This is a genomic window from Nostoc sp. DedQUE02 (assembly GCF_034531035.1).
Taxonomy (GTDB): domain Bacteria; phylum Cyanobacteriota; class Cyanobacteriia; order Cyanobacteriales; family Nostocaceae; genus Nostoc.
On the sequence record NZ_JAVRBY020000015.1, the window covers coordinates 57,672 to 115,342 of the forward strand.

A 57,671-nucleotide genomic window follows, 5' to 3' on the forward strand; every position below is an offset into this window, starting at 1 on the left:
GTCTTTCATCTCCCTGCCCTAGTGATTGAAGCCGATAATCAACCAGGATTATTCTACAAAGTAATGTACGCCATCTGGCAGGAAGACCTTCTGGTAGTCAATGCTAATTTACTGGTCTGGCGCGGACGTACACGGCTAATTCTCTACTTGTTGGGGCCGAATGAAAGCCTCATTCCTGAATATCTGGGTCACAAAATTGCTGAAGGAGTGCGACAGAGGTTGTTGGGGAAATGAAAAAAGTGAGGAGTTATGAGTTGTGAGTTAAAAATTAACAATTCTTCACTCCCCACTCCTGTACAGACGCGATTAATCGCGTCTGTACTTCCTAATTCTTCGCACTCCGTATTTAGTCGCACCCGCCCTTAAAGGTACGATATAAGTATGGCAACTATCGAAATCTTGGGCGTTCCACACGCATACGAGCTAACGGCTCCCACTTCCTGCCCTCACGCTTTAGTATTTATCCACGGTTGGCTCAATAGCCGTGGATATTGGCAACCTGTGATTTCCCGCCTATCAAATGATTTGCAGTGCCTGTCCTATGATTTGCGGGGTTTTGGGGAATCGCAATCCCAGCTAAAAACCGATTTTAGTCGTTCACAAACGTCTCTGAATCTTACACCCATTTCCAGTAGTGGGGTTGGTTCACCTTTCGATTCTCTTTATACTCCTGCTGCATACACTCAGGATTTAGCAGTTCTCCTGAAACAGCTAAATATTACCAGTGCTTGGCTAATTGGTCACTCATTAGGTGGGACGATCGCTCTTTGGGGAGCAGATCAAATACCTGAGTCTGTTAAGGGTGTGATCTGTATCAACGCTGGCGGTGGTATTTACCTCAAAGAAGCCTTTGAGCAGTTTCGCTCGGCGGGTCAGAAATTTTTGCAAATCCGTCCACGCTGGCTGTCCCAAGTGCCTTTGATTGATTTGCTGTTTACCAGAGCTAGTGTAGCTCGTCCTTTGGAGCGGTATTGGGCACGTCAACGGGTAATTGATTTCGTTGTGGCTGACCCAGAAGCAGCTCTGGGAACTCTGTTAGACTCTACAACGGAAGAAGAAATCAATCGTTTACCTGAGCTAGTATCCCAACTGAAGCAGCCAGTTTATTTTTTGGCTGGTGCAGAAGACAAGGTTATGGAACCCAAGTATGTGCGCCATTTAGCTAGCTTTCATCGACTGTTCCAATACTGTGGTGATAATGTTCTGGAAATTCCGAATTGCGGACACCTGGCTATGTTGGAACAGCCGGATGCAGTAGCTGACCATATCCGATCAATAGTCATTAGTCATTAGTCATTAGTCATTGGTCATTGGTCATTGGTCATTAGACCTCTTGTAAAAATATATTTTTGCACTCTTAGGGGAAAGGGTAAAGGTTAAAGGGAAAGGATTTTGAGTTTTTTTTACCCTTTTACCCTTCCCCTTTTCCCGGACTTTTGCAAGAAGTCTATTAGTCATTGGTCATTAGTCATTGGTCATTGGTGGTTACAACTAACAAATGACAAAGGACAAAGGACAAAGGACAAATGACTAATGACTACTTAATAGGTTGATACAACTTCATTACTTGGGTAAGCCCTAGCCTAGACTCAACGCCTAGCGTGAGAGGCGATATATGACCACGGGATAGATGGTCAGAGGCGGCACAGCCAATCATGGCAGCGTTATCGGTACAGAATTTTAGAGGTGGGAATAGGACGCGTAGGTTATGTTCAACGGCGGCGGCTTGGAGGTTTTTTCTCAAGCCGCTATTAGCTGCTACACCGCCACCAATAGCAATTGTGTCTAGACCATAGTCAAGGGCACAGGCGATCGCTCTTTTGGTTAGCGATCGCGCTACGGTATCCTGAAAGCTAGCTGCTACATCTGCCACTGGCACTTGTCCATCATCTTTCTCTAACTGCTGTACTAAACGTAATACAGCCGTTTTTAATCCACTAAAACTCGCATCATAACGATGAAACCCCCCACCTGGTAGAGAAACTCTTCCTTCCGGTAAAGCAAAGGCTTGAGGATTCCCTTGTTGTGCCAACTTGTCAATTACTGGCCCACCCGGATAACCCAGCTTTAATAATCGCGCCACTTTATCAAAGGCTTCACCTGCTGCATCATCACGAGTTTGTCCCAGCGTTTCGTAGTTACCACAATCTTTGACATAAATCAAGCTTGTATGTCCGCCTGAAACCAGTAAGCTAAGGAAAGGGGGATTTAATGTTGATTCGCTCAAGTAAGTTGCGTAAATGTGACCTTCAAGGTGATGAACTCCCAAAAATGGCTTGTTGTGTACCATTGCTAGGGTTTTGGCAGCAGTTAATCCAACTAATAGCGCTCCTACAAGTCCAGGGGCACAAGTAGCAGCAATTGCGTCAATTTTTCCCCAGTCTAGTTGAGCTTGCTCTAAGGCTTGTGCGATCGCTTCATTGATTGTTTCCAAGTGCTGGCGAGACGCTACTTCTGGCACTACCCCACCGTATTGCTGATGGATTGGAATTTGCGAGGCTACAATACTGCTGCAAACATTACGATTGTTAACAATTGCGACGGCAGTTTCATCACAGCTGGTTTCTATTGCTAAAACGGTTGCCATTGAGAGTAAGAAGTGATGGGTGCTGAGTCTAAAGTCCTGAGTAATAAAGAGAAAATCTTGCTTCTTTACTACCCTACAACAACAATTCTTATACTTAGCACTTCTTTTTGGGCATTCAACATTCTATTTTGGTTGAGAAGCTTTAACTTTTATTTACTTAAACTTTACTCGGTTCCCACCCAAGAGTATGATGACTTCCTAGTTATGCAAATAAACAAACTGTACAAGCCGCTTCGTTTTGTACAAAGAAGTTTTTGTTTTGTAATAAAAGGAAACAACTCTATGCCACGATTGTTTGCTTTGATGTTAGCGATCTGTCTTTGGTTCAATTTTGCTCCCCCAGCACAAGCTTTAGGGGCTAATTTGACACCGTGTAAAGACAATCCCGCTTTTCAACAGCTAGCAGCTAATGCCCGTAATACCACTGCCGATCCCGAATCTGGGAGAAAACGGTTTGAGCGTTATTCTCAAGAACTGTGCGGCCCTGAAGGGTATCCCCACTTGATTGTTGATGGTCGTCTAAATCATGCTGGTGACTTTTTGATCCCCAGCATTCTATTTTTATATATTGCTGGTTGGATTGGTTGGGTAGGCCGTACCTATTTGCAAACAGTCAAAAAAGATCCGAACACTGAACAAAAAGAAATCCAAATCGATTTTGGTTTGGCACTACCCATAATAGCGTCAGGTTTTACTTGGCCAGTAGCGGCTCTCCAAGAGTTTCTCTCTGGAAAATTAACAGCCAAGGATACAGAAATCCCCATTTCTCCACGCTAAATCAGCTCTAACTAATTCATTTGTTTTGGAGGCTAAATTCATGGCAGACAAAGGCGACCAATCTTCTTATTTGGTTAAGTTTATTTCCACAGCGCCAGTGGCAGCAACTATATGGCTGTTTATCACAGCAGGTATCTTGATTGAATTCAACCGCTTTTTCCCCGACCTACTTTTCCACCCGCTACCATAAGTGTCAAATGCGATTTAAGACAGTTAAATGTGTTATGTTTTGCATAATGTAGTTGATGTATTCAGCTTAGTTAGGCAGAATTATCACCAAAATAGGCAGCAAAAATAGTTTTTTGAAACTCGTGATTCTGTTTACAGATCGCGAGTTTCACGTTTTAAAAAAAGCTAAATTAATTTTTCTAAACTTCCTAGCAAAAAGACATCTTTAGCTACAATTATTATTAATATAAAAATGCCACCATTTTAATTTAGAGGCGAACATAAAAATATGGCGCAAGCAGTAGATGCATCGAAAAATCTCCCTAGCGATCCCAGAAATCGGGAAGTTGTTTTTCCCGCATTCGGCGATCCGCAGATTGGCAATCTAGAAACCCCGGTTAATTCTTCTCCCTTGAGCAAGTGGTTCATTAATAACTTACCTGCCTATCGCCCAGGTCTGGCTCCTGCTAGACGGGGTTTAGAAGTTGGTATGGCTCATGGTTACTGGCTATTTGGCCCCTTTGCCAAATTGGGCCCACTGCGGGACACAGATAGTGCTAATTTAGCTGGGTTACTAGCAGCCATTGGCCTGGTTGTAGTTCTTACCGGCGCTTTATCGCTGTATGCCAATAGCAATCCGCCCAAAGCGCTTCCTAGTGTTACCGTACCCAAGCCTCCAACAGATGCTTTTAACTCTAAAGAAAGCTGGAACAACTTTGCTAGTTCTTTCTTGATTGGTGGTATTGGTGGTGCAGTAGTTGCTTACTTTTTAACTAGTAATTTGGCACTAATTCAAGGTCTATTTGGTTAATTACTAGTAGTTAGGAGTTAGGAGTTAAAAGTTTAAATTCATAATTTCTAACTCTTAACTCCTAACTTATTTAAACAAAACTGCTTCAATATCATTTAAAGCAGTTTCAAAATCGTCATTAACGATTTGAATATCAAATTCATCTGCGGCTTGAATTTCTTCGTGAGCGCGGATTAGACGGCGGGCGATCGCTTCTTCCGAGTCTTGGGCACGAGAGCGTATCCGTCTTTCTAATTCATCAAAGGAAGGCGGTAAAATAAAAATGCTGAGGGCACTGGGGAAGGAAGCACGAATTTGTCTTGCTCCTTCTAGTTCAATTTCTAGCACCACCAACTTACCCGAATGAATTTGGTTAAGTACAGCTTCACGAGGTGTGCCGTAATAGTTACCAGCAAATTCTGCCCATTCTAAAAATTCACCTTCGGCAACTAGTTGTTCAAACTTACTGCGGCTGATAAAGTAATAACTTTTGCCATCGATTTCCCCTGGGCGAGGAGAACGAGTCGTCACGGATACAGAATAATAAAGTTCTGGATGACGCTCTAGGAGCGATCGCATTAAAGTGCCTTTACCGACCCCACTGGGGCCAGTTAAAACAATTAATCTGCCTAAATGTAAGCACTCTTCGGTAGTAGCACTACTCTGGATGGGTAAAACTGGCATCTCCCTTCAACCTGTGAATCAATCAATAGATATTATTCATTAGTCTTGTGTTCCTGTCCAAGTCCACTAGTAACTAAAGAATTTTTAGTAAAGGTAACAGAAAACTTGTCTAATTTATAGAGTACGCCGATACGGTGCAAATACTAAGTGGAATTGTTAATCCACTGTTAGTAGTTCACCAAAGCAACTTTGCTAGCTATCCAAATTGACAAAACGAAAAAACTTTTCCCTACTCCCCACCCTCACCCAGCAATTTTGGGTTGGTCGAGTCCTAGTCAATTATCTACAGTTTGGTGTTCGCGGGAAATTACAAAGCGATTCGCTACTGTTTCTGGCTGAATCGCTGACAGAATTACGTGGTTGGAATCAGTGATAATTACAGCTCTAGTCCGACGACCGTAAGTTGCATCAATCAGTTGATTTTTATCCCGTGCTTCGGTAATAATTCGTTTAATCGGGGCAGACTCTGGACTGACAATGGCAACTACTTTGTTGGCAGATACGATGTTACCAAAACCAATGTTGATTAACTGAATGTCCATAAAAAAAACTGACGCTAAATGCGGTTTGAGAAGCTTGAAATAAACTTATCCTCATGGTATCGCCAAAAAACAGGAGTTACAACGCTTAAATTCAAGCCAGTCTTTGTTTTTAAATAATGTCTGCTTTTTTTAGCTATTTATTAGCTATATTTCCTGAAAATATTCCCAAAGATATAGGTGCAATTCCACTGATACAAGCTAGTTGGATGATGTACATTTATTTGGTTTGAAATAAGTATCTGATTCAAAAATTGATGGAAGGTAAAATCGATTGGAACGCCCTCGTTCTCACGGCGCTAACTCAGTATAATGTCAGTGCAGATCGCAATGTCCACTACTAAACTGATATGAGTTCAACGAAGTTGAATTTTGTCTCCGACATTGACAGCACGCATCCGTCGTACACTTCCAGCTTGACAATCGCGTAACCAAGTTTTAACTCCTTGGGCAACAGTACCCTTACTACTATCGCGTGGCGGAGATACTGGCTGTTGTCCTGAATAAGAACCAATTTGAGAAAACATCATCACTAAACGCCAACCAATTTTAGTTTTAGTCAACAATAGCCAGTGGAATTCTTGCAATTCTACCGCTTTCTTTCCTATGTACTGCCGCTCTAAGGTAGTAAAAAAAACTTGCTCAACTCCTGATGCAGAATTTTTAGAAACGTCTGCACTATATTCTTCAAGGTTAAGGGGCAAAGGAGTAAACTCAGGTCTTCCTGCCACTAGCATGTAACTGTAAACATCACTGCTTCTTCTGAGGCGACGGGCGCGTTGACTAGCGCGATTAGTATAACTAGGCAAATCTTGCAGTAGTTGTATAGTTAATGTTTCTAAATTTTGCTCAGAACACAAAGACTTAACCCCACCGTTGACATTTTCTTTTTCTGCTAACGCAGAGGATTTAGGCGTGAGGTTTATCGAGAAGGCTGGGTAAGCAAGGCTATTTGATACTAAAACCCAGAACCCACAAGCTAAAAGCCAACTATAATTTTTCTTTTTGAGCGAAGAGGCAAGATTGTTCTCCCCTACACCCTGCATTCTGAGTTTTTCACTGACTCTTAGCTTCATGCCACCGTGGTTAACTCCTCAGAAATCCTCTTCCAGGCTAACTCAGGCTCAGTAGCAGTGGTGATGGGACGCCCAATTACTAGATAATTTGCGCCGGCAGTAATGGCTTGAAGTGGCGTGAGCGATCGCTTTTGATCGCCAATATCAGCCCAAGTTGGTCTAACTCCCGGACAAACAAGCAAAAAGTCATCTCCACAAGTTTGCCGCAACTGTGTTACTTCTTGGGGCGAACAAACTGCCCCATCCAATCCTGCGTCTTGAGCCAGCAGTGCCATTTCTAAAGCATATTCTGGCAATTCTAGGGGAATCTTTAAATCAAATGCCAACTGTCTAGCAGAAATACTTGTTAACAAAGTAATCGCAATTAACTTAGGTGGTTTGACACCTGCTTGGGCAGCCCCTTCTTGTGCTGCCTCTGTTGCAGCTTTCAGAGCATCTCTACCAGATGTAGCATGAATTGTCAGTAAATCCACTCCGTATCTAGCTGCACTCCGGCAAGCACCAGCAACGGTATTGGGAATATCATCAAACTTTAAATCCAAGAAAATGCGCTTTTGCCGAGACTTTAATACTTCCAGAATTTTTGGGCCAGTGCTAGTAAACAACTCTAAGCCTACTTTCCACCAGAGCACTTGTGGAAGTTGATCTAAAAGTGCGATCGCGCTTTGTTCATCCGGCACATCCAAAGGCACTATAATTCGTTGTTCTACCTGTTCCCGATTCCCCATTCCCTACTCCCCATTTAAGGCACTAAACGCACAAACTTATTTTTCCCAACTTGTAAAACTTTACCTTGTAATTCACTAGGAGCATCGAAAGTGGTATCAGCATCAGTGATGCGATCGCCATCTAAACGCACTCCACCCTCTTGAATTTTTCGCTTTCCTTCCCCTGTACTTTTGCACAAGCCAGTGACATTGAGAATATACGCTAACTTAGTAGGGAACTGCTGCACACTAGCTAGAGAGAATTCTGGAACTGCACCTTCCTTACCGCCGCTTTGGGCTGCTTCTTTCGCCTCTTGGGCTGCTTGTTCGCCGTGGTACTGCTTAACAACTTCCCATGCTAAAAGTGTCTGGCGATCGCGAGGATTTTCTGGCAGTTTATCCAAAGGTAAATCCGTCAACAGTTCAAAATACTGTGACAGCAGATGATCGGGAACTCCTTGTAACTTTTGGTACTTTTGTCCTGGGTGTTCTGACAATCCGATATAATTACCTAAAGACTTAGACATTTTTTGTACACCATCCGTGCCAATCAAAATTGGCAGTAACATTCCAAATTGGGGCTTTTGTCCAAAATGGCGCTGCAAATCTCTACCTACAGCAATGTTAAATTTTTGATCAGTACCACCTAATTCCACGTTTGCCTCAACTGCAACCGAATCAAAACCTTGCATTAACGGGTACAGGAACTCATGGATAAAAATCGGATTCTCTTTTTTATAGCGATCGGCAAATCCTTCTTTAGCCAACATCTGCCCCACCGTCATGGTGGAGAGTAACTCCAAAATTTTCTCTAAGTTGAGCTTAGAGAGCCATTCGGAGTTGTAGCGCACCTCTAACCTTCCTGGTGTGTCAAAATCCAAGATAGGACGTACTTGATCGAGATAAGTCTGAGCATTTTGCGCGACATCTGCTTCTGTAAGCTGACGACGCACTTCAGATTTACCAGTGGGATCGCCAATACGCGCGGTAAAATCACCAATAATTAAAACTGCTGTATGACCTGCATCTTGAAATCCTCGCAGTTTTCGTACTGGTATGCTATGACCAAGATGAATATCAGTACCCGTAGGGTCAATTCCTAATTTGACCCTCAAAGGTTGGTTTGTAGTTAGTAAGAGCCTTTCTAGACTTTCGCTGTTAACATCAGGTGATTGTGGGAAAACTTCTACTACACCACGACGCAACCAAGCAAAATCTTGCGTCATCGGAATAGACTCATTATTAGCTATGTTTTGCACACTAGAAGTCAAGTTGGTTATAAACACTTGCAATTTATCCACTTTCTCATCTGCCAAACTACTATAATTGCAAAAAATTAACCGCCTTGCTTCACCCAATCAATTACAGTTAAATTTACAAGTGAGGAAGTGAAATAGCCGTGTCGTCGTCTAGGACTTTTGAAGATAAACAGCCACAGCGTCGGGCTTCATCAGGTTTTGAGTTTTTGAAAGGAGTCGGTCAGGTAACTGGCGGTACTCTCCTCTCAATCACCATGCTGGCAAGTTCCATTGTAGCCGGAGGACTAGTTGGTTTAGCCATCAGTTTCCGTAATTTGCCAGATGTGAGACAGCTACGTAACTTCTTTCCCTCAGAAACGACTTACATTTATGACGTTAAGGGCAAACTCTTAGCCAGTGTCCACGGGGAAGCCAACCGGGAAGTCGTACCCCTAGATAGGATCTCCCCGAATTTAAAACGGGCAGTATTGGCAAGTGAAGATAGCCACTTTTACGATCACCACGGTATCAACCCCGTCGGCGTTGGGCGTGCTGTAGTAGTTAACGCAGCAGCAGGTGGAGTCAAAGAGGGTGGCTCTACCGTCACAATGCAATTGGTAAAAAACCTGTTTCTGTCTCGCAAGCGTGCTTTTACACGTAAGTTAGCAGAGGCGGTGCTAGCAATTCGGTTAGAGCAAATTCTCGATAAAAACCAAATATTAGAAATGTACCTCAATCAAGTTTATTGGGGTCATAACAATTATGGAGTACAAACAGCAGCACGTAGTTACTTTAATAAGTCAGCAGAATATTTAAGCTTGGGTGAGTCGGCAATGATGGCGGGGTTGATCCAAGCACCAGAAGAATTCAGCCCGTTTGTGAGCATGAAGCTGGCAAAACAGAAACAAAAAGAAGTGCTGGGACGGATGCTGGAATTGAACTGGATTAGCCAGTCAGAGTACGACAATGCCCTCAAGCAAGAAATCAAACTTGGTAAAATCAAATCTTTTCAAGGTAGTGCCCTCCCTTATGTAACCAATACCGTAGCGCAGGAATTGGCTAAGAAGTTTGGGCGTGAGACACTACTCAAAGGCGGGATGCGGGTGCAAACTACGGTTGATGCCAATTTCCAAATCATGGCAGAAGAAACTGTTACGAAGTGGCACAAAACACTTTTAGATCAGGGATTATCTAAGAATCAAATGGCCTTGGTAGCAGTTGATCCACGCACGCATTTTATCAAAGCATTGGTGGGCGGTATAGATCCTAAGACCAGTGAATTCAATCGTGCGACTCAATCTCAGCGCCAGCCCGGATCTTCTTTTAAACCGTTTGTATATTATACTGCTTTCGCTAGTGGTAAATATGCACCAGACTCAACGGTGGATGATTCTCCAGTTAGCTATCGAGATGGTAACGGTTGGTACTTTCCCAGAAATTATGATGGTAGTTTTAGGGGAGCGATGCCAATCCGTACAGCTTTAGCCCAATCGCGAAATATTCCCGTGATCAAGATTGGTAAGGCTGTGGGGATGAATAGAGTGATCGAAACCTGCCGTACCTTGGGAATTACGAGTCCAATGGAACCTGTGACTTCCTTGCCACTTGGGGCAATTGGTGTTACACCTTTGGAAATGGCTAGTGCTTATGCTACCTTTGCTAATTATGGCTGGCAATCTCCACCAACTGTAATTGCCCGTGTTACTGATAGTAGTGGTAACGTGTTGTTAGATAACACGCCTAAACCACAGCTAGTTCTCGACCCTTGGGCATCAGCAGCAATTATCGATGTGATGCGATCGGTAATCTCTGAAGGTACTGGTAAAGGTGCTGCTATCGGTCGCCCTGCCGCAGGGAAAACGGGAACAACATCATCAGAAAAAGATATTTGGTTTGTTGGTACTGTGCCACAGTTAACAACTGCTGTCTGGGTAGGCAGAGACGACAACAGACAATTAGCTGACCATGCCACAGGTGGCGTTATGGTCGCTCCGATTTGGAAAGATTTTATGGAGAAAGCACTTAAGAACGTACCAGTAGAAAACTTTAAGTCACCTTCCCAGTTTTCTCGCCCCAAGTCACAATAATTTGAGATTTGAGATTTTGGATTAATTGCCAATCCAAAATCCAAAATCCAAAATTGATTAGGGCTGTTTTTCTAGCTCGGCTTTCATCCGTTCTAAAGTGAGGTGCATTTGGTCAAACATTTGTTGCGGGGTGACACCAAACTGACCTAATTGTGTCTTCAGTTGTTCTACTGTCATTTGCGCCATGAAATCTTCTGATAACTCGAAGCGCTTCATAAAGATGCGGTATCGATCCATCATGGTTTCCATTTGCTCAATAAACAGCTTTTTGCCCTCGCGGTCAAATTTGCCGTAGCCGTTGCCAAGTTTGATCAGCGCTTGATAATCTTCAAACAGCTGTTTTGCTTCTTGCTGAACTATTTCAGAATCGAAGAATCCCATATTGCTTATATTAAACTGAGCGCCCAGACCCAGTAGCTTAATAGTTTTACTTCTATTTATTATTTTAGTCTAGGAGAGTAATCTAGTCACGAAGCTTCGGTTTTAGTACGGTTTGTTACCGAAATTTCAACACTTGACTTGAGAATGTTTACTCTTGTGAAATCGACTTAATAAAGCTGCAATACTCAGAGCTTTAGCCATTGATTTAGGATTAGTGTTTTCACCCGATTGAATTTTCAGTCCGGGAGCATATTTTAGAGCTAGTGAATCTTGCGGGTTAAGTTTTAATGCTTGGCGGATGTAAACCCTGGCCATCCCGATAAATTTCTGTTTTAGATGTACTAAACCTAATAAGGCATAATAATCGCTGTTATTTGGCTCTAACTTGATGGCATCGCGCAGTTCTTGCACGGCTAGTACCCAGTTTTCGAGCCTGACGTACTCAATCGCTCGCTGGTAGTGACGTTGAGCGTAGTTTGTCAAAACTGGTTTGACATTAGTTTTTTCATTTAATGTCAAACCAATTGGCTTAACTTCTACTTCAGGAATGATCCGAACAGCTTTTTGTGGTAGGAATAAATCAGGTTTATACAACTGTAAGTAAACTAAATTCAGTATCCGAATTTGTTGTGTAACTTGATAAAACTGATCTAGTGATTTGTATTGAGCTTCTGCATAGCAGGCGATCGCTTCTTCATAAAATAATTCTGCTTGGGGTGCAGACATTTCCATAATTTCCTCAGCTATGGCACTTTGCCCATACAAAGCTTGCTGTTGTAACACTCTTGCGTCCGATCGCAGCATGGCGATAGCAACCAAGCGCTTGTGTCGATGTTTGAGTTGTTCGTAAGCTGGATTGATTAAATAGCTCAGTATTGCCGTTGCTAATTTTTGGTCTGGATTGCAGCTTTTAGCATAGCGATCAGGATGTAGCAGTTTTGCTAAAGTGTGATAGCGTTTAAAAATCTGGCGATCGTCAGCACTCACAGAAATTCCTAGCACAGCGTAAGGATCACAAAGCTGTTTAAGCCATTCTGGCGGTAGGAAGGTCTGTGACATCGTAGTAATCCGATCCGTTAAAAACTTAAAATTAACATCAAAGCTGAATGTAGGGTCATGTGAAACTTACTCAAATTTCTTCAAATTGGGGATTGGAGACTGGGAACAGGGGATTGGGATTGGGAAGATTTAGTTAGGGATGAATTGTCTGTGTGCCTTTTGGCTGTCTTATTGTAGGAACTATGGTATTCGTATATTTATTAGAAATATGTTGACTAAGCGCAAAAGCCGAAGTGTTGCTGCTGTTTTAGCTTTTTCTGGCACGCTGACAATTTCAGGATTACATAAATTCTATTTGGGACAGCCGTTATGGGGTGTTTTGTATGTGTTGCTTTCTTGGACACCTATTCCCAAGGTAGCTAGTGCGATTGAGGGAGTTTGGTATTTAGCCCAAGACGAAGAAGCTTTTGATCGTAATTTTAATCTAGGCAAGTCCGCAGCAAAGAACTCACAAAAGGTGATTAATCAGGTAGGAGCGATCGCTGACGCAATGCGAGAATTAGATGCTCTGCGCCAGGATGGACTAATTTCAGAGTATGAATTTGAGCAAAAGCGCCGCCAATTGCTAGACCAGATTTCTTGAGGTAAGCGACAATCATGAATAACTGGCTACCTTTAAATTCCAGACTGCAAAAACTTCGCGCCAAGCTGCTCAACGATCCCTACTATCGCCTACAATCTGGAGAAGAAATTAAAATAGCGGCCCAATTAGGTATCCGCATTGATGCTAATCAAGCCACTGTAGATGATTGGTTACGCCTACCAGGGTTGTCAATTCACCAAGCGCGATCGCTTGTAGAACTTTCACATTCGGGTGTGAAATTTTACTGTATTGAAGATATCGCTGCGGCTTTGGGTATACCAGCGCCGCGCCTAGAGCCATTAAAGCCTCTACTGAATTTTATTTACTATGACCACGAATCCTTAGAAAATCCTACCGATTTAGTTAACCCGAACATCGCAACCGTTGAAAAATTAGCACAAATTCCATTTATAGATTTGTCTCTGGCGCAAGCAGTGGTGCAAAATCGGCAATCAGCCGGGCCTTACCGTCACCTGGCTGATTTCCAGCGACGGCTGGAGTTAACTGGTGATGCGATCGCCCAGATTATGTATTATTTGAGGTTTTAAGTTAGAAGTCTTAAAATAACTCCTAACTTTGACAATTTTGGATTTTTCTTTCCATCCAAAATCTAAAATCCAAAATTGATTAAATAAACCCAATGCGGTCAAGAGGCCAAAAGCGAAACGCTGCTCGGCCGATGACATTTTTTCTGGGTAAAAAGCCCCAATAGCGAGAGTCATTACTATCGTTGCGATTATCTCCCATAACAAAAAACTCGTCTTCTGGGACTTTTACTGCTTGATATGGCTGGTTTGGAGGTTCAGCGATATAGTCTTCTGCCAAGGGTTGGCCGTTGAGGTATACTTTACCAGAAGCAACACTAATTACCTCACCAGGCTGGCCAATAACTCGCTTGATAAACGCTTGGTCTTTGGGATATCCTCGACGTTGTAGTTCTGCGGGTGGCTGAAAAACAATAATATCGCCAGTTATGGGAGGGTGAAAATGGTAGGATATTTTTTCAACTACCAAACGATCGCCTGTATGTAAGGTGGGTAACATCGAGTCAGAAGGTATATAGCGGGGTTCGGCGATAAAAGTCCTAATCAGGAATGCCAAACACAGTGCGATCGCAATTAAAATCAGATTTTCTCGCCAACTACGCCATACTTTTAACGACGCACGCTCTTCTTTTGCATCACTTTCGTGAGGAATCATAAAAGTTTCTAGCCAGTTTAATAAGTGAGACAAATACCTTGATTATTTTGACTCAAAAGGTATATTAATAGGAAAGTTGGGTTTAGCGTCAAACTATACAGATATTAAATAATACACTTATGCTATCTACTAAAGATAATCAGAAGTATTCTAAACAAACTATGACCTGTCTAAGGAAATATAAGCTAATGTTTAAGATTGCTAAATAGATAATTAAAAATCATAATTCTAATTGCTGTAATTATAAGACAACTTATGAGATAACTCTCAGTTTTATTTCCTCTTGCTGAAAAAGCTAATTATCGACTGTTAGAGCGATAAAGTAAGTCGGTTTTCTCTTGAAACAGAAAATTGGTCATTGAGTAGCAAAATATTTTACCCTATGTTTGACAATATCTACCTCACTTTGCCGAAAAAAGGCAGAGGACAGTCTTGCTGGAAGTTGAATTGCAAGAAAATATATTTTGATTGATATTATTAAGTGATGTTACATAAAATAAACCTGAATATATGTAATTTTAAATACGCTAAGTTGCCTAACTAAATGTTTTTAGTAAAAAATATTACATTTAATCGAGAATTTAATGCTTGAATAGATGAATAGCACACTATTGTAATTTTAACAACCTACTTATATATTAAGATATGCGATTAAAATCCGTAATTACACGGTGACAGTGCATATTAAACTGTACTATTAATAAGATATAAATATCCTGAATTATCGAGAAAAACATTAACACACAGAAAGCTAGTAGTAATTTCGGCTAAAGTATCAGCATCTGAAAGAGAACTAAGCTGTTGATAGAACTATTTTTGCTAAATGATTCAAAAATATCTAGATTAACGAATAAGTGCCCCTTGGCAATGAGAAACTATATTGAATCAATTTTCGTCTGTGTATCTCAGAGAAAGTATAGGGTAACATTAGTCAGTTGAAAATTTAACTTTTTCTTAAAAAGGAAGCAATGGCAGCAGGCAGTAGAATATATTTTATCAAGAATAAAACTAATAGTTTACTAGACTTTTTTTTGAAAGATACCCTGCTCCTTGTAAATAGTTTTGTGTGTTAATCAAATAATTTACCAAGTTGTAAATTATACAGCATTTTTGTCAGAAAGTCTGGTCATATTCTCAGATTATAAATTTCTGTTAGTCCCAATTACAATTTTCGGGATTACCAGAAAGCAACTATATCTAAAATATCTAAAAAAAATGTGCTATGACGTACCGTCATAACCGTGGTTGATGGTTCGATCTTTGAAGGAGCTATGAGGTGGAAAACAATAAGTCGTTTTTGTGGCCAGAAGGAATATTAATTGCGCTGCTTGCCTTATGTGGTGTTTTTAGCCTTGCTTTCATGATGCTTCTAAGGCCAAATGCTTCGGAGGCTCAGAGTAAACAAAGTATAAATGTCAAGGATATAGCTGCAAATGCAGGAACTCAGCAGCGCATTGAGAAATTAAAGGCAGCGATGCTTACAAGTTGGCAGCAACAAGCACAAACAAAGGGACTAGCCTACCCTGTACCATCACGTTTTCAAGGGGCAATAATTGAATCGGCAAAACTGACTCAGGGCGAGAAAGTGATTGCTCTCACCTTTGATGATGGCCCTTGGCCTCAGACTACAGAGCAAGTACTAGATATCCTGAAATCAAATAATATCAAAGGGACGTTTTTTGTTGTCGGTCAGAACCTGAAAAATTATCCAGAGTTAGGAAGGCAGATTGTTGCTCAAGGTCACGTCATTGCTAACCATACTTGGCATCACTGGTATCACTTTTTTAATCAACAAGCAGCTGCTTTTGAAATAGATCGCACAACAGACCTAATTTATCAAATTACAGGTGCTAAAACAAATCTCTTCCGACCACCTGGTGGTATGTTGCACAATGGATTAGCTGCTTATGCTAAAGGTCAAAAGTATACTGTGGTGATGTGGTCGGCTGACTCTACAGACTACAAGTTACCAGCTGTACCAAAGTTGATTAATAACGTGATTAAAGATTCAAAACCTGGTGGGATTGTGCTAATGCATGATGGTGGTGGAAACCGTTCTAGAACTGTGCAAGCTTTACCAGAAATTATTAGCAACTTTAAAAAGCAAGGCTATCGCTTTGTGACTATTCCAGAACTTTTAGAAATTCAAGATAAAGACCAAAAGCTAGTTGCTAACAAAAAGCAATAATTAATAATTAGGGCTAATCGGTCAATAGTAATTAGCTAGCAACTAATAAAATTATATTTTTTAGTTAGAATTCATTATTTGTGATTTCATTTTAGACCAGTTACTGGTGCAAAACTAAAAAATAAATCAACTGTTAAGTTGATGAATAATCTGGTTATTCAAATAACAGCTTAACCCAGTGATGCAGAAGCAATAACTGTCCAAGTTGCCATATATGTTCCAGCGTACTTGTTGGAATAGTCAGTAGTGCTATCGGGAACAAACCAGTCAGGAGTAGTATTTTGCTGTCGAACCTTTTTGTCCAAGCCAATTTGTAGGGAAATATTCTCGTAAACAATTTTTGCTTTTAAAGCTTTCAGCAATGTTTCTACCAACTTTTGCAGCCATTCTGCTCGAACATACAGATTATGAGATGGATGATCGCCATAAGCAAAAGGTACAATAAGCACCAAATATCCTTTGTCGCTTATTAGTTTGTCTAAACAGAATTTAACGAGTTCTTGATCGTTATTTTGTTCTAGTGTTTCCTTGTCAACATTATGAAATAGCAAGCCAGATAGGACGACGGCATCAAATTTCTGATTTTCTGAAGCTAATTCTGGCAGTGCTAGGGAGAAATTTTTGCAAGTAAAGTTCTGCTTGGGGTATATTTTTGAACAATACTCAATTGCAGCTTCACTGTGATCTATGCCAAGGTAGTTACATCGCTCAGGTAAATATTTGTTCAAAGCCCCATTGCCACATCCTAAATCTAATAAAGAGAATGAACGTTGCTTAAAAGCTTGATCGAGATACCAAACTGATGGTGTGTATCGGGTAGTATTTTCAGGAGATTCAAAGTAGGAAAAATAATCATTTTGGAAACGTTCTTCTTCAGAACTTTTGCGTTCGGGAGCTTGCTGTTCTATAAGCATTTTGATAGACAAATCTTACTTGCTTAAAAATATATATTTATATGTCAGCTTACCAGTATTTAGATAATACCTTCTATACGCAATTAGGTAGATTTCAGAATAGTGCTGATCTCGACTTTATTACTTGGACTTTCCCAAGATTTGATTGCTCAGTCACTTTGGTGTTCTGAGTCTAAAGTCTATCTGTGAGTATTCCCCTAAAAAAGGGGGAATATATTTTTCTCTCTACGCTCTTTTTAAGGGGTAAATTCAGGCTGAGTTTTCACGCCATGTGAAAAAGCCAACGGAAAACCTAACCCCCCAGTCCCCTTCCCTACAAGGGAAGGGGGAGAAATCAAAGCCTCTCTCCTTGTAGGGGAGAGGTTGGGAGAGGGGTTTTCCATATTCCGTGAAAAGTCAGAAATTCAGGTGGGTGCTTTGGCCATCCGGGTTTTCGCAGAGTACCTGTTTGTGCAGCTTCTTCTGCGGGAGAATAGCTTAAAGGAGAGTATGAGAACGGTTACAGTTACTAATGACTGCTTACTAAACTGAACTCAGTTGTTTTTTCAGGATTGGCTTCTGGACTATCAGCTTCAGAAGGCGGAACTAACTGCCAGAATTTCGGTAAAAATTCTTGCCAGTTTTGCAGAATTTTCTTCGCCTTTGGTGAACCAGTACGTTCTGCATGATTTTGGATTAATTCTTGCAGTTGCTTTGCACCTACTTCGGTAATCACGCGCTGGATTTTGACAATTTCTGGGTTGACTAACTCACGAAATGAGTCGTTTTCATCTAAGAAGTATGCCAGTCCACCAGTCATTCCAGCAGCTACGTTACGTCCTACTTTGCCGAGTACGACAATCACACCACCTGTCATGTATTCACAGCAGTGATCCCCAGCACCTTCAATCACTGCGATGCCTTTGGAGTTTCTCACAGCAAAGCGTTCTCCTGCTAGACCGTTGGCAAATAACATGCCACCAGTAGCACCATAAAGGCAGGTATTGCCAACTATCACGTTTTGTGCTGCGTTATAGGTAGCATCTGTTGGAGGTTTGATGATGATTTCACCACCATGCATTCCTTTACCTACATAGTCGTTTGCTTCTCCTTCTAGGCTGAGAATTATGCCTGGGAGGTTGAAAGCACCAAAGCTTTGCCCAACACTACCTGTAAAGTTGAGATTAATTTGTCCTTCAAAGCCACTGTCACCATATTGAGAAGCGATCGCACCTGCTAATCTTGTGCCCACTGTTCTGTCAGTATTGATAATTGGGTAAGTCTTGGTGACAGTAGACTGATCCCTAATAGCAGCCTGAATGTCAGGATCGGCAAGGAACTTGTCATCTAAAACCACACCGTTGCTGTGAACTTCTTCATGCACCAACCAGCTACGATTGTCTCTGCTATTTGGTAGCTGAAGTAAACAGTCAAGATTTAGCGATCGCGTTTTGGTGAGATTTACCTCTGGGCGCAGTTTTAATAAATCTGCACGTCCAATGATTTCTGACAAAGAACGGTAGCCAAGTCTGGCTAACAAACTACGCACTTCTTCGGCAATGAAGTAAAAGAAGTTGACAACTTGTTCCGGCATTCCCCTAAACCGCTTGCGGAGTTCTTCTTTCTGAGTAGCAACACCCACAGGACAGGTATTCATGTGGCAAACTCTCGCCATAATACAGCCTTCAGCAATCATGGCGATGGAGCCGAAACCGAATTCTTCACCGCCCATCAATGCACCTATTACCACATCCCAACCACTCTTGAGTCCGCCATCTACGCGTAAAATCACGCGATCGCGCAAGCCATTTTCCATCAAGACGCGATGCACTTCACTTAAACCCAATTCCCACGGCGAACCAGCGTGTTTAATCGAACTGAGTGGCGATGCACCTGTACCACCATCATGACCAGAAATTTGGATAATATCAGCGTTGGCCTTGGCTACACCAGCCGCGATCGTGCCAATGCCAACTTCTGCAACTAGCTTCACCGACACCTTTGCTTTGGGATTAATTTGGTGCAGATCAAAAATCAATTGTGCTAAGTCTTCAATCGAATAAATATCGTGGTGCGGTGGTGGCGATATCAGCGTCACACCTGGTTTGGAGCGTCTTAACATCGCAATGTATTGGCTCACCTTGGGCCCTGGCAGTTGTCCACCTTCCCCAGGCTTGGCACCTTGGGCAATTTTGATTTCAATTTGTTTGGCGTTAACTAGGTACTCTGGGGTGACACCAAAGCGTCCCGATGCAACTTGCTTAATGGCACTATGAGCTATATCGCCATTTCGCAATCCTTTTAAATGAGGTAGGGTTGGCGAGTGACCAGACTCGTCTACATCATCTAGAACTGTGTAGCGCACTGGATCTTCGCCGCCTTCTCCAGAATTTGATTTACCACCAATGCGGTTCATGGCGATCGCTAAAGTTTCGTGGGCTTCTCTTGACAAAGCGCCTAGAGACATGCCACCGGTGCAGAAACGCTTGACTATTTCATATACCGATTCCACTTCTTCTAGAGGAACCGACGGGCGATCGCCTTGGAAATCCAGCAAATCTCGCAAGGCTGTTACTGGTCTGCCTTGGAGGTGCTTTTTATAAACTTCGTAGTGATCGTAGTTTTTGTCATCTAGAGCCTTATGCAGCGCCTTAACCATTTCGGGGCTATTCATGTGGTACTCGCCGCCAGGACGGTACTGCACAAAGCCCAGGTTTTCTAACTTCTTGGTCGTTAGTTCTGGGAAAGCTTTGACGTGGAAGGAAAGCACTTCATCAGCAAGTTCGGTAACGCTCAAACCACCGATGCGGGAAGTCGTCCCACAAAATCCCAGGTCGATTAAATCTCCACCAATGCCAATAGCTTCAAAGATTTGGGCTGCTTGATAGCTGGAGAGCAGAGAAATTCCCATTTTGGAGAGAATTTTCAGCAAACCTGACTCTACTGCTTTGCAATAGTTTCCTAAAGCTTGTTCTAACGTGAGGGTGGGAATTTTTTGCACGCCCATTAATTTTTGAGTTTTGGGATCGGACCACCAATCACGCACCGTATCTAAAGCCATGTAAGGACAAACTGCGCCAGCACCATAGCCAATCAGACAAGCAAAGTGATGGGTACTCCAGCATTGAGCAGTATTGACAATCAGGGATGTTTTCATTCGCAACCCCTCACGAATCAGATGGTGATGCACTGCACCCACTGCTAATAGGGGAGGAATGTAGGTATATTCTGTGTTGAGACTGTCATTAGCTTGATCGCTTAATATTAAAATCTTTGCACCTGCCCGGACTGACTCAGCTGCTTGTGCTTGTAAAGATTGCACTGCGGCTTTCAGTCCTTCTGGGCCATTAGCGATCGCAAACAAGGTTGATAACTCAGCCGTGGCAAATCCTGACAGCTTAATCGCCTCTAATTCACTATCAGTTAACACTGGTGATTCAAGCTTCAATCTCCGAGCATATTCTGGTTTCGGTTCTAATAAGTTACCCCGTTCGCCCAGTTCAACTTTCAGAGACATCACTAGCTTTTCCCGCAGGGGATCGATCGCTGGGTTCGTCACCTGAGCAAAGCGCTGTTTGAAATAGTCATAAAGCAGGTGAGGCTTTTGTGACAGCACCGCTAAAGGAATATCATCACCCATGCAGAAAGTCGGTTCTGAACCGGCGATCGCCATTGGGTGAATCACCATTTCTACATCTTCTGTGGTGTAGCCAAAGGCAGTTTGACGCTGAAGTAAGTTTTGCTTGTCAATAGTCAATTGTTCTGGGTCATTTGTCAATTGTCCTTTGCCATTGCCATTTGCTAATGACGGATGACTAATGACCAATGACTTTAATTCTTGACGGTGCTGTTGCAGCCATTCTCCATAAGGGTGCTGCTTGGCGATGCGCCTCTTAATATCCCAATTCTTCAGTACTTCATGATTTTCTAAATCCACGGCAATCATTTGCCCTGGGCCGAGTCTACCTTTCTCGACAATATCGGCTTCTGGGAAATCCACCACCCCAGCTTCGGAAGCTACAACAATGTAATCATCTTTGGTGATCGCGTAACGAGCTGGTCTTAAACCATTACGATCTAGAGTTGCACCAACTTTTTTGCCATCGCTGAATACTAAAAGTGCTGGCCCGTCCCAAGCTTCTTGCAAACCACTGTAATATTCGTAGAAATCAACAATTTCGGGAAATTCACGTAAAGAAGGCTGATTTTGGTAAGCCTCTGGAACCATAATCATTAAAGCTTCCAAGGGGCTGCGTCCAGAGCAAACCAGCAATTCCACTACGTTGTCTAGGGTAGCTGAGTCGCTGTTATCAATATGAACTAATGGTTTAAGTTCCTGGATGCGATCGCCCCATACAGGATGATTCAGGCTCGCTTCTCGTGCCATCATCCAGTTGATGTTACCCAATAAGGTATTGATTTCGCCGTTGTGACCCAAAAGCCTCATTGGTTGCGCTAGGGGCCACTTGGGCATGGTATTGGTACTAAAGCGGCGGTGATAAACAGCAAAGGCGCTTTTATAAGCTGGATTTTTTAAATCGTCATAAAAGCTGCCCAAGACAGCAGAACGCACCATGCCTTTGTAGACAATTGTGCGACTTGACAACGAACAGATATAAAATTCTTCTGAGATGTTAGTTGCAGCTTTACTAATTCGGCGGCGGGTAATGTACAACTGCCGTTCTAATTCATCACCGCTTTTGTCAAGGGAAGCTAGCAAAACTTGTTCAATCTGGGGTTGATTTTCTCTTGCTTGTACCCCCAGTAAATCAGATTGGACTGGTACTACTCGCCAACCCAATACAATTAATTTCTCTTCAGCAGCTACTTGCTCAACAGTCACCCTAGCTTGTTGTGCAGCTTGCTGGTCTTGTGGTAGAAATATCATCCCCACAGCTATGCGATCGCTAGATGGAAATTCCTTCCCTCTTTGGGCAAAGTCTTGTTGGAACAACTCCCAAGGGATTGCTGTCAAAACTCCAGCACCATCACCAGAGTCGCGATCGGCGCTACAACCTCCCCGATGTTCTAAGCAGGTTAAAGCAGCTAAGGCTTTTTCGACAATTTCGTGGCTGGTATGATTTTGGCGATGAGCAATAAAACCTACACCACAGGCATCTCGTTCCTCTACTAACCACTTTTGCCCCTGATAGGTATCTCTTGAGTTGATATTCGCTGTGATTTTCTGGCCTTGATTCATCGGTTTATTATTCATACCCTGTTCCTGAAGTATTGAGTTACCAATTTTGCCACTACACTGTGGGAAAAAATTTCTAAATTCAGCGATGGAAAAATATATAAGCACCGAAATTTAGGGAAAAAAAATTTTAACTTCGGTTTTACTTTGTTAGTTAACCCGTGTTAAAATGTTTGCGTATTTTTTATGTATTTATGCGGTGTTAGACAACTTACCTGCGCCAAGACATCATTATTTTTGCCCTGACAGTTTCTTTTTTATATTTTGAAGCTAAGTATTTTTTCAATTTCTTTTTCCAGATGCACGCTAGCTACTCATGGAGCCTATTTCGGCTCACCTGAAACAAAACTAAAACTGAACGCTGCACTATTTTTTTAAGCCAAAGCCCAGATAATTAGTAATCGATCGTGACAATCAAGAACTCACTCTAAGCAGTCGCCTTGCGTTTCTTAGAGAAGCTATGCTAAAGGCTTTACGCTACGCTACCTTAATTCGTGGTTGCAATCAGTGAGGGGTTCTACCCTCCATTGTTTTGTTAATCATTGAATTAAAAATTGAGTCTGAACTGGTGTACCCTTTTAATTACGAATTACGAATTACGAATTAGTAATTATTTGGTTATCCCGATCCAGCAATAAAATCAGCGTATTACAATATATACCCATTTGACAATTCCCAAATATTTTTGTTGTCTAGAATTTTGCCGCTTACCAGTTGCCGCATGTATTACTATTAACTAGACATTACTGAAGTAATAACAGTAGCAACGATCAGCAGGATTAAATATCTTAATCCAGTTTTGATAACCAAAACTACCGTATATAGTGTGGTTAAAATTAGTTGGGAGTTAAAAAACTTGGTTGCAGTGGCTTTAGCGTCTAAATAAATTAATGTGTGTCTAATGTTTGTCTAAAAGAGACAAGTAGCCAATATATAGATTACCATATTTATTCAAAAATAAAGTCATGTTTCCTTGATATTTCCAAATAATTGGTTAGTTTAAACCTTGGGTAATAGTTTTCCAAAGTACCTAGTAAATTATGGTAAAAATGCCGAATTGTTGCCAATCAGAGATTAGTGATGGCTCTGCAAACGCCCTTGGCGTTTGCAGATTTTTCCGGGCTACTGTGTCACCAATACTTTTAACAGTACTGTGCTTAACGACTACTTGTGCTGCCAACGCCCAAGAATCCCCAAAAACCACCAAATCAACACCTAGATTAATTTCTCAGTCAGCTGCACCTCCTTTACCAGGTGTGGCATCCTCTGGTAATCAAATTTCCCTTAATGGTCGTACTTTACCAGGAACTTGGTTACAGCGACCTGCAAAAGCAGGTCAGGTGATAACTCATCTCAGTGATGGGGCATTCAGGCAATTAATTGGAGTAAATTTCTTAAACAGTAGTAATTCAGGGAAGCAACCAATACAGTGGTTTTCGTCGGTGACAACGCCACTGGTTTTATCCACCAGACTACTAGGAGCATATCGTTATCTGGATATTAGCAATTTTGCTCAAACATCTGGATGGGAAATCCGAACCAATGGCAACATTTTGGTGATTGCTACCCCAAAAACACAAATCACAAATATTGTTCAAAGCCAGGAACCACCAGAAGCGAGTACCCCTTTGCAACAGACTCAGATTCTTGTCAATTTAGATCGTCCCACTCCCTGGCAAGTTGTACAAGGGTCAGCGATCGCCAAACCCCAAACTCCATCCTCCGATCCAGACACGCCAACTCCCAAACCCACTGCACCACCAAATCGAGAGTGGACAATTACCCTGGATGGAATCGCCGATCCCGTTTTGATAGAACGCTATACTCCCCAGCCACCAGCAGCACCGTCAGCACCACCGACATTGTTGCCAAACTTGCTCAAACAATTATTACCAGTTACACCAACACAACCAATACCAGCACCAGCCCCAACCCCTGAACCACTGATTCAAAAAGTAGAGGTGGTGAAAAACCAAACGATTATTAGTCTGAGCGTTCCCTTTGGTCTATCGCCTCAAGTTAGTACTTTAAATAACCCCAATCGCCTGATTATCAATATTCGACCCGATCCCCTAGAAGAACGAGATATTACTTGGGCCCCAGGATTAAACTGGCGGCAGCATTATGTCAACTTAGGCACAGAACGCTTTCCGGTAGTCTGGTTAGAAGTTAATCCCCGCAAATTTGGGCTAACATTGAAACCTATGTGGGCTAGTCCTGATGGACTTGCGGGTACTGCTCCTTTAATTCAAACAGCCCAACGTTACTTAGCAGTAGCTGGAATTAATGGTGGTTATTTTAACCGTAATAATAAATTACCATTGGGTGCGATTCGTCGGGATAATCAGTGGTTATCAGGCCCCATTCTTAACCGAGGTGCGATCGCTTGGAATAATTCAGGCCAATTTTACTTTGGTCGTCTCACCTTGGAAGAAACTTTAATTACGGCAAATGACCAGCGCCTACCAATTCTGTTTCTCAATAGTGGTTACATTCAAAGTGGCATTGCTCGTTACACCCCAGCTTGGGGATCGACTTACACGCCGTTGACGGATAACGAAATTATCTTAGTGGTACAAAAAGACCAAATTACTAATCAGTTACCAGGCGGCAAAGTTGGTGAAACGCCTATTCCCATTCCCCAGGATGGCTACCTGCTAACTTTACGCGCTAACGCTGCTAGTGCTGCCTCCCAGCTACCTATTGGAAGCGCAGTAAGTATTTCCAGCGCCACTATTCCAGCTGATTTTAGTCGTTATCCCCACATTATCGGTGCTGGACCGCTATTAGTCCAAAATCGTCAAATTGTCCTTGATGCCAAAGGTGAAAAATTCAGCAACGCCTTTATTGCCGAAAAGGCTATTCGTAGTGGTATTTGCACGACAGAAACAGGCACACTGATGATTACTGCCACACATAATCGTGTTGGCGGTTATGGGCCTAATTTGGCAGAGCATGCCCAATTGATGCAACTTATGGGCTGTGTGAATGCTCTAAATTTAGATGGCGGTAGTTCTACCAGCCTTTATTTAGGAGGGCAACTACTCGATCGATCGCCCAGTACCGCAGCTCGTGTTCACAACGGAATTGGTATTTTCCTGCAACCACGATAATCAGAGAATAGAGAAAAAACTCAATTACCAATCCCCAATCCCTGATCCCTAGCCACTTTTTAAAGTTTAGAACAACCTATCATTTTGCTTGATGAAGACTTGGTGTAGACATCAGAATTTTAGTAGTAATGGTTTACACCATCAGGTTTGATTTTGCTATGTTTATCAAAGTGCAACAAAATTGCTGATTTCCAAGGTTGCAAGATAGCGCCAAATTTTATTATCAATAATTAAGAGTACCAACGGTTTGTTATGTCTTCAAATGAGGTAACTATGGCTCGATATCAAGAAACTACACAGACTGAAACTCTACACCTCCCTCCAAACATAACTTCCAGGGGCGTTGCTGCAACAGAATTACGTCCTTGGGGTGCTTTTACAGTTTTAGAAGAAGGGCGCGGATACAAAATTAAGCGCATCGAAGTTAAGCCCGGACACCGCCTCAGTCTACAAATGCACCATCACCGCAGCGAACATTGGATTGTCGTCTCTGGTACAGCTAGAGTAGTTTGTGGTGAGAAAGAAGTACTACTGAGCAATAATGAGTCAACATATGTACCCCAATGTACATCTCATCGTTTAGAGAATCCTGGCGTGATCCCCTTGGTATTGATTGAAGTCCAAAATGGCGAATACTTGGGAGAAGATGATATTATTCGCTACCAAGATGACTATGCCCGTACCAAAGATTAAAACCAAAAGAAAGCTATTAAAGCTCTAACCCTAAAGCTGAATACATTTTTGTGTAAACCGTCTTTGTAAACGAACTACCACACCCCAGAAGTCCCTACCTAGTCAAGGTGGGGACTGAAGCATGTTAGTGTTATAAATGTAGTAATAACGATCGCGCTCATGCCTTTGGTGATTTGGAATTTTGCACAAGCAAGAGTCAACCTATCTGTAAAATGGAAGATGGGATATTCAATTGCAAAAAACGAGTTCCATGATTCATCTGAGTCAAGCAGCCGTAAGTGAGATTGGGCGAATAAAGTCCAAACAGCCAAATGTCTTGTTTCGATTGGCAGTAAAACCAGGTGGTTGTTCCGGGTTCTTTTATGATATGTCCTTCGATGAAGCAATAAAAGTAGACGACCAGGTTTTCGACTTGGATGAGATTCAAGTGGTTATAGATGCCGCAAGCTTAAATTACCTGAACGGTTTGAAAGTTGATTATTCAGAAGACTTAATGGGTGGTGGTTTTCGCTTCCACAATCCCCAGGCGATCGCCACCTGTGGCTGTGGCAATTCCTTCTCCTTGAGTCATTAGTAATTGGTCGTTGGTCAATCACTAAGAAAAAATAACAATTGACATAAAACCGTAAAAAACGATATAATCAGGATTTGTTAAAACTTAGACATATAAGCAGCTTTACGCGCTGTAACTCATGCCAACAATACAGCAGCTAATACGTAACGAGCGCGAACAAGCGCGTCAGAAAACCAAGTCCCCGGCTTTGAAACAATGCCCCCAACGTCGGGGAGTTTGTACCAGAGTATACACGACCACACCAAAAAAGCCTAACTCAGCTCTACGTAAAGTAGCAAGAGTTAGACTTACCTCTGGATTTGAAGTCACAGCTTATATTCCAGGTATTGGTCACAACTTACAAGAACACTCAGTTGTGATGATTCGTGGCGGTCGGGTTAAGGATCTACCAGGCGTGAGATACCACATTATCCGTGGCACCCTAGATACAGCCGGAGTCAAAGACCGTAAACAAGGGCGTTCCAAGTATGGAACCAAGCGTCCGAAAGAAGCGAAAAAATAGAATTGGGCGATTAATCGCATCCAAGACGATTAATCGTCTAACTTACAAGCGCTCAAGGACAAAAAAACTATCAGGGTCTGTGTACTAAGAGCAGTTACGAAAGCTGCTCAAGTCTTTTTAAAAAATCAAGCACACCTACACTAAGCGAGCAAGTGTAGCAGTTCTGAGGAGAACGCTGTAACCCACAGCAGAATTCTAATCTGGACATTAAAGTTTGGAATCTTGTCGCCTTGAGTATTTAGTTGCAGCTAGCAAGTCAATGAATTTTAGATTTTAGACTTCGACTACGCTCAGTCGAGCGATTTGCGGTTTTGGATTGGTCGAACCCACAAGGGGATGAGGCTTACAGACTTTTGATTTTTTCCAATCCTTGTGGTCGGAACATTTACCAAAAACTCTAATCCAAAATTGGCAGTCAATAAGTCAGCCTTGCTGCAACAGTCGAAAACAAAATTGAGAAAGTCTGAGGGTTGAGTTCCACAGCTTTTAGTTTCTGGTGTCTGATAGCATATAATTTCGTTGCCAATTCCGAATTAAAGGTGAAGTATGTCTCGTCGTGGTGTTATTCAAAGGCGCCCAGTTCCGTCTGACTCTGTATATAACAGTCGCCTTGTGAGCATGATTATCAGGCGGATCATGCGTCATGGCAAGAAATCACTTGCCGCACGGATTGTTTATGATGCATTAAAAACTATTGAAGAACGCACTGGTGCTGGTGCTTTAGAAACCTTTGAAAGAGCAGTGCGAAATGCCACGCCTTTAGTAGAAGTAAAAGCTCGGCGAGTTGGTGGAGCAACTTACCAAGTACCAATGGAAGTGCGTACAGAACGGGGTACTACCCTAGCACTGCGTTGGTTAGTGCAATATTCCCGCTCCAGACCAGGTCGGACAATGGCAAGCAAACTGGCAAATGAATTAATGGATGCTGCTAACGAAACTGGCAATGCAATTCGGAAACGTGAAGAAACGCACCGGATGGCGGAAGCTAACAAAGCATTCGCACACTATCGTTACTAAGTAGAAAAGCGATATATCGCCCGAAAGAAGCGGTATATCGTATGATTTACAAAAAGAAGACGGTTTTCCCTAAAAGTATAGAATCTTAACAAAGAGTAATATACAAGATATCATGAGGCAAAAACTATAGGAGGTAGCTGTGGCACGCACGATCCCGCTAGAGAAAGTACGCAACATTGGTATTGCGGCGCATATAGATGCGGGCAAAACAACAACAACAGAGAGAATATTATTTTACTCTGGAATAATTCATAAAATTGGCGAAGTTCATGAAGGAACTGCCGTCACAGACTGGATGGAGCAGGAGCGGGAGCGGGGAATCACCATTACTGCTGCTGCTATCAGTACCAGTTGGAAAGATCATCAAATAAACATTATCGATACTCCGGGTCACGTAGACTTCACAATTGAAGTTGAGCGTTCCATGCGCGTGTTAGATGGTGTAATCGCAGTATTTTGTTCTGTGGGCGGCGTGCAACCGCAGTCTGAGACAGTGTGGCGGCAAGCAGAACGCTACAAAGTTCCTCGGATAGCCTTTATCAACAAGATGGATCGCACCGGAGCGAACTTTTATAAAGTTCACGAGCAAATCCGTGATCGCCTGCGGGCGAATGCGATCGCGATTCAACTACCGATTGGTAGTGAAAACGACTTCCAAGGTATCGTTGACCTAGTACGGCAACGTGCGTACATTTACGCCAACGACCAAGGTACTGATATCCAGGAAACTGATATCCCGGAAGAATTGCAAGCGCAGGTAGAAGAATACCGTACCAAGCTAGTAGAAGCCGCAGCAGAAACGGATGATGCTCTAATGACTAAGTACTTCGATGGCGAAGAACTTACAGAAGAGGAAATTCGGACAGCCCTGCGGAAAGGCACAATTGACGGGACAATTGTACCAGTACTTTGTGGTTCAGCATTCAAAAACAAAGGCGTGCAGTTGATGCTGGATGCTGTTGTCGATTACTTGCCAGCGCCAAGTGAAGTACCGCCAATTCAAGGCTTACTACCCAATGGTGATACTGTTGAGCGGCGGGCTGATGACGACGAACCCCTAGCTGCTCTGGCATTCAAGATTATGGCTGATCCTTACGGTCGCCTGACATTTGTTCGCGTTTATTCTGGTGTCCTGAAAAAGGGCAGCTACGTTCTCAACGCTAGTAAGAATAAAAAAGAACGGATTTCCCGCCTAGTTCTTATGAAAGCAGACGATCGGCAAGATGTCGATGAACTGAGAGCGGGCGATTTGGGAGCAGCTTTAGGATTGAAAGATACATTGACAGGTGACACACTCTGTGACGAAGGATCGCCAGTAATTCTGGAATCTCTATTCATTCCTGAGCCTGTGATCTCGGTAGCGGTTGAACCCAAAACCAAGAACGACATGGACAAGCTGTCCAAGGCTCTGCAATCTCTCTCAGAAGAAGACCCCACCTTCCGCGTCCGCGTTGATCCCGAAACCAACCAAACCGTGATCGCGGGGATGGGAGAGTTACACCTAGAAATTCTAGTAGACCGGATGTTACGAGAATTCAAGGTGGAAGCGAATGTAGGTGCGCCCCAAGTAGCTTACCGAGAAACAATTCGGAAAGCTGTGAATAAAGTTGAGGGCAAATTCATCCGCCAAAGTGGTGGTAAAGGTCAATACGGTCACGTTGTGATCAATTTGGAGCCTGGAGATCCCGGTAGTGGCTTTGAATTCGTTTCCAAAATTGCCGGCGGTTCAGTACCTAAAGAGTACGTTGGTCCTGCAGAACAAGGAATGAAAGAAAGCTGCGAATCCGGTGTACTAGCTGGATATCCGTTGATTGACGTTAAAGCGACGTTAATTGATGGGTCATACCACGATGTAGACTCTTCAGAAATGGCTTTCAAAATCGCTGGTTCAATGGCGATGAAAGAAGCTGTACTGAAAGCTTCACCTGTCATCTTAGAGCCTATGATGAAAGTTGAGGTTGAAGTTCCTGAAGACTATATGGGTAACGTCATTGGCGACCTAAACACCCGCCGAGGGCAGATTGAAAGCCAAAGCACCGAAAAGGGACTTGCTAAGGTAACATCTAAAGTTCCACTGGCAAGTATGTTTGGCTACGCCACTGATATCCGGTCAAAAACGCAAGGTCGGGGTACCTTCACGATGGAGTTCAGCCACTACGAAGAGGTGCCTCGCAGCGTAGCTGAAACTATCATTGCAAAAAGCAAAGGGAACGCTTAGTTAAAATAAGGAAATGAGCATTCATGGCACGCGCAAAGTTTGAAAGAAATAAACCCCACATAAACATCGGTACTATTGGCCACGTTGACCACGGCAAAACCACGTTAACAGCAGCCATTACCTTGACTTTGGCAGCTCTTGGCCAAGCTACAGCTAAAGGCTACGATCAAATCGATAACGCGCCAGAAGAAAAAGCACGCGGTATTACCATCAATACCGCTCACGTTGAGTATGAAACCGAAAGTCGGCACTATGCTCACGTAGACTGTCCTGGACACGCTGACTATGTGAAGAACATGATCACCGGCGCTGCTCAAATGGATGGAGGTATCCTCGTAGTAGCTGCTACCGATGGCCCTATGCCCCAAACCCGCGAACATATTCTGTTAGCAAAACAGGTGGGTGTTCCCAGTCTGGTTGTATTCTTGAACAAAGAAGACTTGATGGATGACCCAGAACTCTTGGAACTAGTAGAACTAGAACTCAGAGAACTGTTAAGCAGCTATGACTTCCCTGGCGATGATATCCCAATTATCAAAGGCTCTGGTCTGCAAGCTCTCGAAGCAATGACCAAGAATCCTAAGACCAAAAAAGGTGAAAATCCTTGGGTAGATAAAATCTACGAATTGATGGACGCTGTGGATTCCTTTATCCCCACTCCTGAGCGCGATGTTGATAAGCCCTTCCTGATGGCTGTAGAAGACGTATTCTCAATCACAGGTCGTGGTACTGTTGCTACCGGTCGGATTGAACGGGGTGTTGTCAAAGTTGGTGATAACGTTGAACTAGTGGGTATCAGAGATACTCGCGCCACTACCGTAACTGGTATTGAAATGTTCAAGAAGAGTCTGGAACAAGGTATGGCTGGAGATAACGCTGGCGTACTACTGCGGGGTATTCAAAAGGCTGATATTGAACGGGGTATGGTAATTGCTAAACCAGGTTCAATTAAGCCTCACCTGGAATTTGAAGGTGAAGTGTACGTCCTAACTGAAAAAGAAGGTGGTCGTAAGACTCCATTTTTCGCAGGCTACCGTCCCCAGTTCTATGTACGGACAACCGATGTAACTGGTACTATCAAAGCCTACACTTCTGATGAAGGCAAAGAAGTAGAAATGGTGATGCCAGGCGATCGCATCAAGATGACAGTAGAATTGATCAACGCGATCGCGATTGAACAAGGAATGCGCTTCGCTATCCGCGAAGGTGGTCGCACCATCGGTGCTGGTGTCGTCTCTAAAATTCTGAAGTAGCACCTTTTCGCTCAAAACAAAGGAGCAGAGATGGTACAATTCCTCTCTGCTCCTTTCTATTCCCTCTATAAATAAGGTAATAGGTTACAGAGGACAGGTAATAGTTTTCTGTAACCTTTACCCTGTAACCTTTAACCTGTAAATACTCCCCTAATTACGCAGAACCTGGAAAATTAAAGATGGCAACTCTACAGCAGCAGAAGATTAGAATTCGCTTACAAGCCTTTGACAGGCGCTTATTAGATACATCTTGCGAGAAGATTGTAGACACAGCTAACCGCACCAACGCTACAGCCATAGGCCCAATTCCTTTACCCACAAAACGCCGGATTTATTGTGTGCTGCGATCGCCTCACGTAGATAAAGATTCACGGGAACACTTTGAAACCCGTACTCATCGCCGGATTATTGACATTTACCAGCCCTCTTCTAAGACTATTGATGCCCTGATGAAATTGGATCTACCATCGGGTGTAGATATCGAAGTCAAACTTTAATTAGTCATTAGTACTCAGACAAATGACACTAGTATGAATGTTTACATAGCCCTGAAGAAATATATCTCAGGGCTTTTATTTAGCTAGGAAACAAATGATAGAATGTAGATAAAGTACGGGAAAAGCAGAGAAAAAGAAATTTTAAAGATTAAGTTTATACCAAAGTAACAATGACATCATCTTCTAAAATTGCAGTTCGCGAACTACCTCTGTTCCCGTTACCCGAAGTAGTTCTGTTTCCTACCAGGCCATTACCCCTGCATATCTTTGAATTTCGCTACCGAATCATGATGAACACGATTCTGGAGAGTGATCGCAGGTTCGGGGTTTTGATGTTCGATCCAGTCAAAGGTACAATCGCAAACACTGGCTGCTGTGCCGAAATCATTCATCACCAACGGCTGCCAGATGATCGCATCAAGATGATGACTTTAGGGCAGCAAAGATTTCGTGTATTAGAGTATGTTCGTGAAAAGCCATACCGTGTTGGCTTAGTTGAGTGGATTGAAGATCAACCACCAACTAAAGATTTACGACCTTTATCAACTGAAGTAGAACAACTATTGCGAGATGTTGTGCGTCTGTCAGCCAAATTAACCGAACAAAATATCGAATTGCCAGAAGATTTGCCCGATCTACCTACAGAGTTATCTTATTGGGTAGCCAGTAACCTTTACGGTGTCGCCGCAGAGCAACAATTATTGCTCGAAATGCAAGATACTGTAACTCGTCTAGAGCGGGAAGCAGAAATTTTAACTTCTACTCGGAATCACTTAGCAGCTCGCGCTGTTCTAAAAGACACATTTAGTGAAAAGTGAGGATTAGAGACGCGATTAATCGCGTCTGTATAGCAGTTAGGAGTTAGGAAGAAATAACAAAAAATAAAAGATTGATAACTTATAATTTATAGTCCCTAACTGATAACTCCTAATTCCCAAGTAATAACTTTTAACTTCTCAAGTAACAGTGCTGATTGGCAAAACATTGTAAGCGCCAAGAATTTTTAAAATCTCTGTGTGGATGGTTAATTCTGCTAAAGCAGATTGCATTTGTGCATCTTTGGCATCCGCTTCTAAATCCATGAAAAACAAGTATTCACCTAGCGATCGCTTCGTCGGACGAGATTCAATCCGGCTGAGGTTAATCCCTAATTGAGCAAATATTTGCAAAGGTTTGAGCAATGCTCCGGGTGTGTTGGCAGGCATACTAAAAGCCAGGGATGTATGACTAGCGCGTGTTGTTGATGCCTGATATGCAGCTTCCGCTTCACCCTGACTTACTACCCAAAAACGAGTAAAGTTTTCTGGATTGTCGTTGATGCCACTAGCAAGTATGGGTAGGTTGTAGAGTTGAGCTGCTCTACTAGAAGCGATCGCTGCCATTGTTGTCTCTTGCTCTAATCGCTGTAGTGCTTCGGTTGTAGAATTACTAGGAATAATCTCTACAGTCGGGAGAAACCGCTCTAACCATCCCTGACATTGTGCCAAAGCTTGGGGGTGAGAGTAAACAGTTTTAATTTTATCTAAGCTAGACGCGCAAGAAATTAACGTATGGACAATGGGTAATATCAAAGCCAACTGAATTCGCAAACTGTCTAACTGCCAAAGTGTATCCAGTGTTGTTGTAACACTCCCTTCAATAGAATTTTCTGCTGGCACAACAGCCAGGTGGGCTTGACCATCAGCAACAGCGTGTAGTGACTGGGAGATGGTGGGATAAGGACTTAACATAGCTTCAACTCCCGTACTTTTAGTCAACCAGTTGACATAAAGAACAGCTGCTTGTTCTGTGTAAGTGCCAGGAGGCCCTAAATGTGCGATCAATAGAGTCATTCCTTTAGCCTTGAGTTACGAGTTTAATCGGTAAACAGAGGTATGATATTTTGGTCTTAGCAAATATATCCAAATATCTACTCCTACTAGACACTGTTATGTGTAAAATTTACACACTCAACGAAAAGACTGAAATATGTATCAAAAAAATAAGTTATGGAAATCAGTCTTTGATCGAAGAGATTTCCTGGCAGGTTTTTTGCTAAATTGCTCTGAACATTTCAGAGAAATTATACTAGTTTCTGCCTAAAGAAAGATTCATATTTTTGTTTTTATGTAAATTTTTAAATCATAATCTATATTTATTGAACTAAAGATAGCAAAGAGCGCACCAATTTTTTGCTAATAATGTAGAGATGATCGGCAACAATCATTTTAGAGCTAATAAATTTTGTACTTTTCTAATAATCAGAACTAAGTTGTTAAAAAATATTAAAATTAAGAAACAGATATTTTTATCCGCTCATGGCTACCCGGTTTACTGCCTCGCAATCGGTTGAAATCGCTGTTCCAGAGCAGCCTATTCCCATTCAGCACTACTTACGTCAGCCTCAGCGTCTGGTTAAGGCTTTGGTTGACAATAGCCGGATTCAGCAACTTTCTGAGGAAGTGTTTCGTTTGAAAATGCGTCCGCTAACTTTTATGTCACTAAGTATTCAACCTACTGTGGATATGAGAGTCTGGGCAGAATCAAATGGAATAATTTATTTGCGATCGCTAGGCTGTGAAATCGTGGGTTTCGAGTATATTAACCAGCGCTTTGCTCTCAATTTAAAAGGCTATTTGTCTCCCAAAGAGTTTAGCACTGGCACTCGCCTGCAAGGAAAAGCTGATTTAGAAGTGTTGGTGGATTTCCCACCGCCATTTTCTTTTACTCCGAAGCCGATTTTAGAAGCTACTGGTAATGGTTTGCTCAAAAGCGTACTGTTGTCAGTCAAGCAACGGTTATTAAATCAACTTTTGGCGGATTATCGCTACTGGGTGGTATCACAAACTAAAGATAGAGGACTTGACAGTGATACTACTGAATTACCAATCTTGAATGCTGAGTAATTTGTTAACAAACAGAATTCAGGAGTCAGGAGCCAGAATACTCTTTCAGGGAAGCAAGCTACAGAATTGAACTCTGTAATTAGTAGAAGGTCTGTAGCTTGCTTCCCACAGCTTATCCCCTACTAAACTAATTGATTCTGAATTCTAAATTCTGTATTCTGTATTCTGTATTCTTATTCAATCACTCAACACTCAGACCTTTGATTTGGCAAGGACGAAAAGACTGACGATGCAGAGGCGAGGGCCCGTATTGTTGCAAAGCCAGCAAATGACGCTGGCTACCATAACCCTTGTTACATTCCAGGTTGTACATAGGGTATTTTAATGCTAGACGCATTACCAGATCGTCACGCCAAACCTTAGCGACAATACTAGCAGAGGCAATAGCGAGCGATCGCTCATCTCCTTTGACTATTGTTTGTTGCGGCAGTAGCAAGTTTTTGATTGACTGATTGCCGTCAATTAAGCAGAGTGCAGGCTGTACCTTTAACTTCAGCACAGCCCGCTTCATTGCTAACAACGTTGCTTGCAAAATATTTATCTTGTCAATTTCGGCAGTAGAAGCAAACCCAATTTTCCAGTCTATAGCCAGCTCACAAATTTGCTGCGCTAGCTGAGTTCTCCGAAAATGAGACAACTTTTTACTGTCTTTAATTTTAGCTGCTATCAGTATTGGCAAAGCATGAGCGGGTAGGATCACTGCTACCGCCACCACAGGGCCAAATAGAGCACCTCGCCCTACTTCATCCACACCTGCAACCAACCCCCCAATCTCTGACAAGGTAGTAGAAAACTCCAGCCAAGTGGATTGTTCCAAAGGTGTTGGCGATGTTTCTACCATAAAGCAAATTAATTATCCTCGATCGCTGAAGAACGACGGCGGCGGCGACGGCTGGCTGTGGCGCTGCTACTGGCTTCACTTTCATCCGCGATCTCGTTGGTAGCGGCGGCTTTCGCAGACAAGCGTCCCGAAGGATTCACAGTCAATGATGGTTCAGTTGTCTCTTCGATCAAAGATTTTTGTTCTGGCTCAATAACTTTTGGTGTCGGTATTTTGTTTGCAGTTATTTCAGGTATTGCTTTTTGCGGAATAGCAGTTATTTCAGGTATTGCTTTTTGGACAATAGCGGTTATTTCAGGTGTTGCTTTTTGGACAATATTTGATTCTGAGGTTGATTCGGTTGGAGTCGTTGGTAGTTGACCAGGCTGAATCACATTAATAATCACAGACTTGGTATTTTTAACCTCTTGCTCTAACTTCACTAAGGGGGATATTCCCATCAAAGCAAACATATCCTGTTCTTGGAGGCTCATTTCTACAGTTCTAATCTCCGGTGGTTCTACCACTGGTTTAACTGGTTCTGCCTTGATGATTTTAGTCCGCTCTACTCTTTCACTCCAACCTGGTTTACCAAGGGTGGGTGAGGGAATCTCTGGTGCAACTCCTAGTTCTGGTTCCACATCAAGGTCTAAGTCTGGCTCGTTAACAAAAGCCAGGGGATTAGGAACGATCCGAGCTTCATCTTTCCCGTTTAACCCATTGACACCAATTCGACTGCGGCGAGTGCGGGTACGACGCTTATCATTAAGTTCTTGATAACTAGGATGATTGATCAAATTTAGGTTGCTCAATTCCGAGTCGCCGTCAAATGCTTCCCCAAATCCATCATAGTTTTCTCGTGATTCCGGGATGCGGGCAGATGGCTGACGTGGTTCTCGGTGAGGCAAGGATACAAAACGTTCACGCTCTGGTGTCTCTGCCGGTATTGGCAATCGGTTTTCGATTTCTCCAGGCAGACGCACAGTATGTCCTAAACCGCCACAGGTGGGACAAGTTTCACCAAACAATTCGTAAATATTTTGACCCTGACGTTTGCGGGTCAATTCTACTAAACCTAGTTCGGTGAGTTGGGCAATTTGAGGACGAGCTTTGTCTGCTTTGAGTGCTTTATTAAAGTGTTCGAGAACTTGCAATTGGTCACGTCGCGATTCCATATCGATAAAATCAACGACGATTACTCCGGCGATATTCCGCAAACGCAACTGACGAGCAATTTCTGTTGCAGCTTCGCAGTTTGTCCACAAAACTGTTTCTCTAGCTGTTGCTGATCGCGTGAAGGAACCTGAGTTAACATCGATGACGGTTAATGCCTCTGTCGGCTCAATGATGATGTAGCCTCCAGAAGGCAGGTCTACTCTTGGTTTTAGGGCTTCTCTAATGGCGGCAGTGATGCGGAAGTACTCTAAAATTGGGGAGCGATCGCGATGATGGTCAATCAACAATCCCTGCGGTGTTTGACCGCCACTCCAATTCTGCAAGTACTGTTTGACGCGCTTCAAACCAGTACTAGAATCCACGACAATCCGATTGACATCCGCGCCGTACATATCCCGCAATACACGCTGGATAAAGTCATCATCTCGGTTGAGCAGTGCTGGCGCACGGGTGGAATGGGCTTCTTGCTGAATAGCCTCCCATTGCTTTTGCAGCAACTCCAAATCTTCCATGATTGCTTCTTCGGGCTTGCCTTCGGCTTCTGTACGCACGAGCAAACCCATTCCCGCCGGCTTGACTAAAATCGCCAGCGCTCGCAAGCGGTTGCGCTCACTTTCACTTTTAATCCGTCGAGATAAATTGACGCCCCGACCATAAGGCATCAGTACTACGTAGCGTCCGGGTAAGGTAATATTACCCGTGAGTCTGGGCCCTTTTGTCCCTGTTGGCTCTTTCATTACTTGCACTAAAACTTTCTGCTGTGGTGCAAGTAATTCTGTAATTGCTGCTGCGGTACGCTTGAGCTTCAATGGACCCAAGTCGGTGACGTGAATAAAACCGTTGCGCTCTGGATCGCCAATATTCACAAAAGCCGCATCTATCCCAGGTAATACGTTTTCTACTACTCCTAAATAGATATCACCTATTTGATGATGACCCGTAGCAACAACAATTTCCTGTATTTGATCTTCAGAAAAAACCGCAGCAATTTGGTGCTGCTCCGCGATGATAATTTGTTTTGGCATTCAATTTCCTCAAAAATTGGCAGCACTTATAGGTTTGAGGTTTGTTGTATCAAGTCCGGGTGATTACTTGTAATTCAAAACTCCCCGCGTCTGGGCGTCAGTTCTAATTAGCAGTGTTTTTCCGGTTTGATATTATACTTTTGCTGCCCTCACAACCCTCAAAAGGCGCTACTGATAATAAAAATCGCAAATCTGAGCTTCTAAGTTAAATAGCTATTGGCGCTCTTAAGAGCATTTCCACGGCTGATTATTCTAGAAAGGCTGCATATCGTTTAAGCAATTAAATCAACCGTTCGTGGTTGATTTGTGGTGCAATACCCTCAAATCTTGAGAGTTCTGAGTTGAAACTTTTAAATCCTGAGTGAGCATTTTAACTCAGGACATTTCATTTGAGAGTAACCTACTGAATTTGTGAAGAAAAAGAAACTATTTCTATTTTCCATTCCCCGGATTTATCTTAGGGTTATACTTAGCAGCGCCAGTTGCTACCCTGTCTTGAGCCGCTCTAGCCTCAGACAAGCCGCGCTTTGCGCCTCTGGTGAACATCTACAAGTCGGCATAACCGACAGCAGTTGCTTTAACTCTAAAAAAGTAATGCACTAGCTCTTGGGCATTACGTGGATTAGACATTCAGCAGTTGTTTAAAAAGCATGGATTTAGAGAAGCTAACCGAGCCTGCTGTTAGTTACTGATTCACAAGGTAGCTATAGAGAGAGTGTGCATTCTTTAATCTGCTTTTTGTTTGTCTAGGATAAAATCCTAGAAGTTGCACTCTAATATCTTTGCTTTCGCCCCCTGAATACCAGGGTAGTGAACCAGCTAATTCAATGCAGCGCCAGAAAATTTCTCTTCACCCTATTCTAACGCAACCTTGCTAAAAATCAATTCCTGTGAGCTGACATCTTAGGACAACTACTAGCAAGTTGCCCTACAGGGATTATACCCCTAAAATTAGCCGATTGCGGTGGATGTGCAGGAGTTGAAATTCTATACCAGCCACTGTCTCTAGCATAAACAGGATTTGTTCGGGACGCAACAGCAAACCGTCTTGGCGATAGCTACCTAGATAACGGATCACGGATGACATAGATTCTGCAATGTTATTGTGAGTTTCTATTAATTCCAGTTCAAACAAGCGATCGCGCAGATTTATTAACTGGCTTTTACCTGATTTAGTTATTTGCTCGTACCAAAGTTCCTCTTTTGCTTTGATTTTATCAATCCAGTTTTGCCATTGTATGGGTGTTGTTTCTGCTAGTGCTACAACAGTAATCAAATACTCTGCTGACTCTAGCAGTTGGGTAGCGGCACTAGCTTTTAAATCTATCTGCTCCACATTATATATAGGTATGTCTGTGGGCATTTCACGAGCCAACTTTCTGAAGAAAGTATCAACTTCCACTGGCACAGTTAACTCAAAATCTGCAATTTCACCGCTACTAGTAGCCCCTAGAGCCAAAGCAGTTGCTAGAGAAATGCGTGGCATTGGGTGAAACCCACCAGTAAAAGCAATTGGTAAGCCGGATCGCCGCACAACTCGGTCAAACAGACGGATTAAATCTAGATGGCTCATCAAAGCCATATTACCTTGTTTGCCAAACCAAACTCGCAGTTTTTGCGCCTTAGTTGTGTTGGGGACAAACTCGCCTGCAAATTTTGGGATAGCAGGTGATTCTATGACGATATTATGCCCAAAGTCGGTGCCACAGACGCCACAATGAGAACAACCTTCAAAAGAACAGTCGGGTACAATTGCAGCTTCTAGAGCGCGTTGCAAGTCTTCTTGGAGCCACTTTTTATCAATCCCGGTATCAATATGATCCCAAGGTAGGGGAATATCGAGGGAGTGCTGAGTTATGAGTGGGGTGTTCTCCTCTGCTTCTTTGCTCTTCTGTGCCTCTGCGTGAAACAAATTCCATTCGCCATTTTCTACTTGGCGGTATTTCCAATCTAAATCGGCTTGGGCGATCGCAGATCCCCAAGCGCTAAAAGCTCGATCTAAATTTTCATACCAGGAATCCATACCTGCACCCAATTCCCACGCAAGACGGACTACTTTGCTCAAATTGCGATCGCCTCGTCCCACAAAATCTTCCATTGCCGAAATGCGGACATCGGTAAAATTTACCTTCACTGCCTTGATTCGGCGGAATTCTTGCCGCAACAGATTTTGTTTTCGCTTAAATTCAGAGGTAGAAACTGAGTGCCACTGGAATGGTGTATGGGGTTTGGGCGTAAAGTTAGAAATTGTCAGGTTAAAGTTTAGGGGTTTTCTACCCTTACCTCGACATTCTCGCTGTAGCCAGCTTACTGTTTCCGCAATGCCTACAACGTCAGCATCGGTTTCACCCGGCAAGCCAATCATAAAATACAACTTGATTTTATCCCAGCCTTGCTCCCAAGCGGTTTTTACTCCCCGCAACAATTCTTCATTTGTTAAACCCTTATTTACGATGTCTCGCATCCGCTGAGTACCAGCTTCTGGAGCAAAAGTCAGTCCACCTTGGCGCGTACCTCCCAGGATGTTGGCAATATTCTCATCAAATCTGTCTACCCGTTGGCTTGGTAGAGTCAGAGAAATGTTTTCATTTTTTAAGCGATTTTTGATTTCCATCCCCACTGCTGGTAGGGACAAATAATCAGAACAACTCAGAGATAGTAGGGAAAACTCATTGTAACCAGTTGCCCGCATACCCTGTTCAATTGCTTCTACAACCTTATCGGGTTCTACATCCCGTGCTGGTCGAGTCAGCATTCCTGGTTGACAGAAGCGACAGCCACGAGTGCAGCCACGCCGAATCTCAATGGTTAAGCGGTCATGCACCGTTTCTACATAAGGAACTAACCCAATGGAATATGCTGGTATGGGAGTTGCAACCCTTCGCAGAATTCGTTTTGGCACGTCTGGGCGACGAGGGTGAACTGAGCCATCCTTTGCCATGTCGTAAAACTGAGGGACATATACGCCTGGTATCTGAGCCAAATCCAGTAACAGATGTTCCCGACTCAATCCTGCTTGTTTGCCTTCTTCTAAAACCAAACCAATTTCTGGCAGCAGTTCTTCTCCATCTCCAAGGGCGATAAAGTCGAAGAAGTCAGCATAAGGCTCAGGATTTGATGTCGCTGTTTGCCCACCAGCGAAAATCAACGGCAAGGATGACTGGGTATCGGTATCCCTGCCTCGCTGCCCCTCTGCTCCTCTGCTTTGCTGCCTCTCTCGCCACGTCAAGGGAATTCCAGCTAAATCCAACATTTCGAGGATATTAGTTGCACCCAGTTCGTAACTGAGGCTAAAGCCTAAAATGTCGAATTCTGTCAACGATCGCTTTGACTCTACCGCAAACAATGGCGTATTAGTTTCGCGTAGTTTGGCTGCCAGGTCTTTTCCTGGGAGGTAGGCGCGATCGCACAATTGACGCGGTTGGGCATTCAAGATGTTATAAAGGATAATGTGCCCTAAATTAGATGCACCGACTTCATATACTTCTGGGTAGGTTAAAACCCAACGTATTGCTGTCGTATCCCAATCTTTGTGTACTGCTAACAGCTCGTTACCCAGGTAACGGGCTGGTTTTAAAATATCCGATGTTATTAATTTTTCAACTGCAACAACCACTGTGCTATCTTCTAGCTACCTTAATTACAGCTACCCAACCCCAACATTAGCATTGAATTAGGTCTTCTAACAGATTTTATCGTTGCAACTTACAACTCCTTTACATAAAGTCCGCTTATTGGTTGAACTTTGTGCTTTTACATAAAGTTATGTTTGGGCCAATTCGGCTTCAGCGTCTAATATTTCAAATACCCTATCAAGTTGCGTCAGTTCAAAAATCATTCTAATTTGTGGAGCAACAGCGCGAAGTTGGCAACTTCTTCCTAAAGTAAGAGCCAGTTTGTGTGTAGATAACAATGCCATCAACCCCGCACTATCTAAGGATTCTACTGCTGCGAGGTCTACTACCAAGATGGAAATACCATTTTGCGCCAACGCTGTGGTCATATCTCGTTCAAATTCCAAGGCGTTTGCAGCATTTAAACACCCTTGGGGGCGAATAACTACAATCTTGGGATAGTTAAGCACTGCCTGCATAGTTACATCCTATTAAGAATTTTGAAGCGTCAAACTAAGGATTATTTGAACATAAACTCTATTTTGTTGCATCGACCATACGTCTTAGCTCTCTTTGCTGAATCTTTATTACTTTTGTATGTCTGTTTAAAGATTGTTATAATTCCAAGTTAAAATGTGTTTATCTATACTTTTTTTTTATCTCAGTTCAAAAACAATCAACTATAGACGGCCATAGAGCAGACAAATTATCAGTAACTATGCTGATAAATCTTGCTTAGTCTATAACTAAAGCTAATTTAGCTAAGTCTTAACGGTAGGTTAAATCTTACACTCTAGCGTTGCTGATGGCATACAGCGAAGTCATAGTGAATTATCTATCTAACTAACTAAACTGTGATATATATCACTGGTAAATTAGTATTTGGATCACTCTTTATACTGAGGCTGATCTGGGATGATTAGTATCATATTACAGTTGGGTTATTACTTATGAGAACTCAGTACGCTATTCGTAAATTGGTAGAAAAAGCTCTTGACATTAAAAAACTAACTCCTGAGATAGAGAATGAAATTAACTCAGAACTGACAGAACTAGGTTATATTTCTGATGTTGATTACGAAGCCTTAGAATTATTAATGGCAGAGATGGATGCTGGGCGAATCCAGTTGGTTCCTAGCCTGGGATTTTAAAGTAATTCATAATGACGCTTTCTACCTTCGCGCAGGGTGTCGCAGACAGAAGTTCTGTGTAGCTTGCTTCTCTGTAAGGATACGAGGACTCTCTAACGTAATTCGTAATTAAATCTAGCAGGAGGATAAAAGGCTAGTATTTTTCTATGAGGTTGATTATCTAAATACTTAAAGTGGCGTAAACTGTGCGAAAAAACCTCTACATTGTGCATTCTATCGAAAATCGCCATACAGTTCGCTAAACGCCTAAAAAAATTCCTCCCAATCTGTTTGCTGAATTTGTCTACAAGCGGAATGAACTCGTTGCTAAGGGAGTTGATATCATCAATATGGCTACTGGCTCGCCAGATAAACTGACTTCTAATCATATCCTTCAGGTGATGCATCAGGCGATTGACGACGCTGCTAACCACAATTATCCGCCTTACAAAGAGACGAAATAATTTCTGGTGCGAAGGACGTAGCAATCGAATTTCACAGTCTTCAATATATGGAAGATGCTGAGAATTAGAGACTGGGAACTGGGAAGACAAGGAAGAATTATTCAAGAAGTCTCTATGTTGCCTATTCCCAATGCCCCACCCTAATCCCCAATCACCAATCCCTCTTGATATGCTTGCCAAAGTTGGTGAATAAACTGATTAAGTTGCTGCTTGGCGGCTGAATCAGGTTCAGTTTTTGGTTCTTTGGCTAAAAGTTGGCTCAAGAAGGTAATTACTTCTGTGTCTAATGCTGGGCGAAATAAATTGGCAGGCCAAAGTAAGTCAGATGCGTCTCGCAAATCGGTAATTAGAGGTGATTCTTCTATGAAAGTAACCATTAATAAAGGACGCACCCAGCACAACTGGCGGGAAACTACAAATTGAATGACTTCTGCATACAGGTTACTGTGGCCATACTCTAGAGACACAATTTGTCCCGGTTGAAGAAAATCTAGGCTCATGTCCATCTTGGGCAGGGGCAAGGATTGTTTTGCTTGCAACTTTCTTAATCTTAAAAGTGAAAATGCGCTACGTTTAAGAAAAGCTTCTGTAAGATTAGGGTAGCACTCTTACGGCAGCCATGTCTTAGACGTGTGCCTTATCAAGTGGCTACGCAAAACTAATTAATCAATCCCTGCCAGCAAAGGGTTTTCCTAGCATAGTATCTGAGCAGAAATACTATAGAATAGGAAAACAACTGTTGAGCGATCGCAAAACAGAAACTTTGTTGTAGTGAAGTAACGAGAAAAGAGCAAAGAGCCGTGTCAGTTGAAACTATTCAAAAGCCTTCCACAACCCGCAAGCTCGCGCCTCGGTATCGCGTTTTGCTCCATAACGACGACTACAACTCTATGGAGCATGTTGTACAGTCGCTAATCGCCACTGTACCTAGCCTTACCCAACCCCAAGCTGTGAGCATCATGATGGAAGCCCATACTAACGGGCTAGCTTTAGTCATTACTTGCGCCTTGGAACACGCTGAGTTTTATTGCGAAACATTGATAAGTCACGGTTTAAGTAGCACGATTGAACCTGATGAATAGTCAAATAATTCGTAATTCGTAATTCGTAATTCGTAAGTAACAAGGGTATAGCAGCCCACACTGAATTAAAAATTTAGTGGAGAGTTCAGAGCTAAAACTGATTGTAATTACGGATTATTTTGACTTATTTAGTATGAAAGAAAACTTTGTCCGTTTAGCTGAACGCCCTGCCCCTATTAGGCTGGGTGCTTTTATTTTGAGTTTATTGTTGCTATGGTTGCCATTGGCTACACCAATATATTTACTAGTGCATGATTCAAACTTAGAAAGTATATTGACATTGGTATTGTTATATGCAATATTTATTTTTCTCCTGAGATTATGGGGTAAATATGTCTACCAGCAGCCCCAAATTCTGCGGCATTATGGCTTAGAATTTACGCGGCAAAATGGTGTGGATTTACTGCGTGGCTTGGCTCTGGGGATAATTAATATTCTGATACTTTTTGGGGTAGAAAGTTTGTTGGGTTGGTTGGTGTGGCAACAACCGAAAGTTTTTTTGCTGAAAGTGATTTTAGAGGGTTTACTTGTTGGCTTAGGTGTTGGATTTGCTGAGGAATTGTTATTCCGAGGCTGGTTGCTAGATGAATTACAACGAGATTACAGTCTGCGTGTGGCACTGTGGACAGATGCAACTGCGTTTGCTACATTGCACTTTATTAAACCCTTGGAGGCAATTATTCATACACTGCCGCAATTTCCAGCTTTAGTACTGCTGGGGTTAACGCAAGTATGGGGAAAGCGTTGGCGCAGAGGACGCTTGGGTTTACCAATTGGTTTGCATGGTGGTTTAGTTTGGGGTTACTACATTATTAATGTAGGTAAATTAGTCAAATATTCTGGTCAGGTTCCTGATTGGGTAACTGGTGTGAATAATAATCCCCTGCAAGGAGTTATGGGAGTGTTGTTAATGAGTGTACTAGCTTTGGGGATACGGGGGCGAACAGTGAAAAATTAAAAATGGGTAACATATTTTGAAGATAACTAATTTCTTCTTATTTTTGGGAAATTTAGTAATAGATAATTTGGTATAGCACGTGTTCGTATGCCTCAGTTACAAATTCTTATTACTGGAATTTTATGTGTAGCTATCTTTACTTGCTGGTTAGTCTTCAGCAGTTCAACTTTTAACATTGGAATAACTCCTATTATTGCTATACTTTTTTTATTGATATCGTTGGGATTAGTTTTTTGGGTATTCTTCAGTGCATCGGGAAAAGCATTCGCCCATAAATACAACAAATTACAACAGCAAATAGCAGAGGTAGAGGGCAAAATTTCCTTACTTACTCAAACTCGATTGAAAGAAAGTAACTATACAAAAGTAATGCTTGATTTTCAGGAACTTTATACATTCTCGGAAGTATCAGAATGGGATAAAAATGCAGGCATTACAATAAAAAAAATCATGGATTTAATTCAAAATATTGAGATAGAGATAGATGCTCATAAAGATGTTTTAAATCAGTGGAAAAAAAAGGAGCTTCAGAAGAAACATATATCAGTCTTAGAAAACATGGCGGAGAAACTACAAGAAGCCATAGACTTTACCCCTAACTCTTCTAAAGAGCAAAAGGCACTACTCAAGGAACTACGCCATCAGAAAAAAGAATTACAGTTACAGAAGCGTGAAGTAACAGCTAATATGAAGCTAATACAAGCAAAAGCTCGTTCTCGCAGTGTTTATGCAGGTAAGGGTTTTTTGGGTATATATAATTCCAAACTAGCAGCATCGGAACGACGTAGAATTCGGTATCAAAAAGAAGCTGAATTAAATCCTAGTGAAGATATAAAAGCTGCGATCGAACGTCAGATTATGCAAATTGATAAAAATATCCTTTGGGTTGAAAGATTTTCAGAGTGATCTAAGCTTCCTGTTATAGCGATCGCCTGGAACCAGAAATTCAGTAAGCGCTCTGCATCAGAATACATAATTGCTAAAAATTTCGATCGCCTGTCTTCACGATAATTCACCTTGCGCGATCGCACCTACGCCAGATTTTTGACTGAGATAATTCCTTCACCACACCACTGAATCAGTAGCCATCTGTCAGAATCTTTATCCAGTGATGGCTTAAGACGAAAATTAAAAACCTCTTGCCATACCTCTACTACATACTGAGATATAAAATCTGCCTCCAGTTCTTTAAACTGTTCCCATTGCCGATTTGCGATCGCGGTCAACATCGGAATAATTGTGGTGATTGAGACTTGTGCGGCGACGGGTGTCATTCTGGGTGTCTTCTTTTCAGCCATGTTAAGAAAGATCCGGGTAATGGATAGCCGCTTGCGGGGTGGGGTTCTTGGGGTTTAGTAAGTAATCAAGCGGACATGATATTAAAGTGCTTATCCAAACCGTATTAAAATGTATTTGACATTCAAACAAATATAGCTGTGATGTTTTTCATAAAAATTGCCAAGGAGAAAAAACAATGATACAGCCAGTCATTTTAGAAAAATTAGAAGAACTTCCTGAGTCTCTTCAGACAGAAGTGCTTCATTACATTGAGTTTTTGATAGAGAAGCACGCTAAAAACTCTACCGAAGAAAAGCAGAAAAACAAGCGTCGTGTTGCTGGAACGATGAAAGGAATGTTCGTTCTGCCATTGCCTAATGACTTTGATGAGCCGCTTCAAGACATGAAAGAATATATGGAATGAATAGATTACTATTGGATACTCATGCTTTTATCTGGTTTGTCTCAAATGATGCCACCTTGCCAGTGTTAACTAGAGAAAAAATTGAATCTGCTGAGGCTGTTTTCTTTAGTATTGCAAGTATTTGGGAAATGGCGATTAAACTCAACATTGGAAAACTATCCCTACAGGGTGCTTTTGAAGAGATTGAACCTAAACTAATTGCTGCGGGCATAACGATTCTCCCTATTACCTTTACCGATACTGTTCAATTCCGTTATTTACCACTCCATCATCGAGATCCGTTCGATCGTATTCTGGTGGCACAGGTGATGAATCATTCTCTTGTTTTGATTAGTCGTGATTCGGCTTTTGATGCCTATAATATTCAGCGGGTTTGGTGATGAAAAAGTGGCTACGGCACACAGCATCAAAAGCCATCTGTCAGAATCTTTATCCAGTGCTGGCTTGAGACGGAAATCAAAAACCTGTTACCATACCTCTACTCCATACTGGGATACAAAATTTGCCTCCAATTTTTTAAACTCTTCCCATTGCCGATTTGCGATCGCGGTGATTGAGAGTTGTGCCGCGAAGGGTGTCATTGTGGGTAGTCCTCGAAAATACAAATAATCAGCATAAGTGGTTTTTTGGTGCAATGTTTACGCAAGCGTCTCAACCACAGTACCCACCACACACGCTTTATTCAAATTAACGCCGCTCAAATTTGCACTTTCTAACTCTGCACAAAGCAAATTCGCTCCCGTCAAATTCGCCCCCGCCAAATTCGCCCCCCGCAAGTCAGCTTCTTCCAGGTTTGCTTCACTCAACAAAGTCCCTTGCAAATCGGCGCGACTCAAATCTGCACCTTTGAGATTTGCCCCAGTCAGGTTTGCACCGCGCAAGTCAGCACCGCGCAAGTCTACGCCTTGCAAGTTCACATTCATCAAATTAGCGCCACTCAAGAAAGCACCCACCAATGACACATCACTGAGTCTTGCTCCCATCAAGTTAGCGCCACGCAAATTGCTACCCCGCAAGTCAGCACCAGTTAAATCTGCTTGCATCAGGTTCGCTCCCATCAAGTTTGCCCGCAAGTCAGTTTGTTGGAGGTTGGCTCCCATCAAATTTGCCCCCTCCAAATGTCCACCTTCGAGCTTAGAACCAGCAAAATTAGTGCCGACAAGGCTAGCACCAGCAAGATTAATCCGGCTTAAATCCAGTCGGGAGAGTTCTTCGTCTTCTAAATTTGCCCCTGGAAGTTGTTTGAGTTTTCCTAATTTAATGGCTTCAATATTCATGTAAAGTAACTACCAATCTCTTCACTGATCTTGCTGTGGCTATCCCATTGGGAATCAAGTATCCAGATGCCGGCGCTGAATTTGGGTGTCATCAAGGGTAAGTCGAGTCCCTGTTGTAAACCCATAACTAATAAAGCTAGGGTATCTACAAGTTTAGGGTCAAAGCGGGTAGATTGTTGCTGTCTGCACTCATCTAAAGCTTGAGTAAATATCTGTTCCCGGCTTTGATTTGACGATTTTCGCTGATTGACTCGCCACTGAAAATCTGCCAATAATGCCAAAATCCTCGACTCTAAGGGAATTTCATCTCCAGCTAAACCTGCTGGTTCCCCTGTGCCATTCCACCACTCGCTTTGGTGAGTAATAATTTGGGCTACTGCTCGCAGTCGTGGCATGGTTCGCAATACTTGCGCTCCTGGTACCAAGGGACAAGTTAAGGGAGAACTGGGGGCGTCTTCTTGGTAACGTGTAGATATACCGCCAGTGAGAACGCTTTCTGCTTTCTGTAATGGATCTATGCGATGTAACAAAGCCGCTAGCCGCAACCTCTTAATCTGCCATGCGGGAAGATCCAAAAGCTGGGCGATCGCTTCAGCAAGAACTACTATTTCCGCAGCTGCCATTGGATTGTTGACATCTGCCATATCCATTAGTTGCGCCATTCGCAAAAAGGCTTGAATTTCGTTAGAAACCAAGTTGCGATCCAGCGTTTGTTTCTGAAGGGCTGTGGGGATAGATAAATTATCTTGCCCAGTCTGGAGGTAATCTACTACACGGGAGACAACTGCACCTAAATTTTGGGATCTGTCCATTGACGGTACAATTTGCTGTTTATCGCCTGTGAGCTTTTGTGCCAGTTCTGGGTTGTATTTTTTGATGTGAGCGATCGCTATTTCTGCTGTCTCTTGGACTAACTCTGGTTCAAATGTCCACAAGCCATAGAATTTTCGCTCTAAGTCCGATGTCGGTACTCCAGCGCTACCATAATCAGCCTCAGATAATTCTTGACAAATTACCATTACTGTGTATTTAGGCGATAAAATAATCAAGTGCCACTCCTGCGCCACCGGATCGCCTGCATCTAATCCCACTAAATCTACATTGGGTAGCTGGCTGGTAGGATGTTCAGCAAAGCCAGATTCAGCAGCAGCCATAATGGCAATTTCGCGGCTGTACTGGGCGATGTCTGCATATCGTTCAGCTTCTTGTAGATACCATTTACCCTGTTGAAAGGCTGTGATGACTAGGGGTGTACCGTCATCGGTTAAGATATGGTCTTCTAAAGCGTGGCACAAGGCAACTAAGGTATTTTTGTAGTAAACACCGAATCGAATTGGCCTGGTGGTGTGGCGATGAGCTGTTTCTAGTTGTTGTAAGATTGAACCTTCTAACATGGGATTTGGTAAAAATAACCGCAGAGGCACTGAGGAAGATAGAGGGGGAAATTCAGAATTCTGAATTTCTTCATATTTTAGTGTTTTCTAGGATACACCCGCTAACTGTTTTTCTTTCGTCTCTAATGGTGCTGTTAGTGCTGCTTCTAAGTCAGCACAACCCAGCTTTTCTTCTAATATTTTCATGACTTCGCGCCCGAAGTCGTTGGGGTTTTGTTGCCAAGCTTGCAAGCAGACTTCGCCGAAGAATGAACCAAGGGGTTCGGGATTCCAGAGAAGTTTTTTGGCTGTCCACGGCATCAAACTCATTGGATTGTACCCTGGTTTGAGGATGCCTTCTTTGAAAGCGTATTCTTCTAAATGGGTATGGGGTTGTAGTCCAATAAAGAAGATGGCAGGTTCAACTTTATCAGCACCAAAAATCCGTTCTAGTTCGCGGTGGTAAGCGATGGTTTGGCGGATGGTTTCGGGACGTTCGTCAATGACGTTAAAGGAGTAGTTGACGGAAACTAAGTCGTTGAAACCAGCGGCTTTTAAATCACGGCAGTTTTGCAAGACGGTTCGCAGGTTGTACCCCATCCGCATTTTCCGCACAAGTTCTTGAGAACCACTGGTAATCCCGATTTCAAAATAGTTCATCCCAGTTTTCGCCATCAATTCACACAATTCGGGTGTCAAATTGTCGGCTCTGATATATGCTGCCCAGTGGATATCTGTCATACCAGAATCGACGATTTTTTGCAATAGTTCTACGGCATCGGCGATAAATTTTTTCGCGGGGATGAATTGAGCATCGGTAAACCAGAAATTGCGAATGCCGCGATCGTATAATTGGCGCATCTCAGCAACTACTTCATCTGCTGAGTTGATGCGTACTTGTTTGCCTTCGACGACGGTATAGACGCAATAACAACAGTTGTGAGGACAACCACGCTTGGTTTGTACACCTATATAAAAGTCTTGCTCTTGCAGGTAAAAGTTAAATTCTGGCCAGATGCTTTCGATATAGTCGTAGTTACAAGCTGTTTTTTCTATTGGGGTGGGTTGTTCGTGAATTAGCCGTTGACGTGGTTGAGTTTCTCCAGCAACGTAACAACGTTCATCGCGAAAATCTCTGCCACTTAAAAGTTTTTCCAGCAGGGTTTCGCCTTCACCTACAGAAATAATTGTCCCTTGGGGTAAGCTTTTACCTAATTGCTCGTAAAATACGCTGACGGCACCACCACCTACAACTACACGAGCATCAGAATTATATTTTTGGGCACGGTTTAAACCGCGTTTGATTAAGCCCTGGTTTCGCCACAACTCTAAATAGTAGGCGATGAAGATTCGCAAACCGCCCAATCCACCGCGTAGTTTCAATAGAGGATTTTTGGCGTAGTAAAATTCAAAAGCGTTTTGTAGTGGGTTGCCACCACGTCCGCCAACTGGGGCATAAATTTGAATATCCCGCCAAGAAAATACTAGTAGTGTCGGTTTAAATTCATCAATACAGCGATCCAGAGCCGAACTGTAATCTAAAGGTGGCACTGTTCCCAAATCAAAGATGCGCTGTTCAATATTAGGAAACTGCTTGTGCACATGATCGCTTAGGTAGACAACCCCAATAGGAAAGATGGGGTTACAAGGAAGGCGAACGTAAAGAATTCGATTTTCCATCATCTGTGTTTTAACTTCCATCTTGCCAATCTGTGGAGAAAGCGAGAAAAACATTCAGCTTTAAAGTGTGTGCTTGTTTAATTTGGTTTTATTTATCACAATCATGCTTGACATTTCAGCCGATTATTGATAACCGCTAACCTGCCGTTAACAATTGCGGAAAACGCTAAAATTGCTGTGCAGAAAACATACATGGAATCTATAGAGAGCTTTATGAAGACATTTTTTCATATAGCTTTACCATAACATTGAGTTTATTCATTAAGCGATGATCCCTGGCGATTAATCCTGGGATAGATGAAAGAGCAAAACTTACTTCCTCGCTATGCTAAAAGCTAGGGGATCGTTATTATGTCTATTTCCTAACAATATGCTTTCAGAGAATTGAAACTTTTATACCAGCAAAAAATCTCAAAAAATTTTCTTTGTAGTGTATAATTGCGAAAAAGGTGTGAAAAATTACAAAATTTTCACAACTAAAAATATATCTTTAGACAGAAATAATCTACAAAAACTCAGTTGGTATTCGCAGTTACAACAACTGGGGATCGGTGGGTGCTAGGCTTGGCTAGTGTAATGTAAAATTGTGGCGTAAAGCTCCTCAGCAGTTATGGCTCAAATATTAGATCCTCTACCACCTGAGCAATCAGGAAAAATTCTCTGCTGCTACATTAATGCCACGAGCAAAATACAGGTAGCTCGCATCTCCAATATTCCCAACTGGTATTTTGAAAGGGTTGTTTTCCCCGGACAACGTTTAGTTTTTGAAGCTCCACGAAAAGCTCAAGTGGAGATTCATACAGGGATGATGGCAAGTGCAATTTTATCCGATAAGATTCCGTGCGATCGCCTGATGCTCGAAGAACCCAATACTAATGAGTTTGATACAGACTCATCAGATGAAAAAGACCCTTTTAATACCAAACTAATGGTGCAGCAAATTAATACAAAAATTGGAGATACTACAAAACCCTTGCAAATCCTTGGTTTAGCGTCCGTTGATTAAAAAAAACAATTTTATCTAAATTTAAGGGTTGCTAATTCAGCAGCCCTTTTTATTTATATATTTATTGGTCATTTGTTATTTGTCATTTGTCATTTGTCATTAATTATCCTCCTCTGCTCTCCTGCCCCCCACTCTCATTTACAATCAATCTTATGAATCTGCCTTCATTTCTTTGGTTGTGGAAAATAGCCGCCTGGTCGATGGGATTATCCTTGCTGGCATATCTGATGTTAGCAATCACCGGCGTTTGGATGTTTCGGGCGAGAACTTCGCAGCAATTTCCTTTGTTCACGCCATTTATGGGCGGTAATCAAGGAGTGCGATCGCTCCACTATACAATGGGCATCAGCATGGTAAGTTTAGTGCTACTACTGCTAGCGATCGGTATTGTTGGCACTTTCGGGCACTTTGGTTCTTTAGGTCACTCGTCACACCTAATCGCTGGATTAATAGTGGTAGCACTAGTTTTACTATCTGCTTTCAGTGCCACCCAAATTAGTGTCAGACGACCTTGGGCTAGACCCTTACACATCGGCGTAAATATTATTCTATTTATAGGATTTGCCTGGGTATCCCTGACTGGTTGGATTGTAGTACAAAAGTATTTACCTTAAAGAATTCGTAATTACGAATTACGAATTACGAACTACGAATTATTAAAGTGGCATATCTTATTTCAACAATCCAGCTAAGACATAGACCTACTCTACAATGAAGAAAAGCATTGTAATTGAGCCGTGACAGCAAACTCAGCCAATATCTCAGCTTCTATCTTTCGTTTGTCTCCTTTGATTCGGATAACGTTACTGAGTCTATACATAGCACTCACAGTCCCATTACCCTTTTTATCGCAGGTAACAGCTGCACCTGTACCTCCAGAATTATTGTGGATAGGGATTGGCATCGGTTTTGTTGCCTTGTACGCGGTATTAACTGAACAAGTAATGGTAGATAACGAGGGAATTCAGGTTACTTACCCCGCCTGGGTGCCGAGCTTTTTTCGTAAAGGCTGGTCTTTACCTTGGTCAGATGTGAAAGAGTTAAAACCCCGCAGCACTGGACAAGGAGGACTAGTTTATTACTTTCTCAGCCAGGATGGGAAAGCTTATTTACTACCGATGCGTGTAGCTGGATTTGCCCGTTTGGTGCAAATTGTCCAAGCAAAGACGAGCATTGACACCACAGATGTTCGCCCTTTAGCGCAGCCCTGGATGTACCTGATTTTACTAGTATTCACTTTGCTGCTACTATTAGTCGATGGCTGGGCGATCGCTACAGCCTTAACTACTGCACAATTAACTTAGGTTATTTCTCTGCAATCCTCAGTCCCGTTGAATACAGCAAAAGCCATACTCAGGCTAGAGCAAGTTAATCTATTTACGAAGCTGAAAACCCAACTTCCCGGCAATCAGCAGGGATACCGCATATTGCAGGATATTTCCTTTGAGGCATCCGAAGACGAACGCATTGCCATTGTAGGCCCAGTAGGCGCTGGGAAAACTTCGTTATTACGCCTCATCAATCGCCTAATTGAACCCACGAGTGGTAAACTCTATCTTGAAAATCAAGAATATCGCCAAATTCCAGTCATCGAGCTACGGCAGATGCTTGTATTTGTATTGCAAGAGTCAAAGCTGTTGGGGATGACAGTTGGGCAAGCCTTGGCTTATCCTTTAGTTTTGCGTGGTTTACCCAAACAGACAATTCAGCAACGAGTCAATCATTGGACAGAGCAACTACACATTCCCAATGAATGGTTAGGGCGAACAGAGGTGCAACTTTCTGCGGGACAACGACAACTAGTAGCGATCGCTCGTGCCTTAGTCATCCAGCCTAAAATATTACTATTAGATGAGCCAACCTCTGCCCTCGATCCTGGTACGGCTTCTCATCTAATGCAAATCTTAACCCAGTTGAGTCAAACTCATCAAACCACGATTCTAATGGTAAATCACCAACTGGAACTAGCCCAGATGTTTGGCACTCGGTTATTACACCTACAACAAGGTCATTTATTCGCCAATCAAACAGCCTCAGAGATAGACTGGATTGAATTACGAAAAAGCCTGATTCAAGCAGCAGCTCAAGACGATTTTGGATTTTAAATTTTGGATAAGACAGGAATCAGGAATCGTTTTCTTACTCCTCTCACCCCAATGCCCACTTGCCCTGAGCGAAGCCGAAGGGATGCGCCATTCAAACTTGACTACTAGTAAGTGTTGAACGTTGATTATTAAATCTCTCTCTAGCTAACTTTGTTGTCTGTGACTGTGAAATATTCGTATTCAAAATTTCCATGTTAAAACGGTATCCAACATTACGGATAGTTTGAATCAAATTGGGTTGCCGGGGGTCGAGTTCAACCTTTTTTCGCAGTGATAAAACGTGAGTATCAATGGTACGAGGGTTATCAATAGCATCAGGCCAAGCACGACGCAGCAATTCCGATCTACTTAGAGGTACTCCCCCAGCTTGTGCTAAAACGTACAGTAAACTGAATTCCTGGGGCGTTAAGTCAATAAACTCCCCTTGAAAACGCACACGACGCTGAACTAAATCGATTTGCAAAGTGCCATAATCCAAATAAGCTGGTGCAGTAGGTGTGCGCTTCCGCCGAATCAGTGCCTCTACCCGTGCCAAAAACTCTTGCATTCCAAAAGGTTTGCTCAGATAGTCATCTGCACCCGCCTTTAAACCTGCAACTATATCAGCTTCACTATTACGGGCAGATAGCATTAAAATTAGAGGTTGCTGCTGACGATGCAACCAACGACAAAACTCAATACCATCACCATCAGGCAGGTCTGCATCTAAAACTACCAGTGTTGGTTGATGGCTTAAAAATACTTCCCTTGCTTGATAAATACTGGCAGCTTGATGCACGCGGTATTCCAGTTGTTGCAAGTGCCAACCCAACAACGACCTCAAATGGGGATTCCCCTCAATGATTTCTATACAAACCGAACCCACGGCGGCAAGACCCCTTAGCGTCGATGACTTTCAAATTAACAAGCCCATCTCGAAGGTTTTGTAGCCTTTGTTACTTCAATCGCAATTAACTTTACATTCCCTAATAAAATGAGTGGCAATATCTTTAATCTATGCCTTGCTGATAGGCGATTAGAAATATTATTAAATTTTTATTAAATTTATCGAAAGTGTTGTTACACTTATAAAAAGTTCTTTTAGCTTAACATTTTGCTTTTAGATGGGTGTTATATGACAAATATCTAGAACCCAACCAACTAACCCTGCTACAACAGCTTTTCAGCCTGATGATGAAAGTCAATTTTTTCGCAAAAATTTAGTGCTTCATCCAGGAATATAACATCAATACAATTGGGCTGTTGATTGTGAAAATCAAAAAAATAACTTAAGCAGCTAACTAAAATTGATATTTTCTGGAATAGGATTAAAGTAGCTTGTAGCTGCTATAAGGGTAATACCCAAAGTAGATGTGTTGACTTTGAGTTTATGCCAAAGTGAAATTACACTTCACTTTTTAGCGTGAATCATTTACAATTCTCATTCCAAAGAGATTAATACAGCAGTTATGCTCCAAGACACACAAACCATCCGCTATTACCAAAGACTCACCGATGCCTTCATCGAGCTATGGAATCGCGGTTATCGCACGGATGATATGCGGATGTATTTGGATGGATATCTAGCCGCACTGCGACATAGCAACGTCATTGAACCTTTTCTGATTCATCGCCTAGAAGAGGAGGCCAGCCGCTTCTTGTACGATGGATCGAACTTTGCAGTGCCGCAACCACAGCCACAACCCGATTACTACTAAGTACCATTTACCTGGTCATTGATAGTAACCGTTAATTAACCGCAGATGATTATAGCATATTATCTGCATTGGTCAATGGGTTGTCGTGGTGTGAAATTTTGGAGATATTGTATTGATTAAACGCATCCCCTCAGCCCTATATTGGTTTTGCCAATTAGACTGAGGGGATTGTTGTCTAGCAATAAAATCAAGTCCAACAAAGAGTATTTTTGTCAGAAACCGATTAAAAAATCCTTGAAAGGGGAAAGAAATAGTATCTCTCCTGTCAAGGATGTAAAAAACGGTATATTGCTTTGATGGCAAAGCGCAAATTCAGCAGCATACCCTTTAGTTTGGGTAAAAAGAGCTTAAGAAGCTAATGCTACTTCTACCTTTTCTTGCAATTCACCTTTTTGGTACATTTCAATCAAGATATCAGAACCGCCAAGGAATTCGCCATTAATATATACTTGGGGAATTGTCGGCCAGCTAGAGTATTCTTTTATACCTTGACGAATTTCCGGGTCTGATAGAACGTCAACCGTCTCAAAGGGAACTCCCAAGGTATTGAGAATCTGCACAACGTTGTTAGAGAAACCACATTGGGGCATTAACTTGTTTCCCTTCATGAAAACTAAAATCTTGTTTTCTTGTAGCAAGCTATCAATTTTGTCTTTGAGTTCTGGTGTCATGGTAATTATGTTTCCTATGTTGCATTAATAGAGTGAGGAGTGAGGAGTGAAGAGTGAGGAGTTAAAAATTCATAATTCATAACTCTTAACTTCTAACTTCTAACTCCTAACTTTAGGAACTTGCTGTTGCTTGCCAAGCTTCGGGAGTGTATGTTTTCACCGCCAAAGCATGAATCGCTTCAGTTGACATAGCTTGACCCAACGCACCATAAACTAACTGGTGCTGTTGCACTAGTCCTTTACCTGCAAAGTGCGATGAAACTACTGTCACTTGATAGTGGTCGCCGCCACCAGTCAAGTCTTGCACCTGAACCTGTGCGTCTGGCAGTCCCGCCTTGATCATTTCCTCAACCTGTTGCGGACTAATCATCGCAATTCCTGAAAAAACTTACTTTTCTATTATTAACAGATATAGAGCAAACGCCTGTGCCAACTTTAGGCTTTGGCAAGGCTGTAGATACACGCGCCTAATGGGGCGTATTGCTTGAGAACGCTCAGGTTTTGGCTGCGGCGGATAGCTCTATCCTAGCACCGGGGCGTTCCCAAGCGACTGGTTAGGGAAATATGGGTATGCAAAAAGAGGCAACAAAAATTTAATTTATTTTTTTGGGGATGAGGAAGATGAACTACCACCTTCTCTGGGATAGGGAGAATCAACAAAACCCAACTCAAACAACTGTTTATAGGCTTTCTTGCCTAAATCCCGCGTCGGATTTTGACTCTTAATTATTTGAATCAACAATGGTACAGCTAATTCTGGCTGATTTTGTGCCCGATGTACCAATGCTAGCTGAAAGGTAGCTTCATCTCGCTTTTGGGCTGTTAATAGAGCTTTTTGACGCTGAGAATCAGAAACTCTGTTGTCAATTCCCGAAAAGCTAGAATTTAACTCTTGATAAAAATTAGATAGCTGATTATAAACTTGACGTGCTTCTTGCAGTTTCTTGGCAGCTAAGGGGTAGTTTTGAGCAGAAACAGCTTGTTC

The 57,671-nt window shown here is 42.5% G+C and carries 55 protein-coding genes (2 of these 55 cut by a window edge); 30 read left to right on the forward strand and 25 right to left on the reverse strand.

All coding sequences use genetic code 11. The annotated features are described in order from the left end of the window. Positions 1 to 234: the final stretch of a hypothetical protein gene (locus RMX98_RS14610; RefSeq protein ID WP_409881145.1), read on the forward strand. The gene continues 642 nt to the left of window position 1, outside the view; 234 of the gene's 876 nt are visible here — the last part of the coding sequence; the start codon falls outside the window, past its left edge; its stop codon occupies positions 232 to 234. Between the two features lie 147 nt (positions 235 to 381). Next, on the forward strand, positions 382 to 1,293 hold the full coding sequence (locus RMX98_RS14615; protein ID WP_322681081.1) for an alpha/beta hydrolase: 912 nt from the start codon (positions 382 to 384) through the stop codon (positions 1,291 to 1,293). A 244-nt stretch (positions 1,294 to 1,537) separates the two neighbouring features. Here RMX98_RS14615 and tsaD read toward each other — a convergent pair whose 3' ends face one another. Then, positions 1,538 to 2,587 (reverse strand): tRNA (adenosine(37)-N6)-threonylcarbamoyltransferase complex transferase subunit TsaD, encoded by a 1,050-nt coding sequence (gene tsaD, locus RMX98_RS14620; protein WP_322681082.1) that lies wholly within the window; start codon positions 2,585 to 2,587, stop codon positions 1,538 to 1,540. Between the two features lie 282 nt (positions 2,588 to 2,869). Between tsaD and RMX98_RS14625 the strand changes: the two genes are divergently transcribed. The 3 genes from RMX98_RS14625 to RMX98_RS14635 all read left to right on the forward strand — a co-directional run bounded on the left by RMX98_RS14625 (position 2,870) and on the right by RMX98_RS14635 (position 4,343). Beyond that, a complete protein-coding gene (locus RMX98_RS14625; protein WP_322681083.1) occupies positions 2,870 to 3,364 on the forward strand; it encodes a Photosystem I reaction center subunit III in 495 nt (164 codons plus the stop codon). Between the two features lie 40 nt (positions 3,365 to 3,404). Then, a complete protein-coding gene (psaJ, locus tag RMX98_RS14630) occupies positions 3,405 to 3,554 on the forward strand; it encodes a photosystem I reaction center subunit IX (protein ID WP_292853575.1) in 150 nt (49 codons plus the stop codon). Positions 3,555 to 3,821: 267 nt separating this feature from the next. After that, positions 3,822 to 4,343, forward strand: coding sequence for a photosystem I reaction center protein subunit XI (locus tag RMX98_RS14635; protein WP_322681084.1), 522 nt, complete (start codon positions 3,822 to 3,824; stop codon positions 4,341 to 4,343). Between the two features lie 66 nt (positions 4,344 to 4,409). On the opposite strand, the gene gmk is transcribed toward RMX98_RS14635, so the two are convergent. The 5 genes from gmk to tyrS form a co-directional block, all read right to left on the reverse strand. After that, a complete protein-coding gene (gene gmk / locus RMX98_RS14640; RefSeq protein ID WP_322681085.1) occupies positions 4,410 to 5,006 on the reverse strand; it encodes a guanylate kinase in 597 nt (198 codons plus the stop codon). A gap of 275 nt (positions 5,007 to 5,281) precedes the next feature. Further along, a complete protein-coding gene (gene remA / locus RMX98_RS14645) occupies positions 5,282 to 5,548 on the reverse strand; it encodes an extracellular matrix/biofilm regulator RemA (protein WP_322681086.1) in 267 nt (88 codons plus the stop codon). A 353-nt stretch (positions 5,549 to 5,901) separates the two neighbouring features. Further along, positions 5,902 to 6,591, reverse strand: coding sequence for a hypothetical protein (locus tag RMX98_RS14650; protein WP_322681133.1), 690 nt, complete (start codon positions 6,589 to 6,591; stop codon positions 5,902 to 5,904). Positions 6,592 to 6,617: 26 nt separating this feature from the next. Beyond that, a complete protein-coding gene (gene pyrF / locus RMX98_RS14655; RefSeq protein ID WP_322681088.1) occupies positions 6,618 to 7,349 on the reverse strand; it encodes an orotidine-5'-phosphate decarboxylase in 732 nt (243 codons plus the stop codon). A 14-nt stretch (positions 7,350 to 7,363) separates the two neighbouring features. Continuing rightward, a complete protein-coding gene (gene tyrS, locus RMX98_RS14660) occupies positions 7,364 to 8,554 on the reverse strand; it encodes a tyrosine--tRNA ligase (protein WP_322681134.1) in 1,191 nt (396 codons plus the stop codon). 173 nt (positions 8,555 to 8,727) lie between these two features. Here tyrS and RMX98_RS14665 point away from each other — a divergent pair, with 173 nt between their 5' ends. Then, complete coding sequence (locus RMX98_RS14665; protein ID WP_322681090.1) at positions 8,728 to 10,653, forward strand: transglycosylase domain-containing protein; 1,926 nt, start codon at positions 8,728 to 8,730, stop codon at positions 10,651 to 10,653. A 57-nt stretch (positions 10,654 to 10,710) separates the two neighbouring features. Here RMX98_RS14665 and RMX98_RS14670 read toward each other — a convergent pair whose 3' ends face one another. Together RMX98_RS14670 and RMX98_RS14675 are read right to left on the reverse strand one after the other, a co-directional pair. After that, positions 10,711 to 11,034 (reverse strand): DUF1825 family protein, encoded by a 324-nt coding sequence (locus RMX98_RS14670; protein WP_322681091.1) that lies wholly within the window; start codon positions 11,032 to 11,034, stop codon positions 10,711 to 10,713. A gap of 126 nt (positions 11,035 to 11,160) precedes the next feature. Next, positions 11,161 to 12,093: a J domain-containing protein gene (locus RMX98_RS14675; RefSeq protein ID WP_322681092.1), complete on the reverse strand. Its 933-nt coding sequence runs from the start codon at positions 12,091 to 12,093 to the stop codon at positions 11,161 to 11,163. A 208-nt stretch (positions 12,094 to 12,301) separates the two neighbouring features. On the opposite strand from RMX98_RS14675, the gene RMX98_RS14680 reads away from it, so the two are divergent. Together RMX98_RS14680 and RMX98_RS14685 are read left to right on the forward strand one after the other, a co-directional pair. Continuing rightward, complete coding sequence (locus RMX98_RS14680; RefSeq protein WP_322681093.1) at positions 12,302 to 12,676, forward strand: NINE protein; 375 nt, start codon at positions 12,302 to 12,304, stop codon at positions 12,674 to 12,676. 14 nt (positions 12,677 to 12,690) lie between these two features. Continuing rightward, positions 12,691 to 13,224 (forward strand): ComEA family DNA-binding protein, encoded by a 534-nt coding sequence (locus tag RMX98_RS14685; RefSeq protein ID WP_322681094.1) that lies wholly within the window; start codon positions 12,691 to 12,693, stop codon positions 13,222 to 13,224. Positions 13,225 to 13,303: 79 nt separating this feature from the next. Here RMX98_RS14685 and lepB read toward each other — a convergent pair whose 3' ends face one another. Then, entirely contained in the window at positions 13,304 to 13,876 is a 573-nt protein-coding gene (lepB, locus tag RMX98_RS14690; RefSeq protein ID WP_322681095.1) for a signal peptidase I, read from the reverse strand. A gap of 1,276 nt (positions 13,877 to 15,152) precedes the next feature. Between lepB and RMX98_RS14695 the strand changes: the two genes are divergently transcribed. Next, positions 15,153 to 16,064 (forward strand): polysaccharide deacetylase family protein, encoded by a 912-nt coding sequence (locus tag RMX98_RS14695; RefSeq protein ID WP_322681096.1) that lies wholly within the window; start codon positions 15,153 to 15,155, stop codon positions 16,062 to 16,064. Between the two features lie 170 nt (positions 16,065 to 16,234). Here RMX98_RS14695 and RMX98_RS14700 read toward each other — a convergent pair whose 3' ends face one another. After that, positions 16,235 to 16,990 carry a class I SAM-dependent methyltransferase gene (locus RMX98_RS14700; RefSeq protein WP_322681097.1) on the reverse strand — a complete coding sequence of 252 codons (756 nt, stop codon included), beginning with the start codon at positions 16,988 to 16,990 and terminating at the stop codon, positions 16,235 to 16,237. A gap of 496 nt (positions 16,991 to 17,486) precedes the next feature. Then, complete coding sequence (gltB, locus tag RMX98_RS14705) at positions 17,487 to 22,172, reverse strand: glutamate synthase large subunit (RefSeq protein ID WP_322681098.1); 4,686 nt, start codon at positions 22,170 to 22,172, stop codon at positions 17,487 to 17,489. Between the two features lie 1,022 nt (positions 22,173 to 23,194). Here gltB and RMX98_RS14710 point away from each other — a divergent pair. The 9 genes from RMX98_RS14710 to RMX98_RS14750 all read left to right on the forward strand — a co-directional run bounded on the left by RMX98_RS14710 (position 23,195) and on the right by RMX98_RS14750 (position 32,839). After that, positions 23,195 to 25,267: a phosphodiester glycosidase family protein gene (locus RMX98_RS14710; RefSeq protein ID WP_409881141.1), complete on the forward strand. Its 2,073-nt coding sequence runs from the start codon at positions 23,195 to 23,197 to the stop codon at positions 25,265 to 25,267. 273 nt (positions 25,268 to 25,540) lie between these two features. Then, on the forward strand, positions 25,541 to 25,960 hold the full coding sequence (locus RMX98_RS14715; RefSeq protein WP_104907515.1) for a cupin domain-containing protein: 420 nt from the start codon (positions 25,541 to 25,543) through the stop codon (positions 25,958 to 25,960). 250 nt (positions 25,961 to 26,210) lie between these two features. After that, positions 26,211 to 26,534, forward strand: a complete 324-nt coding sequence (locus RMX98_RS14720; RefSeq protein WP_322681100.1) for an iron-sulfur cluster assembly accessory protein — start codon at positions 26,211 to 26,213, stop codon at positions 26,532 to 26,534. A 118-nt stretch (positions 26,535 to 26,652) separates the two neighbouring features. Beyond that, on the forward strand, positions 26,653 to 27,036 hold the full coding sequence (gene rpsL, locus RMX98_RS14725; RefSeq protein ID WP_012410236.1) for a 30S ribosomal protein S12: 384 nt from the start codon (positions 26,653 to 26,655) through the stop codon (positions 27,034 to 27,036). 546 nt (positions 27,037 to 27,582) lie between these two features. Beyond that, complete coding sequence (gene rpsG, locus RMX98_RS14730) at positions 27,583 to 28,053, forward strand: 30S ribosomal protein S7 (RefSeq protein ID WP_069070112.1); 471 nt, start codon at positions 27,583 to 27,585, stop codon at positions 28,051 to 28,053. A 139-nt stretch (positions 28,054 to 28,192) separates the two neighbouring features. Next, entirely contained in the window at positions 28,193 to 30,271 is a 2,079-nt protein-coding gene (fusA, locus tag RMX98_RS14735; protein WP_322681101.1) for an elongation factor G, read from the forward strand. Between the two features lie 23 nt (positions 30,272 to 30,294). Then, the gene (gene tuf, locus RMX98_RS14740; RefSeq protein ID WP_322681102.1) at positions 30,295 to 31,524 is read left to right on the forward strand and encodes an elongation factor Tu; all 1,230 of its coding nucleotides are present in this window, start codon (positions 30,295 to 30,297) and stop codon (positions 31,522 to 31,524) included. A gap of 179 nt (positions 31,525 to 31,703) precedes the next feature. Next, positions 31,704 to 32,021: a 30S ribosomal protein S10 gene (gene rpsJ, locus RMX98_RS14745; protein WP_008232935.1), complete on the forward strand. Its 318-nt coding sequence runs from the start codon at positions 31,704 to 31,706 to the stop codon at positions 32,019 to 32,021. Between the two features lie 170 nt (positions 32,022 to 32,191). Next, positions 32,192 to 32,839, forward strand: coding sequence for an LON peptidase substrate-binding domain-containing protein (locus RMX98_RS14750; protein WP_094349488.1), 648 nt, complete (start codon positions 32,192 to 32,194; stop codon positions 32,837 to 32,839). Positions 32,840 to 32,977: 138 nt separating this feature from the next. Here the strand turns inward: RMX98_RS14750 and pheA are convergent, their stop codons facing one another. After that, complete coding sequence (gene pheA / locus RMX98_RS14755; RefSeq protein ID WP_322681103.1) at positions 32,978 to 33,853, reverse strand: prephenate dehydratase; 876 nt, start codon at positions 33,851 to 33,853, stop codon at positions 32,978 to 32,980. A gap of 465 nt (positions 33,854 to 34,318) precedes the next feature. On the opposite strand from pheA, the gene RMX98_RS14760 reads away from it, so the two are divergent. Beyond that, positions 34,319 to 34,906 carry a DUF1997 domain-containing protein gene (locus RMX98_RS14760; protein ID WP_322681104.1) on the forward strand — a complete coding sequence of 196 codons (588 nt, stop codon included), beginning with the start codon at positions 34,319 to 34,321 and terminating at the stop codon, positions 34,904 to 34,906. 181 nt (positions 34,907 to 35,087) lie between these two features. Here RMX98_RS14760 and RMX98_RS14765 read toward each other — a convergent pair whose 3' ends face one another. From RMX98_RS14765 to RMX98_RS14780, 4 genes are all read right to left on the reverse strand, one after another. Next, on the reverse strand, positions 35,088 to 35,747 hold the full coding sequence (locus RMX98_RS14765) for a ribonuclease HII (RefSeq protein WP_322681105.1): 660 nt from the start codon (positions 35,745 to 35,747) through the stop codon (positions 35,088 to 35,090). Between the two features lie 8 nt (positions 35,748 to 35,755). Beyond that, entirely contained in the window at positions 35,756 to 37,927 is a 2,172-nt protein-coding gene (locus RMX98_RS14770; protein WP_322681106.1) for an Rne/Rng family ribonuclease, read from the reverse strand. A 937-nt stretch (positions 37,928 to 38,864) separates the two neighbouring features. Beyond that, the gene (locus tag RMX98_RS14775) at positions 38,865 to 41,543 is read right to left on the reverse strand and encodes a TIGR03960 family B12-binding radical SAM protein (RefSeq protein WP_322681107.1); all 2,679 of its coding nucleotides are present in this window, start codon (positions 41,541 to 41,543) and stop codon (positions 38,865 to 38,867) included. A 147-nt stretch (positions 41,544 to 41,690) separates the two neighbouring features. After that, entirely contained in the window at positions 41,691 to 42,020 is a 330-nt protein-coding gene (locus tag RMX98_RS14780; RefSeq protein WP_322681108.1) for an STAS domain-containing protein, read from the reverse strand. A 471-nt stretch (positions 42,021 to 42,491) separates the two neighbouring features. Between RMX98_RS14780 and RMX98_RS14785 the strand changes: the two genes are divergently transcribed. Beyond that, a complete protein-coding gene (locus RMX98_RS14785) occupies positions 42,492 to 42,692 on the forward strand; it encodes a hypothetical protein (RefSeq protein WP_094349495.1) in 201 nt (66 codons plus the stop codon). A gap of 583 nt (positions 42,693 to 43,275) precedes the next feature. Here the strand turns inward: RMX98_RS14785 and RMX98_RS14790 are convergent. Next, entirely contained in the window at positions 43,276 to 43,641 is a 366-nt protein-coding gene (locus tag RMX98_RS14790; protein WP_322681135.1) for a hypothetical protein, read from the reverse strand. A 294-nt stretch (positions 43,642 to 43,935) separates the two neighbouring features. Between RMX98_RS14790 and clpS the strand changes: the two genes are divergently transcribed. From clpS to RMX98_RS14805, 3 genes are all read left to right on the forward strand, one after another. Further along, a complete protein-coding gene (gene clpS, locus RMX98_RS14795; protein WP_012410249.1) occupies positions 43,936 to 44,217 on the forward strand; it encodes an ATP-dependent Clp protease adapter ClpS in 282 nt (93 codons plus the stop codon). A gap of 133 nt (positions 44,218 to 44,350) precedes the next feature. Further along, complete coding sequence (locus tag RMX98_RS14800; protein WP_322681109.1) at positions 44,351 to 45,175, forward strand: type II CAAX endopeptidase family protein; 825 nt, start codon at positions 44,351 to 44,353, stop codon at positions 45,173 to 45,175. An 87-nt stretch (positions 45,176 to 45,262) separates the two neighbouring features. Further along, a complete protein-coding gene (locus tag RMX98_RS14805; protein WP_322681110.1) occupies positions 45,263 to 46,081 on the forward strand; it encodes a hypothetical protein in 819 nt (272 codons plus the stop codon). Between the two features lie 125 nt (positions 46,082 to 46,206). On the opposite strand, the gene RMX98_RS14810 is transcribed toward RMX98_RS14805, so the two are convergent. Further along, positions 46,207 to 46,449, reverse strand: coding sequence for a hypothetical protein (locus RMX98_RS14810; RefSeq protein WP_322681136.1), 243 nt, complete (start codon positions 46,447 to 46,449; stop codon positions 46,207 to 46,209). 200 nt (positions 46,450 to 46,649) lie between these two features. Between RMX98_RS14810 and RMX98_RS14815 the strand changes: the two genes are divergently transcribed. After that, a complete protein-coding gene (locus RMX98_RS14815; protein WP_322681111.1) occupies positions 46,650 to 46,877 on the forward strand; it encodes a DUF2281 domain-containing protein in 228 nt (75 codons plus the stop codon). Continuing rightward, entirely contained in the window at positions 46,874 to 47,257 is a 384-nt protein-coding gene (locus RMX98_RS14820) for a type II toxin-antitoxin system VapC family toxin (protein ID WP_322681112.1), read from the forward strand. The genes RMX98_RS14815 and RMX98_RS14820 overlap by 4 nt, the downstream gene beginning before the upstream one ends. Positions 47,258 to 47,515: 258 nt before the next feature. Here RMX98_RS14820 and RMX98_RS14825 read toward each other — a convergent pair whose 3' ends face one another. From RMX98_RS14825 to RMX98_RS14835, 3 genes are all read right to left on the reverse strand, one after another. Beyond that, on the reverse strand, positions 47,516 to 48,154 hold the full coding sequence (locus RMX98_RS14825; RefSeq protein WP_322681113.1) for a pentapeptide repeat-containing protein: 639 nt from the start codon (positions 48,152 to 48,154) through the stop codon (positions 47,516 to 47,518). Beyond that, positions 48,151 to 49,548, reverse strand: coding sequence for a DICT sensory domain-containing protein (locus RMX98_RS14830; protein WP_322681114.1), 1,398 nt, complete (start codon positions 49,546 to 49,548; stop codon positions 48,151 to 48,153). Before RMX98_RS14830 ends, RMX98_RS14825 begins: the two co-directional genes overlap by 4 nt. Positions 49,549 to 49,635: 87 nt before the next feature. After that, the gene (locus tag RMX98_RS14835; protein ID WP_322681115.1) at positions 49,636 to 51,228 is read right to left on the reverse strand and encodes a photosystem II high light acclimation radical SAM protein; all 1,593 of its coding nucleotides are present in this window, start codon (positions 51,226 to 51,228) and stop codon (positions 49,636 to 49,638) included. Between the two features lie 589 nt (positions 51,229 to 51,817). Here RMX98_RS14835 and RMX98_RS14840 point away from each other — a divergent pair. The 4 genes from RMX98_RS14840 to RMX98_RS14855 all read left to right on the forward strand — a co-directional run bounded on the left by RMX98_RS14840 (position 51,818) and on the right by RMX98_RS14855 (position 54,318). Then, complete coding sequence (locus tag RMX98_RS14840) at positions 51,818 to 52,213, forward strand: DUF1830 domain-containing protein (protein WP_322681116.1); 396 nt, start codon at positions 51,818 to 51,820, stop codon at positions 52,211 to 52,213. 152 nt (positions 52,214 to 52,365) lie between these two features. Continuing rightward, complete coding sequence (locus tag RMX98_RS14845; protein ID WP_322681117.1) at positions 52,366 to 52,827, forward strand: DUF4079 domain-containing protein; 462 nt, start codon at positions 52,366 to 52,368, stop codon at positions 52,825 to 52,827. 123 nt (positions 52,828 to 52,950) lie between these two features. Continuing rightward, entirely contained in the window at positions 52,951 to 53,517 is a 567-nt protein-coding gene (locus RMX98_RS14850) for a hypothetical protein (protein ID WP_322681118.1), read from the forward strand. A 27-nt stretch (positions 53,518 to 53,544) separates the two neighbouring features. Next, positions 53,545 to 54,318: an ATP-binding cassette domain-containing protein gene (locus RMX98_RS14855; protein ID WP_322681119.1), complete on the forward strand. Its 774-nt coding sequence runs from the start codon at positions 53,545 to 53,547 to the stop codon at positions 54,316 to 54,318. 91 nt (positions 54,319 to 54,409) lie between these two features. Here RMX98_RS14855 and RMX98_RS14860 read toward each other — a convergent pair whose 3' ends face one another. Continuing rightward, positions 54,410 to 55,183, reverse strand: a complete 774-nt coding sequence (locus tag RMX98_RS14860) for a response regulator transcription factor (protein WP_094349507.1) — start codon at positions 55,181 to 55,183, stop codon at positions 54,410 to 54,412. A 583-nt stretch (positions 55,184 to 55,766) separates the two neighbouring features. Between RMX98_RS14860 and RMX98_RS14865 the strand changes: the two genes are divergently transcribed. Beyond that, positions 55,767 to 56,015: a DUF6761 family protein gene (locus tag RMX98_RS14865; protein ID WP_099102685.1), complete on the forward strand. Its 249-nt coding sequence runs from the start codon at positions 55,767 to 55,769 to the stop codon at positions 56,013 to 56,015. A 347-nt stretch (positions 56,016 to 56,362) separates the two neighbouring features. Here RMX98_RS14865 and grxD read toward each other — a convergent pair whose 3' ends face one another. The 3 genes from grxD to RMX98_RS14880 all read right to left on the reverse strand — a co-directional run. Further along, on the reverse strand, positions 56,363 to 56,686 hold the full coding sequence (gene grxD / locus RMX98_RS14870; protein ID WP_322681120.1) for a Grx4 family monothiol glutaredoxin: 324 nt from the start codon (positions 56,684 to 56,686) through the stop codon (positions 56,363 to 56,365). Between the two features lie 112 nt (positions 56,687 to 56,798). Continuing rightward, entirely contained in the window at positions 56,799 to 57,056 is a 258-nt protein-coding gene (locus RMX98_RS14875; RefSeq protein ID WP_289795312.1) for a BolA family protein, read from the reverse strand. A 228-nt stretch (positions 57,057 to 57,284) separates the two neighbouring features. Then, positions 57,285 to 57,671, reverse strand: the 3' portion of a protein-coding gene (locus RMX98_RS14880; protein WP_322681121.1) for a hypothetical protein. It continues 222 nt past the right edge of the window; 387 of the gene's 609 nt are visible here — the last part of the coding sequence; its start codon lies beyond the right edge, outside the window; the stop codon is at positions 57,285 to 57,287.

What these genes read in the sequence shown, in the direction of transcription:
- RMX98_RS14615 (WP_322681081.1), top strand. Translation starts at nt 382, where the DNA reads ATGGCAACTATCGAAATCTTGGGCGTTCCACACGCATACGAGCTAACG.
- tsaD (WP_322681082.1), bottom strand. Translation starts at nt 2,587, where the DNA reads ATGGCAACCGTTTTAGCAATAGAAACCAGCTGTGATGAAACTGCCGTC.
- RMX98_RS14625 (WP_322681083.1), top strand. Translation starts at nt 2,870, where the DNA reads ATGCCACGATTGTTTGCTTTGATGTTAGCGATCTGTCTTTGGTTCAAT.
- psaJ (WP_292853575.1), top strand. Translation starts at nt 3,405, where the DNA reads ATGGCAGACAAAGGCGACCAATCTTCTTATTTGGTTAAGTTTATTTCC.
- RMX98_RS14635 (WP_322681084.1), top strand. Translation starts at nt 3,822, where the DNA reads ATGGCGCAAGCAGTAGATGCATCGAAAAATCTCCCTAGCGATCCCAGA.
- gmk (WP_322681085.1), bottom strand. Translation starts at nt 5,006, where the DNA reads ATGCCAGTTTTACCCATCCAGAGTAGTGCTACTACCGAAGAGTGCTTA.
- remA (WP_322681086.1), bottom strand. Translation starts at nt 5,548, where the DNA reads ATGGACATTCAGTTAATCAACATTGGTTTTGGTAACATCGTATCTGCC.
- RMX98_RS14650 (WP_322681133.1), bottom strand. Translation starts at nt 6,591, where the DNA reads ATGCAGGGTGTAGGGGAGAACAATCTTGCCTCTTCGCTCAAAAAGAAA.
- pyrF (WP_322681088.1), bottom strand. Translation starts at nt 7,349, where the DNA reads ATGGGGAATCGGGAACAGGTAGAACAACGAATTATAGTGCCTTTGGAT.
- tyrS (WP_322681134.1), bottom strand. Translation starts at nt 8,554, where the DNA reads ATGACGCAAGATTTTGCTTGGTTGCGTCGTGGTGTAGTAGAAGTTTTC.
- RMX98_RS14670 (WP_322681091.1), bottom strand. Translation starts at nt 11,034, where the DNA reads ATGGGATTCTTCGATTCTGAAATAGTTCAGCAAGAAGCAAAACAGCTG.
- RMX98_RS14675 (WP_322681092.1), bottom strand. Translation starts at nt 12,093, where the DNA reads ATGTCACAGACCTTCCTACCGCCAGAATGGCTTAAACAGCTTTGTGAT.
- RMX98_RS14680 (WP_322681093.1), top strand. Translation starts at nt 12,302, where the DNA reads ATGTTGACTAAGCGCAAAAGCCGAAGTGTTGCTGCTGTTTTAGCTTTT.
- RMX98_RS14685 (WP_322681094.1), top strand. Translation starts at nt 12,691, where the DNA reads ATGAATAACTGGCTACCTTTAAATTCCAGACTGCAAAAACTTCGCGCC.
- lepB (WP_322681095.1), bottom strand. Translation starts at nt 13,876, where the DNA reads ATGATTCCTCACGAAAGTGATGCAAAAGAAGAGCGTGCGTCGTTAAAA.
- gltB (WP_322681098.1), bottom strand. Translation starts at nt 22,172, where the DNA reads ATGAATAATAAACCGATGAATCAAGGCCAGAAAATCACAGCGAATATC.
- RMX98_RS14710 (WP_409881141.1), top strand. Translation starts at nt 23,195, where the DNA reads ATGGTAAAAATGCCGAATTGTTGCCAATCAGAGATTAGTGATGGCTCT.
- RMX98_RS14715 (WP_104907515.1), top strand. Translation starts at nt 25,541, where the DNA reads ATGGCTCGATATCAAGAAACTACACAGACTGAAACTCTACACCTCCCT.
- RMX98_RS14720 (WP_322681100.1), top strand. Translation starts at nt 26,211, where the DNA reads ATGATTCATCTGAGTCAAGCAGCCGTAAGTGAGATTGGGCGAATAAAG.
- rpsL (WP_012410236.1), top strand. Translation starts at nt 26,653, where the DNA reads ATGCCAACAATACAGCAGCTAATACGTAACGAGCGCGAACAAGCGCGT.
- rpsG (WP_069070112.1), top strand. Translation starts at nt 27,583, where the DNA reads ATGTCTCGTCGTGGTGTTATTCAAAGGCGCCCAGTTCCGTCTGACTCT.
- tuf (WP_322681102.1), top strand. Translation starts at nt 30,295, where the DNA reads ATGGCACGCGCAAAGTTTGAAAGAAATAAACCCCACATAAACATCGGT.
- rpsJ (WP_008232935.1), top strand. Translation starts at nt 31,704, where the DNA reads ATGGCAACTCTACAGCAGCAGAAGATTAGAATTCGCTTACAAGCCTTT.
- RMX98_RS14750 (WP_094349488.1), top strand. Translation starts at nt 32,192, where the DNA reads ATGACATCATCTTCTAAAATTGCAGTTCGCGAACTACCTCTGTTCCCG.
- pheA (WP_322681103.1), bottom strand. Translation starts at nt 33,853, where the DNA reads ATGACTCTATTGATCGCACATTTAGGGCCTCCTGGCACTTACACAGAA.
- RMX98_RS14760 (WP_322681104.1), top strand. Translation starts at nt 34,319, where the DNA reads ATGGCTACCCGGTTTACTGCCTCGCAATCGGTTGAAATCGCTGTTCCA.
- RMX98_RS14765 (WP_322681105.1), bottom strand. Translation starts at nt 35,747, where the DNA reads ATGGTAGAAACATCGCCAACACCTTTGGAACAATCCACTTGGCTGGAG.
- RMX98_RS14770 (WP_322681106.1), bottom strand. Translation starts at nt 37,927, where the DNA reads ATGCCAAAACAAATTATCATCGCGGAGCAGCACCAAATTGCTGCGGTT.
- RMX98_RS14780 (WP_322681108.1), bottom strand. Translation starts at nt 42,020, where the DNA reads ATGCAGGCAGTGCTTAACTATCCCAAGATTGTAGTTATTCGCCCCCAA.
- RMX98_RS14785 (WP_094349495.1), top strand. Translation starts at nt 42,492, where the DNA reads ATGAGAACTCAGTACGCTATTCGTAAATTGGTAGAAAAAGCTCTTGAC.
- RMX98_RS14790 (WP_322681135.1), bottom strand. Translation starts at nt 43,641, where the DNA reads ATGGACATGAGCCTAGATTTTCTTCAACCGGGACAAATTGTGTCTCTA.
- RMX98_RS14800 (WP_322681109.1), top strand. Translation starts at nt 44,351, where the DNA reads ATGAAAGAAAACTTTGTCCGTTTAGCTGAACGCCCTGCCCCTATTAGG.
- RMX98_RS14805 (WP_322681110.1), top strand. Translation starts at nt 45,263, where the DNA reads ATGCCTCAGTTACAAATTCTTATTACTGGAATTTTATGTGTAGCTATC.
- RMX98_RS14810 (WP_322681136.1), bottom strand. Translation starts at nt 46,449, where the DNA reads ATGACACCCGTCGCCGCACAAGTCTCAATCACCACAATTATTCCGATG.
- RMX98_RS14815 (WP_322681111.1), top strand. Translation starts at nt 46,650, where the DNA reads ATGATACAGCCAGTCATTTTAGAAAAATTAGAAGAACTTCCTGAGTCT.
- RMX98_RS14820 (WP_322681112.1), top strand. Translation starts at nt 46,874, where the DNA reads ATGAATAGATTACTATTGGATACTCATGCTTTTATCTGGTTTGTCTCA.
- RMX98_RS14825 (WP_322681113.1), bottom strand. Translation starts at nt 48,154, where the DNA reads ATGAATATTGAAGCCATTAAATTAGGAAAACTCAAACAACTTCCAGGG.
- RMX98_RS14830 (WP_322681114.1), bottom strand. Translation starts at nt 49,548, where the DNA reads ATGTTAGAAGGTTCAATCTTACAACAACTAGAAACAGCTCATCGCCAC.
- RMX98_RS14835 (WP_322681115.1), bottom strand. Translation starts at nt 51,228, where the DNA reads ATGGAAGTTAAAACACAGATGATGGAAAATCGAATTCTTTACGTTCGC.
- RMX98_RS14840 (WP_322681116.1), top strand. Translation starts at nt 51,818, where the DNA reads ATGGCTCAAATATTAGATCCTCTACCACCTGAGCAATCAGGAAAAATT.
- RMX98_RS14845 (WP_322681117.1), top strand. Translation starts at nt 52,366, where the DNA reads ATGAATCTGCCTTCATTTCTTTGGTTGTGGAAAATAGCCGCCTGGTCG.
- RMX98_RS14865 (WP_099102685.1), top strand. Translation starts at nt 55,767, where the DNA reads ATGCTCCAAGACACACAAACCATCCGCTATTACCAAAGACTCACCGAT.
- grxD (WP_322681120.1), bottom strand. Translation starts at nt 56,686, where the DNA reads ATGACACCAGAACTCAAAGACAAAATTGATAGCTTGCTACAAGAAAAC.
- RMX98_RS14875 (WP_289795312.1), bottom strand. Translation starts at nt 57,056, where the DNA reads ATGATTAGTCCGCAACAGGTTGAGGAAATGATCAAGGCGGGACTGCCA.